We start from the raw sequence: 57,671 nt of genomic DNA on the forward strand, positions 1-57,671 counted from the left end.
TCGCACCAAATAACCCGGCTTGCGCCTGTGCCAGGTTCACCCAACCCTTATGCTCCAGCATTGCGCCTTTTGGCCGGCCGGTAGAACCCGAAGTATAAATGACATAGGCCAGATGATTTTCTGTCAGAGGCACCGGACGATGAACAATATTACCGGTGGGCTGGTTTTGCATATGCGATTGTACCGTGTCGGTATCCAGACAGATAACGCGTTGCTGGCTGATGGGCAATTTATCAACCAGCGCTGTTTCGGTCAGGATAAACTCCGCCCCACTGTGCTCCAGCATATATTGCAGGCGAGCTTGCGGGTAACTGGCATCTAACGGCACATAAGCTCCGCCGGCTTTGAGAATACCCAGCAGTGCGATCACCGTTTGTAATGAGCGGGGCAGGCAAATAGCAACCAGAATATCTGGCTGGATACCTTGTTCAATCAGGTAATGTGCCAACTGATTGGCCTGAGCATTAACGGCCTGATAACTTAATGCCTCCTCACCAAAAACCAGTGCGGTTTTTTCAGGATTCAGTACTACCTGTTCTTCAAACAGTTCATGGAAGCAACGCCCTGGCGGGTAATGGGTCTGTGGCCCATGTAATTCATGCAATAAAGTCTGTTTTTCAGCTTCTGCCAATAATGGGAGTTCATGGACAGAGGGTTCTTTATTGACTGAATCATCTGTCATCACCTCAACAATGCCAGAAAGCAAGGTTTCGTAATTGGCGATGAATCTCTCAACGGTGCTATTGTTGAGCAGACTCGCGTTGGAGATCCATACTATAAATAATTCGCTTGTCTGTTCTTCTTCATAAACATGGACTTCTAAATCAAATCGAGTCGTTTTAAGTACATTATCGCCAAAATCAGTTATATTATCCTGTTTCAGCGTTGTATCCTGTTGGTTGTTCTGTACTGCAAACATGATCTGAAATATCGGATTATAATTTACGTTGCGTTCTGGATTGAGCGTTTCTACCACCAGTTCAAATGGCAGATCTTGATGCTCATAGGCATCCAGAATGGTTCGACTGTTTTGTTTTAATAATTCACTGAATGTCGGCTGACCAGATAAATCTGTTCGGATAACCAGTGAATTGACGAAAAAACCGATCAACGGTTCAATATCATGGTGTCTTCTCCCTGCCAACCCCGTTCCAATCACGATATCTTTTTCATTACTATAACGGCTAAGTAATACGGCAAAAGCCGTTTCCAAGAACATGAATAAAGTGACATTATGCTTAGCACATAGTCCTCTGATTGCTTGAGTCAGACGCGAGGAAATGCGTTGTGTATGAAAACATCCCTCGATATTTTGTTTCTCCGGACGTGGATTATCCAGTGGCACACGATGGACGGGTGAAATACCCGCTAACTGATTCTGCCAGTATGTCAGTTGCTTTTTCAGCACATCACCTTGTAACCAGCTCTGTTGCCATTGGGCATAATCGGCATACTGAATTTTCAGCGGCGGTAACGGATTTTCCTTACCCAGACAATAAGCTTTATATAGTGTGAAAAATTCACGGAGAAATATTGTGACCGACCAGCCATCACAGGCGATATGATGAAACGTATAAATAATGAGATAATCAGTTTCTGCCAATTTTATTAACCGCATACGCAGCATCAGATCTGTGCGAAGGTTAAAAATCAAACTCTCTTCTTCTTTACCCAGTTGTTTTACTTGATTATTTTTTTCGGTTTCAGACAACGCAGATAAGTCATGGTGTGTAATCGGTAAATCGTAATCAGTGGCAATAAATTGCCGCGGTTCGTTATTGATGATTTGAAAATGGGTACGCAACACTTCATGGCGTTCAAGTAATGTCTTAACGGCTGCCTCAAACGCCTGTATGTTAATGGATTCCCACAACCTGAAGTTTCCCATACAGTTATACTGAGGGCTGCCTCCATCCAGTTGATCAATAAACCATAAACGTTGTTGAGCAAATGAAAGCGGATAATGTTCCGCGTTACCATCACGCGGAATATCTTGCAAAAAGTGATGCGTTTGAGTTTGCTCTTCTGAATCGAGCTGGTTCAGAAAATCAATTAGCGCCTGTTTATGTTGTTTCCATTCACTGAGCAACTCTGGTGGAATACTGTCGCTGCTGGTTTTATATTTCAATTTGTTATCAATAACAAACAGGGTAATTCCCTGATCTAAAGCCTCATTGACAATTCGCACTGCATTTTTCATATATCACCTTTCAATAGTTCTTGTGCTGTTTCTTGCTCAGCCTGGAAATGTTTTCTTTTTTCTTTGATAAGATGAATAGTGACAATTTGCGATAACTGCTCAAGTGTCGGATGTTCAAAAACACTTCTCAACGGTACTTCTACTTTTAAGTCATTGCGTATTGAACTAATAAGGCGGGTTGCCTGAAGTGAGTGACCACCCAGTGTAAAGAAATTGTCATGGATACCGACTTGACTAACATTCAATAATCGCTTCCATAACTGACTGATCTTAATTTCTATTTCATTTCTTGGTGCTACATAGTTTTGTCGGCGTAGATCGTCTTCATTTGGGATCGGTAGCGCTTTTTTATCTACCTTATTATTTAAAGTGAGTGGCATACGTTCCAGAGGAATATAAAGGCCAGGAACCATATATTCTGGTAGTTGCTGTTTCAGTGCAGATTCAAGTAATTCTGAAAGCTCTCCGCTAATGGCGGAAATTTGCGGATAGTTCGCCAAATGGGTTTGATTGTAGCCAGTACGTGCCTGTACTGGTGGCAAGGCTCCGCGGCTGAAAATGACATCCAGTAAATCAGGTTGCTGTTGTGACCACGTAACACCGCATTGATAACCACATTGTTCAGCATATTGCAGTAAGGATTCAAATTCCTGAACCTGTTTTAATACCTGTGGGGAGAAACTGCCGGCATTTTCTGGTGGTGTTATCATCTGATTGGCTGACCAGTGACGTAACCTTTCTGCTAAAGTAAGATCATCTTTAACTTTGGCATTGGAAATGCCTGAAACACCAAATGTATCTTCTGTGCCTTTTTGTAATAAATGACGCAGACTTTCAAAAGAGTCAAAATTGTGCCAAGTTAGCGGTATTTCATGACAAAACTCGGTGTTTTCATCTCTTTTATGTAATATGACATCATAACGATAACGCAGCATTTCATTATCACCGATGCCACGTTTAACCAGAATGTCAACCCGGCTAATTTCAGGGTAACGTGCCGGTAATTGGGCAAAATAAGTTGGGCTGAGTAAAAATTCAGGTTCTTTTTGTAAACGCCGCTGAATACGGTTCGCCAGTACTCCTACCTGAATACGCTGCCCGTTAAGATGACTTTGCTCTATTGCTGTAGCATGGGCGATTAATAGATCTAAGTTGCGAATATCTCCCAACAGAATTTTTCCGCCTGCGGTCACAGCCGGCATTAGCTGTTCAAGCACTTTCTCCAGATATTGAACATTGGGGAAATATTGAACAACGGAGTTAATCACGACAGTATCAAATTCGCCAGCATGTAATGTGCCTAAGTTGAGCGCATCTCCTCTTCTTAGTTGTACATGTGACCAGCCACGTTGTTGCAGAATATGTTGGTGTCGGTTCAGAACCTCAGCCGAAATATCAGTCGCCACCACTGATTCACACTGTTCAGCATAGCGATACAACAATAATCCGCTACCACAACCAATTTCCAGTAAACGGTGAGGATGCAGGGCGTTAATCCGCTGCATGATTCCTGCTAACCACTCTTCCATTTGATCAAGAGCAATCGGCTGTTTAGTGTAACTGTTCATCCAGCCACTGAAGTCACTGGTTGATTCGACTGAATCACTGATATTTTCTTGCAGAGTATTATCCGTTATGGGTTGACGGTACTGCTCATCAAAAATTTCTGTCCAGTTCTCAAGGCTACCCGCGTTAAATTCAGTCGCTTTTTCACCTAACCATTCCGTACTTGGGCAGACATACGCAATGAGCTTTTTATCTTCATCTTGACCATAAGCGATAACAACTGCACTACTTAAAGCATCGTGGCCGGACAAAACTGTTTCGATTTCACCCAACTCTATGCGATGACTACGGATCTTAACCTGAGAGTCAACACGGCCGACAAATTCCAACTGACCATCAGGTGTCCAGCGCACTAAATCGCCAGTTCGATAAAGCCTGTTTTCCCGGCCATCCGTTGAGTGTGGACTGAATGGATCACGAATAAATTGCTTTGCCGTGATTTCCGGCGAATTTCGGTAACCACGTGCTAACTGAACACCACCGATATACAGTTCCCCGATAACACCTATCGGAGCCAAGTTACCTTCCGGATCAAGAATACGCATCACAACGTTAGGCAAAGGTTTTCCAATTGTGATCTTCTCATCGGTTAATAAGGCTGTGGTAACAATGGCTGTACATTCTGTCGGGCCATATACGTTAAACAGTTTTCTATTCTGTGACCAATGAACAGCTACCTGTGGTGGTACGGCTTCACCCGCTGAAAGCAACGTTGAGACAGAACGCCATTTGTTAAAATTCAGATGAGGAAGCAGTGCTGGGGGTAGTACAGCATGGGTTATCTGATGTTTTTCAACGACTTCATCCAACAATTCAGGGGAACGCCGCTGAGTTTCTGAGATCAAATACAGTGTTGCACCATAAGCTAATGTCATGGACATCTCTAAGGTCATGGCATCAAAACTCCAGGAGGCAAACTGTAATCCCCGGCAATGTGAGTCAACCCCAAATAACTCTGCCTGTGAGAATGCCAGATTGACCCATCCCTTATGTTCCACCATCACCCCTTTCGGTTTGCCGGTAGAGCCAGAAGTATAGATCACATAAGCCAGATGATTTTCCGTGAGTGGGAATGGACGTTCGGTAATATTATCCACTGGCATGTGTTGCAGATGTGACTGTATTGCCTCGGTATCCAAACAGATGACTTTTTGCTGGCTGATTGGGAGTTTTTCCATCAGGTGAGTTTCAGTCAGGATAAACTCTACTTCGCTATGTTCCAGCATGTATTGGAGGCGGGCCTGCGGATAATTGGGGTCTAATGGTACATAAGCCCCGCCTGCTTTAAGAATACCCAACAGCGCCACAACCGCTTGCAATGAACGTGGCATACAAAGTGCAACCAACGTATCCGGTTTGATGCCCTGCTCAAGCAGATAGTGCGCTAATTGGTTAGCTTGTTCATTTAATGATTGATAGCTTAGGGCGTTATTATTAAAGATAAGTGCATTTTTTTCAGGATATTGTAATACCTGATCTTCGAAGAGTTCATGGAAACATTTCCCGGTCTGGTAAGAAACTTGTGGCCCACTCCATTCATGCAGTAAGGTATTTCGTTCGGGATCTGCTAATAATGGAATATCATGGACAGATGGCTCGTTGATGCCAGCATGATGCTTCATCACATTAACAATGTTAGTCAGCAGGGTTTCGTAATTGGCCAGTAGTCTGTCAATGGTAGCAATATTGAATAGGCTTGTATCAGCAATCCACTGAATGAATAGTTCACCTTCATATTTTTCTTCATATATATGGACTTCCAAATCAAATCGGGTCGTCAGCAGTGAATGTTTTTCAGTTTCAATGATATTATCCTGTTCCAGCAATGTGTTTCGTTGGTTATTCTGGACTGCAAACATGATCTGGAAGATAGGATTATAGTTTACTTGTCTTTCTGGGCTGAGTTTTTCTACCAACATCTCAAAGGGCAGATCCTGATGTGCATAAGCATCCAGAATGGTACGACTGTTTTGTTTCAATAGTTCACTGAATGTGAGCTGCCCGGATAAATCGGTTCTGATAACCATAGAGTTAACAAAAAAACCAATCAGAGACTCAATATCACGGTGTCTTCTTCCTGCAACCGGCATCCCGACCAGAATATCCTTTTCATTACTGTAACGGCTTATCAGCACAGCAAAAGCTGTTTCCAGAAACATAAATAATGTCACTTTATTCTTGGCACATAATGCTCTTATTTCTTGTGTCAGAGTCTTTGAAATACGTTGAGGATGTAAAAAGCCTTCAAAATTCTGTTGTTTTGGACGCGGTTTATCCAGTGGTAAATGGTGAATTGGAGAAGCACCTGCTAGCTGATTTTGCCAGTAATCTAACTGTTTCTCCAGAATATCGCCCTGCAACCACTCCCGTTGCCACTGGGCATAATCAGTATATTGGACTTTTAATGGTGGCAGAGGATTACTTTCTCCCCGGTAATAAGCCCGGTATAATGTAAGAAATTCACTGAAAAATATCGCCATTGACCAGCCATCACAGGCGATATGATGAATCGTATAGAAAATGAGATAGTCATCTTCTGCTAGTTTCAGCAATTGAATACGTAGCATTAAGTCAGTACTGAGATTAACAACTTGTTTCCACTCTTTTTCGCTAAATTGTTTAATCTGACGTTCTTTCTCTGATTCTGAAAGTGCAGATAAATCATGGTACTTAACAGGTAAGTCATAAGAGGTAGCAATAATCTGTCGGGGTTCATTATCAATAATCTTGAAATAGGTGCGTAACGACTCATGACGTTCAAGCAATGCTCCTACAGCAGCTTCAAACACTTTAAGGTTAACCGGCTCACGTAATCTAAAGTCACCTGAACAGTTATACTGAGGGCTGCCTTCGGTCAGTTGATCAATCAGCCATAAACGCTGTTGGGCAAATGACAGTGGATAATGATCTGCACGTTTATAACGTGGAATATCCTGTAGCCGATGTGTATTCACTTCTTCTTCTGATTCAAGATGTATCAGAAAATCAATTAATTCTTGTTTATGTTGTTTCCATTCATTAAATAGTTCCGGTGGAATACTGTCGCGGCTAGTTTCATATTTCAGCTTGTTATCACTAACAAACAAAGTAATCCCTTGATTTAATGCTTCATTAATAATCTGTGCTGCATTTTTCATATATGACCTTCCGATAGTTTTTGCGTTGTTTCTTATTCAGTTTGGAACTGTTTGAGTTAATAAGGCGGGTTACACCTTGTACAAAAAAGATGTCATGAATACCGACCTGACTGACGTCTAGCATTTCTTGCCGTAATTGACCGATTTTTTTCTCCATTTCATTTTTTGGCGCGACATAATCTGTTGACGGAAATTATTTTCATTCGGAATAGGTAATTTTTTTGTCCATTTTGTTATTTAATGTGCGTGGCATTCAGTCCAGTGGAATATAAAGTCTTGTAACTATGTATTCTGGAAAATATATATTGGGGACTACGTTCGGTCAGTTGGTCGATAAACCACAAATGTTGCTGAGCTCTGGCTCAGAAAGTTGATCAACTCTTGTTTATGTTGTTTCCATTTACTGAGCAATGCGGCTGGAATAGTATCGAGGCTAGTTTCGTATTGTAAACGGTTATCAGCAAAAAATAGAATAACCCCCTGGTTTAAAGCCTCATTCACAATTTTCACTGCATTTTTCATATATAATACCTTTTACATAAAAATAATTTTCAGGCACGTTTTAGTCATCTTTCTAAAAAAGATCTATTAATAATTTTCTTCATCATTTTTTGAAATGGGTAAGATATATTTTTATATAGTTAAAATTTGATGTTTTAACATATATCGTGCAATAGATATTTTTTGAAATATTGAGTCAGACAGGTAAGAAGGGAATTTAATTTTAACATTATTCAAATAATTCTTCATGATGTTTAAAATGGTAAAATGAAAAAATTAATATCCATGCTAGCATATAATTATCGAAAATCCTTAACGACATTGTTTGATTTAGTTATCAAAACAATGAAAAAACATAAAGATTTTTTAATGGTTGCATAATATAAAACTCACATCAAAACTAATAATATTCAGAGGTAAACATCTGTAAATCTCAGTAACAACCGGGTTTTAATTGTGATATCTATTTAATCTACATAAATTTGAATTTAATTAAACAATCAGATGTAAAACTGATATTTTCAAAAAAAAGAGCTTCGATTTTTATACGAAGCTCTCAAATTTAACTCGATTAAATATATTCAATCATAGTGTACGTAAAATTGCCTCAACACTTGCTTTGGCATCACCAAATAGCATTTGTGTATTCTCTTTAAAGAATAATGGGTTTTGCACGCCTGCATAGCCGGTATTCATAGATCGTTTAAAAACAATCACATTTTGCGCTTTCCAAACTTCCAATACAGGCATTCCAGCAATCGGGCTGTTTGGATCTTCCTGTGCCGCAGGGTTTACTGTGTCATTGGCACCAATAACCAAAACTGTATCTGTTTCAGAAAAGTCATCATTAATTTCTTCCATTTCTAAGACAATATCGTAAGGTACTTTAGCCTCAGCCAGTAATACATTCATATGACCAGGCAAGCGCCCTGCCACTGGATGGATACCAAAACGTACGTTGATTCCTCTTTCTCGCAATTTTGCTGTAATATCATGTACCGGATATTGTGCCTGAGCAACAGCCATTCCATAACCCGGAGTAATAATAACTGAAGTAGAATTCTTCAATAGTTCAGCAACATCTTCTGCGGTTGCTTCACGATATTCTCCCATTTCCTGATCATCATCCGCTGAGACACCGTCACTACCGAAACCACCGGCAATAACACTAATAAAGGAACGGTTCATCGCCTTGCACATAATATAAGAGAGGATCGCACCAGAAGACCCCACTAAAGCACCCGTTACAATCAGTAAGTCATTACTCAGCATGAAACCTGCCGCAGCGGCCGCCCAGCCTGAATATGAGTTCAACATGGAAATAACAACCGGCATGTCTGCCCCACCGATGGATGCCACCAAATGCCAACCAAAAGCTAATGCGATTACCGTCATGATGAGCATGGTGAAAACCTGGAAACCGACGCTTTCTGTTTTGATAAAGCTAATCATCAACACAAAAGAGACAACCAAAGCAGCCAGATTAAGTTTATGGCGATGTGGTAACATTAATGGCTTAGATGAAATTTTTCCGCGTAATTTACCAAATGCCACAACCGAACCTGTGAAGGTCACAGCCCCAATGAAGATCCCAAGGAAAACTTCTGTCAGATGAATATGTTCCATAATGGCATCAGAAAAAATATCGTGAGCCATAAAGCTATTAAACCCAACCAGAACAGCAGCCAAACCAACAAAACTATGCAAAATGGCGACTAATTCCGGCATTTCAGTCATCTCTACTTTTTTAGCAAGACGAGTTCCAATGACTGCCCCAATAATCATTGCCAGAATAATCCAGCCAACGTTACCTGTATCCGGCCCTAAGATGGTCGCAATCAGAGCAATTGCCATCCCGGTTATGCCAAAGAGATTACCTCGCTTGGAACTTTCATGGCGAGAAAGCCCTGCAAGACTGAAAATGAATAAGATAGCGGCAACAATGTATGCCGCAGTGACTACTCCATTCGACATAAGTTACCCCTTATCCTTTACGAAACATTTTTAGCATACGTTGTGTAACAGTGAACCCGCCAAAAATATTGATGCTGGCAATCAACACTGCAATGAAAGAGAAGAAACTTACCCATCCACCTTCGCCTATTTGTAATACCGCACCGACCACAATAATCCCGGAAATGGCATTAGTGACAGACATCAATGGAGTATGTAATGAATGGCTGACATTCCAGACAACGTAATATCCAACCACGCAAGACAGAGCGAATACGGTAAAGTGGGACAGAAACTCTTTCGGAGCAACATTTGCTAACCAACCAAAAAGGATAATGGCCAATGCCAGTAACCCATATTTCAACCACGGAGATTTAGGCGTTTCCGTCGATTTAGTTGCTTTCTTGGTAACATCAGGTTTGGAAGGTTGAGCTGAGACCTGAATTGGTGGCGCAGGCCAGGTAAACTCTCCTTCTTTAATGACAGTGACACCACGAATAACAATATCATCGAAATCAATGGCAATTTCACCATTTTTCTCTTTACACAGTAATTTCATCAGGTTAACTAAGTTGGTGCCGTATAATTGTGATGATTGGGTAGGTAAACGGCTAGGTAAATCAGTATAACCAATGATCTTGACGCCATTATCTGTCACAACAAGTTTATCGGCTTCTGTAAGTTCACAGTTTCCTCCATTTTGTGCAGCCAGATCGACAATCACACTCCCCCGTTTCATCGACTCTACCATTTCTCTGGTAATCAGTTTTGGTGCAGGTTTACCCGGAATCAATGCTGTAGTAACAATAATGTCAACTTCTTTTGCCTGAGCGGCGAATAGTTCCATTTCAGCCTTGATAAAGGCTTCTGACATCACTTTTGCATAACCATCCCCACTTCCCGCTTCCTCTTTGAAATTTAATTCCAAAAATTCAGCGCCCATACTTTGAACCTGTTCCTTAACTTCCGGACGAGTATCAAAAGCACGGACAATCGCACCGAGACTACCTGCCGCTCCGATAGCAGCAAGACCAGCAACACCAGCACCAATAATCATAACCTTAGCAGGTGGTACTTTACCGGCAGCAGTAATCTGACCAGTAAAGAAACGGCCAAATTCATGAGCGGCTTCAACAATGGCCCGATAACCAGCAATATTTGCCATTGAACTCAGGGCATCTAATGATTGGGCGCGGGAGATCCGTGGGACGGCATCCATTGCCAGAACAGTGATTTTGCGTTTTGCTAGTTTTTCCATTAATTCAGGATGTTGTGCGGGCCAGATAAAACTGATTAATGTTGCGCCTTCCTTCATTAATCCAATTTCTTTATCTTCCGGAGCATTTATTTTAAAAATAATATCTGATTGCCAAACTTCATGATGTTCTGCGATATCAGCTCCGGCTTTTTGATAAGCAATATCATCAAAACTGGCAAGAGCCCCTGCTCCTGTTTCAACTGATACATCAAATCCTAACTTCCGTAATTGCTCCACTGTTGATGGTGTGGCAGCAACGCGAGCTTCATTGGGAAATTGCTCTTTTGGTACACCAATATGCATAATGTTTCCTTCTCTAAGGATAAAATATTGCTGATTATTACCTGTTGAAGCCAATTTAACGATTAGATTGTTTTTATTACTACTATCAGTAAAACCTATCAATGAGATTTATCAACAAAAATATCAAATGATACAAATAAAATAATACCATTAAGGTAACATATGGATTCTAAAAGACAATATTTCTGAAAATAAAATAACCTTCAATGTAATCGATGATTGTTTTCATATAAGTTACTATTTTTATTAAAATTCTTGGCGTCATGTACCAAAAACAGATAGGCAGTTATTTAAATAGAATACATTCGCGACAATCATGTAATAACACCAATGAATAGCAAATCATATAAAAACAATTTGTTACATGATAAATTTCATGGAAAAAAATAAAATTATGTACACATTCATGTACAAACAAAAAACACGCAATACGGCATGTAGTCATTGATCTTATACCCGTTAGATAGGGAAAATTGAGATTGATTCCAAAAGGCGAGGATAAGAAGAGAGGATAGTCACTATAGGGCAGATTTCTGCCCTTTTGTATAATTGGGGTTTTAAAGCCCAACTCACCAAACAAGGAATTCCACACTTATATCCATATACGATGAACTTCCGTAAACTTTATTCTGATTGCAGTCGGTATTTCCACAAGTAGCGCTCTTGACTATATTCGGACACCCTTTGATTACCGTATACCAATCTAAATTACCTATATCGTACCCGCGTTCAAATCTCAAAGCACAACTCATAGAGCCACTAGACACCGACCACTCAACCCATTTAGGCCTAAGTGTGCAAGCACTAAATAAATTATCATTGTCTTGTAAATGAATACCTTGCTGGTTACCGGGCTTAATCTTTACCTGATCTGCACCACTATCATACATACAGTCGGTGCTTCGTTTGACTATCACGAGCTCATTTACAGAAGAAGAGTGATTTTTAAATTCCATATTATAGTCAGCAGAAAGAATCTGTTGTTTTTCTGTATCCGTGTTTTCTTCAACTGCGAAAGCAAGGAATGTCAATAAACAAGATAACATGACGAAAATGGCGTTAGATAATATTTTCATATTCTCCCCTTTTTTTGATGAAATCATTCAAAATAAGAATTCTTATTACTTCATCATTAATGGAGTACTGAAATGATAACTGCTATATCATGTAGGTTATTCACCTATCCGCTTTAAGTATAAATAAACTACTCTGATAAACGTAATTCAAAAATCCACAGGTGAATGAGGTAGTTTGATATCCTACTGTATCGTGTTGTAAATACTATCTATCATATTTGGAATATAGTTTTTTCATTTGAATTACCATTCCTTACTTATTCTATTTCATAAAATAATTATAAATTTAATAATAGTTTGATTTATATATATTTATTGGTGTATGGATTGATGTTTTTTATAATTCACAATAAATGACATTTAGATATATAATCACCCATAAAATAAAGTGTTTATTAAAATTCAATTATAACAATCACTAATAATGAGGATAAATCATGTCAGAACAAATAATTCAAATCGCACTGCAAAGTACAAACGGAAAATATTTAAGCAGAATAGATCGCGGTAATAGAAACCCAATAGAAGCGTCAAAAGATGCCATAGACCTCCCTTCAAGATTCACTATTAAGTCATCAGGATCTAACCGAGTTGTACTTCTGGCCGATAATAAAATGTACCTTAGTAGAATAAATCGTGGAGAATTAAACCCCATTGAAGCAGCTAAAAGAAAAATAGATGAACTTTCAATATTTACCGTGGGTTATATCTCTGAAAACAAAATAACGTTGCGGGCTGACAACGGCTATTATTTGAGTCGTATTTATCGCGATGGAATTAGTACTATAGAAGCCGCAAAAGAACAGATTGATGATGAATGTTATTTTTGGATAACAACCATCATGAGCTATGATCATGGGCTATAAATAAAAAATCGCTATAATAGACAAAGGAATTTCAAATTATGAAAAAAGAAATAGCTCCAGATTTCACTGGAGTGACATACAGAGAGGAAATCATAGACAACCCTCTTCATGTGATACATTTACCACATAACACGATTAAATCTTTTGCAGGCATTATATCGGCACCAGCTACTGCAAATAGCCTTAATGTATTTTTAGTAAATCAGTTTCCTACTTGGGCGAAATTAGCCGCCCCATATTCTACAGCACTTATTGCATATCTTGCGGCTGAACTTGCCATAATTATAGCTATGGATGCGCGTAGCAAATGCGGGGTTGATTTATATTCTCCGGTGCTTCCTATAGTTAGTGCAGTGCCACTTTGGGGACCAGTTCCCGCTTGTTAATTAGGAATGACATATTTAGTTTATAATTCACACTATTACAATACAAGGGTGCTAAAATATTCAGCACCTTTACTTAATTTAATAAAACTACCGAAAAACTTACCATCCGTTCGGCTTCTCTATTACTGCCTATCCTGCTCTTTATCCATCGTCCACAAATATATGCCTTGCTCAGACGCAGGGCGGATAATCAAAGATTCTGCGATTGGTGTGAACATTTGTTCTCCTATAACCGTTTTGTCACTTCGTTGTGGGATTATGCTTCTTCAACCGCAGAATGGCGTCATCAATAGCGAACCCGATCATCGCAGCATTTACGCGGGTTTCGCGGATACTGGAGATCAGCCCCTTAACAGTTACCGCATTCAACGCTGATTCTTTACGAACACGCTTAACTACTTTAAGATTGTGGTACTGTTCTAATTCCCCACGATAAGATATTACTAAATCATGGGCATCTTTTAAGCTGGTTGCTGAATATGTACCAATATCAATTTGATCTCCTTTTCCGTTCCAACGATACCTAAATTGAAATATAATTTTTCCTTTAGGTGTTACACAAACAGACAAGCTGTTTCTATCGGATTTAGTGATCATTCTTTCTTGGAGGTTGTTATTGGTAAAGCGGAGCCATGAATCGGTGATTGCCATATTATTTCCCTCAAAAAAATAACATAGCTTTAATGTAGTTCATGTACACATTTTTCATGAAAGAAGATGAAGACCTATGAATGACATTGAATATTATAGGGGTGACAATGGAAAAATAATAATTTATTATCATATAGATAAGTGAAATCCCATGAATTAATATGTAAACGTGAGCATATATAGCATCATTACATGTAATCATTACGACCTATGTAATACAGAACAATGTTCAGCACGTTATAAATATTTTAATGCGCAAGGCGAAAGGATTTTTTATGAAGCTGAAGACCACGATCATCGCAACTGTGATGTTCTCATTAACAACAATTACCGCAGCACATGCAGCAAAAGAATTGACTCCAGAGCAAGCTGCTGAACTTAAGCCATTTAAACGAATCGCAGTAACCGGACGTTTTAATGCAATTTATGAAGCAGCCGATGCGGTTTCCCGTCAGGCTGATAAAAAAGGTGCTGATAGTTTCTATATTCAGAGTCTAGATGATTTCAATGGAAGTGGTAATTTACGTGTTATTGCTGATTTGTATCATAAAGATGCAGAAAAAGTAGACAAAACGACTCACTATCGTATTTATCATGGGATCAAAGAATTACCTAAAACCGAAGCTGTCAGTCTGGAACCTTTTGATACGATAACAGTAAATGGTTATTTTCCAACTGATCCTGATCTAAAAGAGGCTCTTGCCAAAGCAGCTAAAAAGAAAAATGCTGCCTCTTTCTTTATCGTTCGTGATATTGCCCCGAACAATGGTGGTAACCAGGTAGTTACAGCCTACATTTACAAAGAAGATGCACCGAAACGTCAAGTACAATCTGATAAGGCAGTGATCCCAGCCGATTCCGATGCGGGCCGCCAGTCTTTAGCACAAGGTGGAGAAGCTGCTGAGAAAGTTGAAATTCCGGGTGTTGCTTCGTCAACATCAACCAGTAATGTTATCGGTCGCTTTTTTGAGACCCAGTCATCAAAAGGTGGACGTTACACTGTAACCTTGCCTAATGGAACAAAAATTGAAGAATTGAATAAAGCATCTGCGGCTCAGATGGTGCCTTTTGATTCCATCACTTTCTCTGGCTATTACACAACTGCACCTGAAGTATCTTATCAGGTCGCTAAACGTGCAGCAGAAAAAGGGGCAAAATACTACCATATTACGAGAGAATGGCAGTCTAATGGCGGCAACGTTACCATTAGCGCAGATTTATTCAAATAATCAATTTATTTCTCAAGTCAATTTATGAAAGAGGCACACATTAATAATGCGTGCCTTTTTTTCTTCTATAGATCGCTTTTGTCATATCCATAAAATTCATTATTTAACCTTCATTTACACAATTTTCATAACTGTTTATTATTTGATTCACAAAGATAAATTCAAGTCTGCATCATTAAAATGTTTATATTATGAACACTTGCTTGTTTCTTAAGAGCCTAGAGAAAAACAGAAAAGTCATTTGTAATTTATTTAAGGAAAATATATTTTTATGCATAATTTTTATATTTTTTTGCATAGTCACCCATTGCATACAACCCCTTCACTCCGTAGAATCTCCCTGTTTTTTAGTTTTAACTACTGAATATTTCTGCATTCCGTAGCATGGATGCAATAAATGTCCAATATGTGTTCGATATTCAGGATAAGTATTCTGGCTAATCGTGTTGATTTTATCTTACTTTTAGGAACGTATCTTTGGAAAAGAAATTAGGCCTTACGTCTCTAACAGCACTCGTATTCAGTTCTATGGTTGGAGCGGGTGTATTCAGTTTGCCACAAAATATGGCATACGCAGGTAGCCCAGCGGCATTAATGCTCGGTTGGGGGATAACAGGCATAGGTATTCTCTTTTTAGCTACGTCTTTACTCTTGCTCTCTCGCCTCCGCCCTGATCTGGACGGTGGTATCTTTACTTATGCTAAAGAAGGGTTTGGTGAATTAGTTGGCTTTTGTTCTGCATGGGGATATTGGTTCTGCGCTATTATTGCTAATGTTTCTTATCTGGTGATCGTCTTTGCTGCGTTAAGTTTTTTTACTGATACTGAACATTCCGTGATTTTTGGTGATGGAAATACCTGGCAAGCGTTGATTGGTGAATCGATTTTACTTTGGTTCGTTCACTGGCTTGTGCTCAGAGGAGTACAAACGGCGGCAGGTGTCAATCAATTGGCCACAATGGCAAAGTTGTTACCTCTAGGAATGTTTATCGTTCTGGCTGTCATCGCTTTCAAGATAGACGTATTTACTTTCGATTTCACTGGCATTGAGATGGGTATCCCCGTTTGGCAGCAAGTCAAAGATACCATGCTGATAACCTTATGGGTGTTCATTGGTGTTGAAGGTGCAGTCGTGGTTTCTGGCAGAGCCAAAAAACGTAAAGATATTGGTATTGCAACTATACTGGCTGTTGTTTCAGCATTAGGTGTTTACGTACTTGTTACCCTACTCTCATTAGGATTAGCTACTAGACCTGAATTAGCTGCAATGCGTAATCCTTCTATGGCAAATTTGATGGTAGGGTTAATTGGCTCAGCGGGTGAAGTTATTATTGTTGCTGGTTTAATCGTCTCTGTCTGTGGTGCTTATCTGAGCTGGACAATAATGGCGGCAGAAGTACCTTTTATTGCTTCCCTGCATGGTTCATTTCCAAAGGAATTCAGTAAACAGAATGATAAAAAAGCACCTGCATCCTCGTTGTGGATCACAAATGGAGCCATTCAGCTTGCATTGGTCTTGATCTGGTTAAGTGGCAGTAATTACAACACATTGCTTTCTATTGCATCAGAAATGATACTTGTTCCTTACTTTTTGGTTGGTGCATTTTTAGTAAAAGTAGCATTTGAGCGTAGTAATCGAGTTTTATTGTTCATCGCTATTGGTGCTTGTACCTATGGTTTATGGTTACTTTATGCTTCAGGTTTAATGCATCTGCTGCTTTCTGTTATATTGTATGCTCCCGGATTATTGGTTTTCCTATATGCACGGAAGCAGAACCAGGAATGTAATGGTTTAAATACGTTAGAAAAATCTGCGATTGCTATTTTATTACTGACAACGATTCCTTCTACATGGTTACTGATTCATTAGAGCCTATTTTTTGTATTCATTAACTATTTATTAGTCTAAATTACCTACCTGTTAAGATTATGGAGAGAAGTTTGCTTCTCTCCAACTCTTTTTTCCTATTCCTCTTACTTCTTTCAAGCCCTTCTTCGTTTTTTGGAATGACATTCTGTTGAATTTTGCTTTTGTTTTTTTGTGTGTTTGGTGGGTGTTTTTTATATTTTTAAAAAGTATGTTGTAACTAATATGGAATTTTAAGATCAAAAAACATGCTATACATAAATATTTATTCTGTTTTATTGTTACAGGATTTTTTTAAGTATCCATTATACAAATTATGCTATGTCAGTTATTATTGACTATGAGTTAATTTGTGTTAATTACATTAACCCGTGTTCTGGGAAAGGCTGGTTTTATTATCCAACTAATGTTAAATATCTGGCATTAACTCCATGCGTGAGATATTCATCACAAATAAATAATATTTAGTGAAATATATAGTAAAAATATAAAATCACAAAAATAAACACATATTTATTTCCTCAGATTTTCTCTAATTAATAATTAATCTTATAAAACAGAATAAAAACTCATTTACGATTAAAAAACATTCTATTTTATGAATTACAATGCTATTAATGGAACGTTATCAGATTAAAGCTCCAAATATTGTGCTTTGTTGAGTTATTATTTTGATCTTTGCTCATTGAGCGCTACTATATTCTTTGAAATATCTGTCAGATAGAAAATATTAATATTACTTTTTACCATCTTTCAGGTATCAACTTAGACTACTCATTTGCTGTATTATAATTGTACGGCTTTAATGTTAATTTAATCAGCTATATCCCTGTTGTATTACTACACCAGGGATGGGATATATTAAAAATGAAAACCAAGTTAATTATTTCATCCTTATTTGTTTCATCTGTATTTATGTCTCTGGCACATGCCGCAAATGGTAATATTCAGGATGGAGAAATCAGATTTACAGGAAAAATTATTGCCGATGCATGTAAAATTGATTCAACCTCTAAAAATCAAACTGTAAATATGGGAACTATCAGTACAAATTCATTTAGTGGGGTCAATAGCACGGCAGCCGCAACACACTTCAGCATTAAGCTGACTGACTGCCCAAAAACCAATCAATATGCGAGTGTTAAATTTGATGGTCAACTTGATAATATTAATAATACACTTTTAGCATTAGACAATTCAAAGCCTGGAGCTGCTGACGGGATTGCTGTTGGTATTTATGAACAAAATAGCAATACGCCAATTCCTATGGCAAAGACTTCCTCGCAAAAAATGATTGAAAATCAAAATGTTGAAATGAATTTCGTTGCTAAATATGTTGCAACCAAACAAACGATTATTCCTGGTACTGGTAATGCGATAGCTAATTTCACTATCGTTTACAACTAAAATATATATAGCAAGAATACCTGATAAAAACACTATTGCCATTCACTATAACCAGTGAGTGGTAATAGTGGGATTAATATATAACCATAAAAAAATAATATTACCCGGAGTATCTATTTTGAAATGCTTTCGTATTCTGATTCTTATTATCATCTACATATTCAGCACTAATGTTTCTTTTGCTGGCGTCGTTATTGGTGGCACTCGTGTTGTTTATAACAGCGATCGAAAAGAAGCATCAATTTCTATCAGTAATCCAGAAACAGATATTTCTTATCTTATTCAATCATGGGTTCAGGGAGAAAATGATGAAACTAAAGTACCTTTCATTATCACTCCTCCACTCTTTAAATTAACAGCAGGAAATGAAACTGTATTACGAATTGTAAAAACCGGAGATAATTTACCCAACGATAGAGAATCCCTTTTCTGGCTCAATGTTAAATCTATTCCCGCAATAGTAAAATCTGAACAAAATCAGTTACAAATCACAGTAAAGTCAAGATTTAAGCTATTTTATCGCCCTGCTGATTTAACAGACAACGCAAGTATTGCTTATAAGGCACTGAAGTTCAAAGTTGAAGGCCGTCAACTGATAGCCGAAAACCCGACACCATACTATGTTTCGTTTTCTTACTTAAGTATTGGAAATAGTTCAAAAAACCATGAAATAAAGCCTGCTGGCATGATCGCTCCTTTTGGTCAGTTAAGCTGGGATATACCTATTAACAATATCAATCATGTTTCCTGGAAAACCATTAACGATTTTGGTGGGGTAACGCCAGAAGAAAAATATACATTTTGAGCATAACTTTCATACAGCCTATCAAGATTAGAAAATGATTATGGATAACAGCGGTCATTATCTTCAACATAATATTTCTGATAATTTGGTGTTATTTATTAAACCAATTAAGGTATTTTTATGTGCACTAGCAACTATATGGCTTTTGGTTTCCAATAAGGTTTATAGCGAAGAATATTTCAATATCAATGCGCTGGAGAGCCTCTCTGGTCACCCGGAAGATATTGATCTCTCGATTTTCATGCAAGATGATCAACAACCTCCGGGCCGCTATTGGGTTGATATTTATCTGAATCGTGAAAAGATAGATACTGGAAATGTTGACTTCGTTATCGTAAATAATAAGTTATCACCCAAGATTAAACTTAGACAACTCAAAGAGATGGGCGTAGATATTGATTTATTTCCATCTTTGTCGGCTTTACCACCAGAAACTGAGATTACAGATCTTGGTCAGTATATTTCTGCTGCATCATCTTCTTTTGATTTCAACAAGCAACGGTTGGATATCAGCATTCCCCAAGCAGTTTTGCATAATAAGGCGAGAGATTATGTTCCTTCTCATCTGTGGCAACAAGGATTAACTTCTTTACAAATTAATTATAGCTATAGTGGCTCAACTAACTGGCTGGATGGTCAGCCCGGATCAACCAGCAATAACTTTCTCAACCTCAGAAGTGGTGCTAACTGGAATGCCTGGCGTTTACGAAATTATTCCACTTACAGTAGCCAAAACAATAAGTGGCAAAGTCTGAGCACTTACCTGCAACGTGATATTCATTCCTTAAAAAGCCAACTAATATTTGGTGACAGTTATACACCTTCACCCATTTTCGATGGGTTTCAGTTTCGTGGTATGCAATTAGTTTCAGATGACAATATGCTACCTGATAGTCTCAGAGGATTTGCACCAACAATACGAGGAATTGCCCAAAGTAATGCCCAAATAACCATCAAGCAAAATGGTTATATTATCTACGAAACCTATGTTTCTCCCGGCCCTTTTATTATTAATGACTTATATCCAACAACTTCCAGTGGTAATTTAGAGGTTATTGTCAAAGAAGCTGACGGGAAAGAGCACCGTTCTGTACAACCTTTTTCGGCTGTGCCTGTTATGTTACGAGAAAATAGTCTGCGCCATTCTCTGACATTTGGGAAATACCGTTCACCCACTCACCGTGGTAAAGAACCATACTTTATGCAAGGTACGATCACTTACGGGGTTTCCAATAATATCACTGTATATGGTGGAACAATTCTCTCAAAAAATTATCATTCTATTGCATTGGGCACAGGTTATAGCCTCTCTGATTGGGGTTCATTTTCTTTTGATGTGACTCACGCAAGGTCAGAACTTACCCCCAATATTTACTCATCCGGGCAATCATATCGATTTCAATATGCAAAAGATCTTACCCAAACAGGTACTAATTTCACTTTAGCGGGCTATCGTTACTCAACGCATGATTTTTATGATTTTAAAGAAGCCAATGAGTTTAATATTACCAGCAATAATGGCTACAACCCTAATAAACGCAGTAAACTGCAATTGTATATCAATCAATCTTTAGGTGATTTAGGCGGTATATATTTATCTGCTTTTCAACAAGACTATTGGTCACAAAAAGGTCATGAAAGAAATATCAGTGCAGGTTACAGTACCAGCCACAATTCGATCAATTACACACTGAATTACACATACAGCAAGCTACCAAGCACAAATCATAATGATCAGATTTTATCACTCAACATACAAATTCCTCTTGAACGCTGGCTGAAAAATAGCTGGGCAAGTTATAGCCTGACCAACAGCAGAAAAAGAGAAACATCTCATCAGGTCAGCTTAAATGGTACAGCGCTGGAAGATAACAATCTGACTTATAGTCTTCAGCAAAACTACACTAACCATAACAGGGGCATTGGCGGGAATATAAGCGCAGAATACAAAGGCGCTTACGGTCAGGTTAATGCAGGTTATAACTATGATAAGCAATCCAGACAATTAAATTATGGTTTAAATGGTGGAATAGTCGCTCATCCCTATGGCATCACTTTCTCTCAATCATTGGGAGATACATTGGTGTTAGTGCGAGCCCATGGTGCTAAAGGCGTTAAGGTCCAGAATTACACAGGTATTGCAACTGACTGGAAAGGTTATGCCATTGTTCCTTATGCCAGTAGTTATCGTAAAAACCGTATCTCTTTAGACACTTACTCAATGGGAGATAATGTTGATATCGATATCAATACGCAAACTATCGTCCCTACCCAAGGTGCACTGATTTTAGCCAATTTCCAGACCCGCATTGGTTATCGTGTGTTACTAATGCTTTTTCACAAAGGCAAAGAGATCCCATTTGGAGCAACAGCCACATTAGTGCAACAGAATGAGTCAGATGACCCCAATAGCACCATTGTCAGTAATGATGGACAGGCGTATCTCAGCGGTATTCCTAAGTCTGGGCAGATATGGGTGAAATGGGGCCACAAAGATGCTCAAGAATGCCGTGTTGATTATCAGCTCCCGGAGAAAACACCGGAATCTGGCCTGTACATGCTGAACGCGGCCTGTAAATAACAGAAATTGAGCATTTGTTTGATATTATTACATATTATGGAAACGAGTTATGGTTAACGGCTTAAAATTATTATTGGCGAACATATTTATCATCAGCATGATGAGCAGTTTTACCAGCGAGGCCAATTATGAGAGTTATGAGAGTTATGATTGTCAATATTCGCCGGGTTTTCATTCCGGCATAACACGAGTCTCTTTTGGCTCTCAAATAGTCATACCCAAAAATCATCCTATTGGAACAACGATAAAGGAAATCCTTTTAGATCAATTGAGTACAAAAGGTCATGTCGTTTATTGCAATAGATTAGTTCCTACATCATGGGATAAACCCGATTTTGCTCCTGCACATTATAATAATGATGCAATTTATGAATCCGGTGTACCGGGTGTTGGAATCCGTATCAATAATTGGGGGCCGACTAACTATGGTATTGATTGGTTTCCTCGGAAATCAACTACCCCATTCACCTGTTCTCCTCCTCCCCGCTGGCCTGACTACAAATATTATTGTGGTCAAACATGGGGGTATTTGACGGTTCAATTAATCAAAATTGCGCCCACTACGGGTTCAGGGGTAATTGCAGGACGGATCCTAACCAGAGCCAGATTTGGGTACGGCAGTATTGTTCACTCTTTTTATTTAGCGGAAACACGTATTGTTACTCCAACGCCAAGTTGTTCCCTCACTCGTAAAACAATGCTAGTCAATATGGGCGAAATTAGAGCGAGTGAGTTTCGTGGTATAAATAGTACCGCAGGGACAAAAGATTTCCGCTTAGAATTTGACTGCGATCCAAACGCCAAAGTCAACATAGTACTGGATGGACGCCCGGCAAAAAGTGGCATCAATAATATCTGGGCATTGGATTATAGTAGTGACAACGTCACGGCAACGGGGATTGGTCTACAAATTTTGTTTTATAATCAACTATTAGAGATACGTAAACCGATTAAAGCAAATGCTGAATACGTAACACACTTTTCATTTCCACTGCGAGCACGCTACATTCAGACTCACCCACAGATCACCCCCGGAAAAGCGGATGTAACAACAACAATTACGTTGACTTACGAATAAATAAGAACTTAGAAATGGGGCTATAGCGTCTTAACAACCAAAACCCTAAGCCCCAAAACATTATGCAGCGATACTTTCCATTGCTTGCAAAATACGCTTATCAGATATCGGATACGCTGTACCCAATTGTTGAGCAAACAGACTGATGCGCAGTTCTTCGATCATCCAGCGTACTTCTTTTATTTCTGGCAATTGCTTTTGCTGAACAGAAAGTTTCGCTAACCACTGCTGCCATTGTTGCTGGATATTTTCAATCCGGCTCATGTGTGCCCTATCCTTGTTTGGGTCAATCGCCAGTTTTTCCAAGCGACGTTCGATGCCATTCAGATAACGCAAAACATCCGCCAGACGTTTCCAACCGTGGGCTGTGACAAATCCTTTAAAGACCAGACCGGAAATTTGTTCTTTAATATCGGATAAAACCAGTGCCAGAGCGATATCGACCCGCCCTTTCAAACGCTTATTAATAGCAAAAACTGTCGTCAGGATCTGTTCTACCTGTTTGGCAATTTCAACCACTGTGTCATTCAAATCGGCGCGAACTTTACTCTGTAAACGTGCAAACGCCTGTTCATTCCATGCCGGCCCACCATTTTCTGCGATTAATCTGTCCACACCACAGGAAATACAGTCATCAATCAAATCCAACACTTTTCCATACGGGTTAAAATAGAGACCAAGTTTGGATTTATTCGGTAACTTTTCGTGCAGATATTTAATCGGTGAGGGAATATTCAATAACAGCAATCGACGAGTTCCTTCCCACATTGCATTTTGCTGTTCAGACTCCGTTTCAAACAATTTAATACCAATACTGTCTTTCTCATCCACCAACGCAGGAAATGCTTTAACGGAATAACCACCACGTTTCTGCTCATAGCGTTCAGGCAGCTCACCAAAGCTCCAAATATGTAGCCCGCTTTGTTCGATACCATCATCTGCTACCGCCAAAAGTGTTTCCTGTACTTTATCTTTCAGTTTCAGCTTCAATGCCGAAAGATCTTTTCCTTCCGCCAGAGTCTTATTTTTTTCACCAATAATGCGGAAAGTCATTTTCAAGTGGTCAGGAACCTGCTCCAGTTGCCACTCATCACGTGACACTGTCACTCCTGTCATGCGACGAAGTTCTTTCTCAAGGCTATCCAGCAAGGTCGCCTGTGGCTGCGTTACTCGCTCCAAAAATGCCTGCGCATAATTAGGTGCGGGGACAAAATTACGCCGGATTGGTTTCGGCAGCGATTTAATCAATGCCACAACCAACTCACGGCGAATTCCTGGAATTTGCCAATCGAAACTTTCATCCCTGACCTGATTTAATACCGGTAGCGGAATATGTACAGTGACACCATCTGCATCGGTTCCCGGTTCAAATTGATATGTTAAGCGGAATTTTAAATTATCCTGATACCAGTAATTCGGATAATCCAAGGCACTGATTTTATTGGCATCACCTTTAATCAACATGCTCTTTTCAAAATTGAGCAGTTCCGGCTGATCTTTACTTACTGTTTTCCACCAGCGATCGAAATGGCGGGAAGAAACCACGTCTTTGCCAATTCGTTGATCGTAAAAACTAAATAAAGTCTCATCATCCACCATAATATCCCGGCGACGAGATTTATGTTCCAGCTCTTCAACTTCTTCACGTAACTTAAGATTAGCGCGGAAGAATGAATGACGAGTCTGCCAATCCCCTTCCACCAGCGCATGGCGGATAAATAATTCACGGCACAGTATCGGATCAATCTGGCCGTAATTGACCAAACGATCAGTCACAATCGGCAAACCATATAATGTCACTTTTTCCGATGCCATGACCGCACCTTGAGATTTCTGCCAGTGCGGTTCACTATAGTGACGTTTGATTAAATGTGCCGCCAGAGGCTCTATCCATTCCGGTTCAATGCGCGCAGCAATACGCCCCCAAAGTCGGCTGGTTTCTACCAATTCAGCAACCATCGCCCACTTAGGTGGTTTTTTGAATAACCCGGAGCCGGGAAATACAGAGAACCGGGCATTACGAGCACCAGTATATTCCTGTTTCTCCACATCTTTCTGGCCTATGTGAGATAACAACCCTGTCAGTAACGCAATATGAATGCTGCGATAATCTGCTTCCTGACTATTGACTGGAATACCGATCTCTTTAACGACCTGCCGGAGCTGAGTGTAAACATCCTGCCACTCTCTGACCCGCAGATAATTCAGGTAATCCTGACGACAAAGTTTGCGAAATTGGGAACTGGAAAGTGCTTTTTGCTGTTCTGCCAGAAAATCCCACAATTTTAGAAAAGCAATAAAATCAGAGTCCTTATCGGCAAAACGACGATGTTTTTCATCCGAAGCCTGCTGTTTTTCCAGAGGCCTTTCCCGCGGATCCTGAATGGATAATGCTGAAGCAATCACCATCACTTCCCGCACACAACCATGAGTTCTTGCTGCCAATACCATGCGAGCCAAGCGAGGATCGATAGGCAATTGTGCAAGCTGTCGCCCGATTTGCGTCAGTCGGTAAATCCCGCCAGATGAAGTTTCCGTATCAATGGCGCCAAGTTCTTCCAACAAACGGACACCATCCTGGATATTGCGTTTATCCGGTGCTTCAACAAATGGAAAAGCACTGACATCTCCTAAGCCAATCGAAGTCATCTGCAAAATAACCGATGCCAGATTGGTACGCAGAATTTCAGGATCGGTAAACTCCGGGCGGGATAAGTAATCTTCTTCTGAATAAAGTCGAATACAGATCCCATCAGAAACACGACCGCAGCGGCCTTTACGTTGATTCGCTGATGCTTGCGAAATTGGTTCTATCGGCAAACGTTGAACTTTAGTCCGATAACTATAACGGCTAATACGTGCATACCCGGTATCGATAACATATTTAATTCCGGGGACAGTCAATGAGGTTTCTGCGACGTTAGTTGCCAATATAATGCGCCGTCCAACATGTGGTTGGAAGATCCGGTTCTGCTCGCTATTGGACAAACGGGCAAACAGCGGCAACACTTCAGTATGTGGAAAACTCTGTTTATTGAGTGCATCCGCAGTATCGCGGATTTCCCGTTCTCCACTCATAAAGACCAAAATATCACCAGAACTTTCCCGGCTTAACTCATTTACTGCATCAATAATGGCTTCCAACTGATCCCGATCACTGTCATTATCATCACCTACCATCGGACGGTAACGGACTTCCACCGGATAAGTACGGCCTGACACTTCAATAATCGGAGCATTATTGAAATGGCGGGAGAATCGCTCAGGGTCGATAGTCGCGGAGGTAATAATGACTTTCAGATCAGGGCGTTTCGGTAATAACTGCCGCAGATAACCTAATATAAAATCAATGTTCAGACTACGTTCATGTGCTTCATCGATAATCAGTGTATCGTATTGTAATAGCAAACGATCCTGCTGCAATTCGGCCAGCAAAATACCGTCAGTCATCAATTTGACCAACGTATTATCACTAACCTGATCATTAAAGCGAACTTTGTAACCCACTGTTGAACCAAGTGGGGTTTCCAGTTCATCCGCAATACGGCTGGCAACCGAGCGAGCCGCTAAACGACGGGGCTGGGTATGACCAATCAGCCCTTTTACCCCTCTGCCCAATTCAAGACATATTTTCGGGATCTGAGTGGTTTTACCGGAGCCTGTTTCCCCTGCAATAATGACAACCTGGTTATCTCTGATTGCTTTATAGATATCGTTTTTCTTCTGGCTGACAGGCAGGTTTTCAGGGTATTTAATCGAAGGGTATGCAGCTTGACGATTGGTAACTTTTTGTTTTGCCGCTGTAATATCCGCAGAAATAGATTGAGCTACAGCCTGTAAGGAGGCTTGATTTTTTATTTTTGCTGCTCCTTGCAGACGTTTTTTTAAACGGAACTGATCGCGCAACAGTGTGTGCTCAAGTTCAGCATATAATTCAGCAATGGGTGCTGTCAAAGGTGATTCCACTGTGATAAATCCTTGTGACATTCTTAGTTGAGTCGCGTTGTCTTTTTTCTTAACACCGCCTTTAGTTATGTTATTACATATTCGGCTGACAAATCTATTGTTCAATAATTTTGAACGCCAATCTCGAAATATTGAGCTATTGTCTGAATGATAACCTCACTAAAATAGCTAACACATAGAAACAATCGGCAATGTATTAGTGGCAATACATTAGTTACTGGTGTTATGAAGGAATTAAAAATGAGCAACGTACTGGTTCTGAAATCCAGCATTATGGCGCAAAATTCACAAAGCAACAAAATGGCTGACTCTTTTATCGAAACCTGGCAGGCCAATCATCCAAATAGTCATATTAGCACACGTGATCTGGCTGCAAACCCGGTTCCGGTACTGGATGGAGAATTAATCGGTGCATTACGTACCAATGGTGCTGAGCTGACAGAGCGCCAGAAAGCAGCATTAGCCTTATCAGATGAACTAATCGCAGAATTAAAAGCACATGATATTGTTGTAATTACAGCTCCCATGTACAACTTCTCTATTCCAACTCAATTAAAAACCTATTTCGATTTGATTGCTCGTGCCGGTGTTACTTTCCGCTATACCGAAACCGGCCCGGAAGGTTTGCTAAAAGGAAAACGTGTCATTGTGCTGACCAGCCGTGGTGGTATTCATAAAAACAGCCCATCCGATTTGATAACCCCATACCTAAGTGTTTTCTTCGGATTTATTGGTATTACTGATGTGGAATTCGTGTTCACCGAAGGCCTGGCTATGGGTGAAGAGTTAGCAAATCAGGCACATCAGAACGCCCGCGATGCGATAACTGAGATAGTCGAAAAAATGACGCAGAAACAACCAGAAAAAATTGTTGCCTAATCAGGCTTAGCGCGTCAGATAAAAAAATGGCGCGCTTATTTCTTCACCCAATTACCATTAATACCAAGCACAAATTCCCCTGCTTCTGCACGATTAACTAATTTTTCACCTGCTATTTTTGCCACTTGATCCGTTGTCATATTGTTCTGAGCGGCAATCTCGGCATATCTTTTTTCCCGCTCACTATTGATTTTTCTGACCACGGATAGTGCATCCTGAGAATTCTTGACCGCTGCCAGATAACCGCTAAATGTTTCTCCTACCAAACCTTGTTGTTTCGCTTCATTTAGCGTCATACTCATAGCAAAAGAACTGATGAATAGCAGGCTTAACAAAAGTATTACTCCTGTTTTTTTCATATTCTAACTCCTTAGAATAAATCAGAGTTGTTTTTGAGCATATCTTCAATCTGCCGATCGACTTTGATATGAATTTCATGCTCAATTTTGACATTCATATTGATATTGATAGGCTTATCTGGTGTTGCCACTTCCAACCTGACACACCCTGCCAAGCCTGAACAGATCAATGCCATGCCACTAATAACTATCGAAAATCTGAGTCCACTCTTTGTTATCATTTATCACTCCCGTTTTAAGTTAGCAGTTAACCCCGTCTGTTGACCGGAGTTACAAGAATAAATGGAAACGACTTGTTTTTTTATTTCTCTTCAATGAATTCAACTGGAAAGTCGGATAGTCTTTCAAGATAGAAATAATAATATTTTCCATTAAAAACAATATCAGGAAATCCCTCAATGGACTTCCCATTCATCACACCAAGTAGGGTGTTATCATCAACTTTTCGGAAGTGATCAAAAATAGGAACACCGTCATATACCATTGTTGCAGAACATTTTCCTCTAAACTCAACGTTCCAAAGAGATGCTTCACCTTTCATTATATGATTGGAAAATAATTTTCCATCATCATTAAAACAAACCAGCGGAATTGCATCAAATTTGCTTCTAAACCATTTACCAAACCAATTCATTTTGATCAAGGATTCATGGCCCCAGTGGCCTGTGTTAAAATCTCCACCTTTCCATTTGCTTAATATTTCATCAACCCGCACCGCAGGGAGTGAATCAAAAAAATTAAGCAACTCGTTTTCATCTTCAATTCTTTCTCTGGAACAGAGTTCATCAAAAATCTGTTTGATGTGGTTTTCTAGAACAAATGAATAATGTTAACTACCTACAAATATATTTTTCTCTAACCATTCTTCCAGATTACTGCCAAAGCGCAGACTGCGCCATAACTGGAATATATTTTCTTCATGGCGATATTTAAGCCTGACTTCTCGTTTTTTATCCACAACTGGATTAACCCCATTGATTTCTGATTGCAGTACCAAAATACCCAGATTATCGAGTGTCACATATGCCTTAGAACGACTAATTTCCAAATAACGCAACCAATCCATCGCCAAACCCGCAGTTACATCATTTTTCCCTATAGAATCAACCGTGTCCTTGTCCAGCCTTAGTGTCAGATCGCCATCGTTGGCTACCCATCCTTGCTGAATAATCCACTGTTTATCATTTAATAGCACTGGCAATTCACCGCTAATTTTCCCTGACATGGCAAGTTGCTTAACTTTTAATACGTCGAATAATTTACTCACACTCAACTTGTTAAAGTTTAATACAGCGGCCTGTTTTTGGGGCAGTTGTAATTTATTTAACCTAAGTTTGCCATCCAACATATCAATATTCACATTAGACAAGGTTAGCGGCTGTATTTCAGTCGGAGGATAAAAACCTTGTAAATCCGCTGATACATTGTCCATATCAAATAACCCCTTCACAGCCTTTATCCTGAGCTTAACAGATGACGTTACACCTAATTGCCAGATGTGTTCCTGTAAACGCCACGGTAACACAAAGTCCACCCCATCAACGTTTCCATTCTTCATCCACATACCCGCATTTTTTACTACCCAGTGTCCTCCGGCACGTAATCCTTGCCCTCTGGCCGCCGAAAATGCCGCTTGTGCATAGATATTCCCACCAAGCACAGTGATCCCTAAATCAGCAGGGATCAAAGTTTGAAACGCCAGCAAAGATTGTCTCGGCCAACGTGCTTCTCCCCTTAATCTTGTACCATCCCAACGTCCATAAACGGGAATTGGCCCAATCCCCTTTCCGTACAATTTACCGTTTAACATAAAATTATTGGGTGACTGGCCAGTCAAGGTTGCGCGGAATTTAACGGGAGGCAAAAAACCACCGGAGCGAAAATCCGTTCGCAAAGTCGAAAATTGCAGATCTCCCATTAATGCAGGTTTAGTGGCTGATCGTTCCCATACCAACGGTTTCATCAACTGTAAACGCGGAGCCTTCATCTGTATAAGGCCATAGTCGATGGTATCAAACCCCGTATTTAATGCATTTACTGTTATCTGTGACTGCTTCCAGCTTCCTTTACCTGAGATATCCCACTTCGCCTTTAGTGGCGGTAAATCCCCATTTCCCCAATAGCGCCAATTCCAGTTTCCATTATCGGGTATAAAATCTTCAGCATAACCATCAAAATGCAGTCTGAAAGTTCCCCAATAACTCTCTTTTGCTGTTACTATCGCCTGTAAGCGGCCAGTGAAACCATTACGGGTTAAATAAGCGCCTGCCAAAGGTAAGCGGGCTTCCTTAACAGTAAAATTTTCACTGACTTTTCCCCAGCTCCGGAATAGTGATCCGGGCTGGAATGTAATTTTAGGTGTCGCCAGTGAACCTGTAACGATTGCCGGTAACGACATCGTCATGATCATTTGCCCTCTGTTCATTTGCCCGGTTAACTGAAGAGAAATATGAGCATTCGTTAAGCTGATTGGTGTCGGTTTTATAGAAAGAACAACATTACCTTTACCAAATTTATTCTGAGTGAGCAGATTCATTTTTCCACTCACCTTCATACCATTAAGTCCTTTATTCCACTGTTCGAGGGTAAGATTCACGCCGCCGGATAACGGTTGGGCCTCAGTTATCCAACGCCATTTACCATTCCGGATCACAAATTGAGATTGATTGAATGACCATGGTAATTCTGCCCATATCTGTGGTTCATTTTTCTCATGTACATTGAGTTGGGTAACTGTGAATTTTCCATTCTGCCCCTGCCATTCCAACGCTATCAGCAAAGGTTCAGAATACTGGCTGACAGACAACTGCCCTGCTATCCGATGTCCCTGAAGTGATGAGTCAAATTTGAGCTTTCCGGCAAATTCCTGCCATGGTGCAGGAACAAAATGATCAATGACCAATTTAATCGCCGGAATAGAAGACAATATTTCGTTAACAGATATAGAGGGAGCAGACTGTGTATTTGTCGCCGGTAATTGTGATAAACATTGGCTCTGACTATAAACTTCAGCAAGATGTATATCCCAATAGCGCTCTGCGCCCCGCTCATTATGCAAATATCCGGCAGACAAACCGGATACCCTGAGCAATTCACATTCTTGTATCTTCAACGATAATTGTTTTATAAGTAATCTATTCTTTTCCAACTTTGGTTGAGTTAACGAAAGAGTCATCCCCTGTGGCAACCAATGACTGGCAATCAGTGGCAGCCAACGCGGAAGTGTGAACCAACCAATCAACACTGATAACACCAGCAGTATTATTATCACTGCGAACACTCTTAATATCCTGGTCATCTGTTCTTGAACTCTTCTTTTCAACCTGAATACAACTTCCTGTTATGATAGTCTCATATCAGACTAGTAAGTCGGTTTATTATACAGGCTAGGTATAATAGCTTAACAAGTGCTTTATTCGAGTATAGCGAGAGATAGCGCTGAAAACCTACCTCAATAGATGCCATTATTGCCAGCAGTTAAAATTTGTGCAGTTAACACATAGCAATGTGAATTCAACGAGTAGCTCGAATGAAATTAAGAATCACACAGTCAATATATGGCGGAGATAATATGATGAAATTAGTCGCTTACAGTACAAAACAATACGATCGTAAACACTTTGAGTTACTCAACCAAAAACTTGGCCTTGATTACCATATTGAGTTCTTTGACTTTCCCCTCAGCCTACAAACCGCGAAGAATGCCGTTGGTGCAGATGCTGTTTGTATTTTCGTTAATGATGATGGTGGACGCGAAGTTCTGGAAGAGCTGGCAGAAATGAACATTAAAATCCTGGCATTACGTTGTGCCGGTTTCAATAATGTCGATCTGGATGCTGCCAAAGAACTGGGTATCAACGTTGTTCGTGTTCCGGCTTATTCACCGGAATCCGTTGCCGAACATACTGTCGGGTTGATGCTATGTCTGAATAGACGTATCCACCGGGCCTATCAACGCACCCGGGATGCCAATTTCTCTCTCGAAGGGCTGACAGGCTTCAACATGTATCACCGCACCGCAGGTATTATCGGTACTGGAAAAATCGGTCTTGCAACCTTAAGGATCCTAAAAGGCTTTGGTATGCATTTATTGGCACATGACCCCTATCCAAATCAGGAAGCATTAGATCTTGGTGTTAAATATGTGGATTTAGATACTTTATATGCTGAATCTGATGTGATCTCACTACACTGTCCAATGACACCTGAAAACCATCACTTACTGGATGAAACAGCGTTCAGTAAAATGAAAGATGGTGTGATGATCATCAACACCAGCAGGGGTGCCTTAATTGATTCTATTGCTGCTATCAACGCATTAAAACAGCAAAAAATCGGGGCATTGGGGATGGACGTATATGAAAACGAACGCGATTTATTCTTTGAAGATAAATCAAACGACGTTATTCAAGATGATATTTTTCGTCGTTTGTCTTCCTGCCATAATGTCTTGTTCACAGGTCATCAGGCATTTTTAACAGAAGAAGCATTAACCAGTATCAGTGAAACAACGTTACAAAATATCCAACAACTCACTTCTGGTAAACCCTGCCCGAATCTTGTTGGATGAAGTACAAATATCAGGAGATCAAATGAACAGAGCGATTCTATTAGCGGTCGCCACCTTGCTACTTACAGCATGTCAATCTACGGGGGTCAGTGCCACTGGAAATATTACTGCTAAGGACTTACAACACCGTCATTTTGCATTGGTTAGTGTAAATGGTGAGAATGTCTCCAATAAAGAAGATACAAAATTGTCCATTACGTTTGGTGATAAAATGTTTGTTTCCGGGACAATGTGTAACAACTTTATGGGGGTAGGGAAATTAAAGGATAATGTTTTAACAGTAAGTAAATTAAGCAGTTCTCAGATATTCTGTGTCAATGAAAAACTCAATAAATGGGATCAGGTCATGGTTGATATTCTGACCCAAGGTGCAAGAGTGAGTTTAAAAGACAAGCAATTAATGTTGACAAGTAAAAGAAACAAGTTGATTTATACTTCGAAGAAACCTGTTCGATAACCCAATTAATTAAAGCTATTTTACTTTTTGTTCCACAATAACACATCCAGTTACTGTTAATTTTTCTGACTCCCTTATTATCAAATAAATAAATAGTGGCAGCATCACATAGACAAAATTTTAATTATTTCATACTAAGATTTTACCAACCTTTTCCTATATATTTATTTAATGGTTCAAATACTATTCCATTATTTATTACTTGCGGAATAATCTGAAACACAAGGAGCTTTATCCAAATAAATTTACTATTTAGGCCATCATGTTTTTATATATCTGAGCAATTAATTTTCAGGGTGCTCCTTGTCAGGGTATAACGCTGCACTCCAGTTACTGTAAGTACAGACAAATATAGATGGTTCTTTGCTTGAGTAAGACTTGGCAATGGATTTGATTTTTTCCGCCAGTTGAAGGGAGCCTAACGCAGATTGCCAACATAAGTTCCACTTGGAAGACGATGCCACTTTCCATTAGGGAAGCGTATAGATCTACTGAATTTATTTGCTGTCATTCTCTTATACAGCTTTTCATACCCTGTAGCTCCCGTGCCATACAGTTCCACACGAATTAAATAACTTGCCATTTATCTTTCCTTGTCTTGACTGCCGAATAGACAAATTATCAGTTTTTCTTCACTGATAAAAGTGGGAAAAACGAGAAGAAAATCCGGCATTAATGGCAATTTAAGAATTTGAGATATCCATTGATATAAAAAACATTTTATATCAATGGATAAAATAGTTATTCAGGTCTATTTAAAATATGATCTTCCCAGTCCACGACATCGGATTCACGCACAGCAATGTGCCTGACGGAAATACGTTCCGCGTGCATAGCTGACTTTGAACCGCTGACTAATGGATGCCAGGGCAGAAGATTTTTTCCTTCTTCAATCAGACGGTAAGCGCACGTTTTCGGTAGCCATTCAAATGTCACCATATTTTCACGGGTCAATTTGATACAATCAGGTTCATAACTGAAACGATCTTCATAATTTTTGCATTGACAGGTTTTGATATTCAGTTGATTGCAGGCGACATTAGTGAAATAAATTTCGTCAGTATCTTCATCCATTAACTTATGCAAACAACACTGACCACAACCATCACACAATGTTTCCCACTCTTGATCAGTCATTTGTTCCAGGGTCTTCACCTGCCAGAAAGGTTGAGACATAATTTCTGTCATTCCTCATTACTAAATCACTCTGGTTGTTAAAACATGCTCATTAAGAGAGACGTTCAGAACATCACCAGATTTCAATGCCCCTACGCCTTCGGGTGTCCCCGTCAGGATAATGTCACCAGGACGAAGAGTAAAAAATCGTGACATATAGCTAATCAATGGAATGATTGGCATTCGCATGTCACACGTATTGCCGTTTTGACGTAATTCACCATTTACTGCCAGAGAAAGCTGGATCTTTTGTGGATCCTCAAAAGCATTAACAGAAATAAAGCCCGAAATCGGGCATGCACCATCAAATGCTTTACTTTTTTCCCAAGGCTGGCCTGACTGTTTAAATTCGCGCTGTAAGTCACGCAACGTCAGATCCAACGCGACAGCAAAACCTGCAATCGCCTGACTGACCCGCTCTTCGTTGGCATTTTTAAGCGTCGAACCGATTAAAACCGCCAATTCAACTTCATGGTGTACAGCCCCCCGTTTTTCCGGAATCGATATGGGCTGACACAAATCACAAAGAGCCGTTTCAGGTTTTATGAATATCACCGGCTCTTCCATTATGTCTGAGCCCATCTCTTTGATATGTTTGTCGTAATTACTACCGACACAAACCACCTTATTAACAGGAAAATTCAGCAATACCCCTTGCCAGTCTTTATGCTGGTACATAGTATTCTTCCTTAGCTGTTATCAACTCATTTTTCAAGATATGAAACTCAATCAGTAAGGTAATGAATGCTCGATACTATCAGCCATCATACCAACACTGAGAGCAAAATAGTAAGAGCGATTCCAATGCATAATGGTACGGAAATTTTGCGTCACCCAAAACGCCCTCGGTTCAGCTCCGTCAGTGATTATAATCCAACCTTTTATTTTATTAGGTAAGTGTGCAAACTCAGGGGAAAAGACACCTAATGCTTGCCATTGTGAAATAGTTTTGCCCTGTTTTACTTTAATGCCTTCTAAAGTTTTATCGAAATTATCCGGCAATGAAACGGCATATCCCCACGGTAACCCTTCCCGCCATCCCTCTTTACGCAGATAATTAGCCGTAGAGGCAAAAACATCTTCCTTATTGTTCCAGATATCAATTTTTCCATCACCATTGCCATCAGCAGCATAAGTCAAATAGGAAGTCGGCATGAATTGACTTTGTCCCATCGCACCTGCCCAGGAGCCTTTTAATGTTTGATCACCATCAATATATTTATTTTCTATGATATTAAGAGCCGCTATGAGTTGTTTTATGAAAAAAACTTCCCGACGACCTTCAAAAGCCAGTGTGGACAGTGCTGATACAATATCTTCCTTTCCCTGAATACGGCCAAAACCACTCTCCAGCCCCCACAAAGCAACGATATAAGATTTCGGAATGCTATATTTACGACTTATTTTCTCTAATTCAGGGAAATTTTTTTGATACTGCTCAACACCCTGCTTTATTTTCCATTCCGGCAGAACACGTTTTAGATATTCATCCAGAGTCACTTTTTTCTCTGGCTGATTGCGATCCGATTTAATAACTCGTGGAATAAAATGAACATCAGCAAATGCACGCGTCAACGTCTTTTCACTGAAACCTTGCTTCCGTGCTTGTTGCTTTAACAAAGCCACATAAGCAGGAAACTGAGATGGTTCACGGGAAGCAAGTGGGAATTGTTGATCCAGCGTTTTGACCTGCATTTGTAATAAAACTGTTGCCCCTGAATTCTGCAATATTCTTCCATCGGATGAAACACATCCAGTCAGCAATATTACACTCAATAAAGGTACATTGATGGTTAATTTCATGAACCTCTCCTCTTAATTCAGGATCAAGTCACTGCCCATGACTCTTTTCATAGCCTGGTTGCAGCCAGATGTTCATTGATTAAATTTTCTACCGGAGGGGGAACCTGCAAATAAAATCCTTGCTCGCTCAATGCCACTTTCACTTTTTCAATATCCGCATTAGCCAATTTTTTTCTTTCTGCTAATGAAATCATCATAGAGAACTGTGGTTGACCAAATGTTTTCAATAACGCTTCAGGAACGCGTGAAAAATCTCCTTTTTTTTCAATGTAGAGATAAGTTTGTTCACGTTTTGGACTTCTGTAGATTACACAAATCATTGTCATAAACTCTTTTAAATTAACACTGCGACTTGCTTGAATAATTCAGTAACTATAACATGCTTATTATATTTAAGAATATCGTATCCTTGGGGCTGTTCCAGGGATCTTAACCTTGCTGAGTCTGAATATCGATGTCACAATCGCCAATTGAGCTAAAAGGCAGTAATTTTACGCTTTCGGTCGTTCATTTGCATGATGACCAGCCGGATATCATTCAAAAGGCCATACAAGAAAAAGTAGAGCAAGCGCCTGAATTTCTGAAAAATGCACCTGTGGTTATCAATATATCCCATCTGCCTGTAAATGCAGATATTTTTGCACTCCACCAGGTCATTGAGTCTACAGGATTGCGTGTTGTAGGTATCAGTGGCTGCCAGGATGAAGCACAACGGGAAATGGTACTGAAATCCGGGCTTCCTTTATTAAAGGAAGGAAAGAGCCAGAAAGTTCCTAAAGAAGAAAATAAACCATCTGAACCTATTTTCAGAAAAACTCGTATAATTAATACGCCTGTCCGTTCAGGACAAAGAATTTATGCTCCAAATAGCGATCTTATTGTCACCAGTAATGTCAGTGCTGGTGCAGAATTAATCGCCGATGGAAATATTAATATATATGGTGTGCTACGTGGACGTGTATTAGCAGGCGCATCTGGTGATAAAGAAAGCCAGATTTTCTGCACGCATTTAAATGCTGAGCTAACTTCTATTGCAGGCCAATATTGGCTCAGTGAAGAAATTCCAGAAAATTTTGTCGGTAAAGCGGCAAAATTACGTCTGGTCAATAACGAATTAACTATTGAAACCTTAATCTAGCCCTTATAACAAGGAATCGCTTCATGGCACGCATTATTGTTGTTACATCTGGTAAAGGTGGCGTTGGCAAAACCACTTCAAGCGCGGCCATTGCTACCGGCCTCGCACAAAAAGGGAAAAAAACCGTAGTCATCGATTTTGATATTGGGCTGCGTAATCTCGATCTCATCATGGGATGTGAGCGTCGTGTGGTTTTTGACTTCGTCAACGTGATCCAAGGTGATGCCACGTTAAATCAAGCGCTTATAAAAGATAAGCGCACCGAGAATTTATATATTCTTCCTGCTTCTCAAACTCGGGATAAAGATGCCCTCACACGTAACGGTGTCGAAAATATCCTGAATGAGTTAACTGAGCAAGGATTCGAGTTTATTATCTGTGATTCACCAGCAGGTATTGAGAGTGGTGCATTAATGGCACTCTACTTTGCTGATGAAGCAATTATTACAACAAATCCGGAAGTTTCATCTGTTCGCGACTCGGATCGAATTTTAGGTATTCTGGCCTCTAAATCACGTCGTGCTGAACGAGGTGAGGAACCTATCAAAGAGCATCTTTTGCTGACCCGTTATAACCCTGGTCGCGTGAACCGTGGTGATATGCTCAGTATGGAAGATGTCTTGGAAATTTTGTGCATTCCTTTAATTGGTGTCATTCCAGAAGATCAATCTGTTTTACGTTCTTCAAACCAGGGGGAACCTGTTATTCTGGATAAAGATTCTGATGCAGGTAAAGCATACGAAGATACTGTTTTACGTTTACTCGGTGAAGAACGGCCTTTCCGCTTCATTGAGGAAGAAAAAAAGGGTTTTTTGAAACGCCTGTTTGGAGGGTAACGCATGGCTTTGTTAGATTTCTTCCTGTCGAGAAAAAAGTCGACAGCCAATATTGCCAAGGAACGGCTACAAATCATCGTGGCAGAGCGGCGCCGTGGTGATGCTGAGCCTGCCTATTTGCCCGAAATGAAACGCGATATTCTGGCGGTAATTTGTAAATATGTACAAATTGACCCGGAAATGCTTTCTGTACAGTTTGAGCAAAAAAATGATGACATCTCGGTACTGGAACTTAATGTAACATTACCGGAGGTTGAGGAATCGCCAAAATAACGCTATCAAATAGCGCTATTTAATTTAATACTGTGATTTATTAGTAAATAAGTATCCCCCGGCTATGCCCTGTCTCTTCTACACAAATCCCTCGATTGAATCGAGGGATATTTTTGAACCTTTTTCTGCCTGGCTGATCTCAACAAGAAATACCACGTTGAGGTCACGTATGATGTTTTCTACAAATACTGAGCAATGGGCAAAAGACACTTTTCAATATGCCGATTTAGGGGATAGTCGCCGCACTAAGCGCCTGGTCAAGCTTGCTTCTTCTCTTGCAAATCATTTAGGACAGTCTCTCGTGCAGTCTTTAAAATCACCTGCGGATATCGAAGCCGCTTATCGTTTCACTCGTAATCAAGCTATTAATCCTCACGCTATCGCAGAAGCTGGGAAAGCTATAAATGGGAACGGGCTTCACGCGCAATGGAAACCCGCCTCGGTGCTGACATGCGGAAAGTTATCTCTGTCTGTGACCGAGAAGCGGATATTATTGAGTATCTGACCTACAAGGTCTCAAATCATCAGCGTTTTGTCGTCCGCTCTATGCAAAGCCGCTGCATAGAAGAAAGTGCCGAAAAACTTTATCAATACAGTGGCGCTTTGGCGCATGCGGATACGAGAACGGTTCAGGTTAGGCAAAAAGGGGGACGAAAAGCGCGTGATGCACACTGCGAAGTTCGTTATGCGGCTGTGACCGTAAAAATCCCGGCAAATAAAATCGGTGACTCTGTCCCGCTGTACTATGTCGGTTGTCAAGAAATGGGAAATCATGACGGCTTGAACTGGCACATTGTGTATTCTCGGTGACTACGAAAAACGGTGGCTGATTGAAGAATTTCACAAAGCGTGGAAAAGCGGCGGAACCCAGGTTGAAGACTTACGCATGCAGAGCAAAGAGAGCTTAGAACGCATGGTGGTGATACTCGCGTTCATTGCAGTCCGTCTTCATCAATTGCGTTACCTGGGACTCAATAAAGAGGAAGCAGAAAAGCAGAGCTGTGAAATGATCCTGAGTCCGCTAGCGTGGAACTTACTGTGGTCAAAGCAAAATAAATCAAAGCCACCGAAGAAAGCCCCCAGCCTCTACTGGGCCTATATTAACCTCGGAAAGCTTGAGGGTGACTTGCTTGCACAGTCTCTTGAGCTAGAGATGTGATCAAAAGACAGGGCTATGCCGGGGGATACTTTTTTAAGACAATGCTTTTTATAAACTATTTCTGCTGTATTTCAGATTATAACGCAAATAATAAACAGATTTAAAATTATAAATTCGTCAATATTTGCCTGACTATAACCCCCTCATAAAGGTGAAATTACTTTCAAAATAAGCAAATTGTCCACAAAATGGAGCAGAAACCGACACACTTGCGTCCATACCACTATAACGGCTTATATAAAAGCTCCACCATCCGTTAAGATCTGCCACTGCCTGTGTCGGATTGCTGGTTATAACTAAATGATTATTAGTTTTTTTTATTTATTATAAATCCAAATCAAAAGATGAAATATTCATCTCATATATGGACGATAACAAAAATTTCTTTCAGCCTGAATCAGTAGCCCACAAAATTGTGCGGAAACCGTCACATTCTGCGTTCCAAATTGACTAAGTTTTGCGTCAAAATGCCAGTATCCCTGCTCATCAGCCACTATACTTCCTTTTTTAATATCTCTAGGTGGAAAGAGTTCTTGAGATAAAAGAGTTCTATTACAAAAAAAATCCCTATTATTCTGAACGTTATATAAAACTTTCATTTTTGGCAGCGCATTTCCCGCTATTTTCGCATCTATTGGAGGATGATATGAAACTTTAATACTCCCTTCTGGCGGTACTGAAATACTCAAAACAGACGCATCAACATTACCTTCTTTCATTTTTTTATGGAGCTGACCATTCACCGTAATAGATTGTGTGGCTTCTATCTGATATGTTCCCGGCTGTACATTATGTAGACTACAACGCCATTTACCATCCGTTTTTGAAACCTGTACAGGGCCACAGTTCCGAGAATCTCCATTTGCAGATGTAGCTTTCAAAGAAATATAAGCACCTTTTGTTGCTGTTCCTGTAATAGGAATAGAAATAGTCTCATTACTTTTCATCATGGGAGTAAATTCCTCTAATGATTTTGCAATCTTACTTGTACTTGAAGCTGTACAGATCGGCTTAGCTGTAGGATTAATAGTAATATCCGATATGTAAATCACTTCAAAATTGCGTGTTACTGGCTTTCCTGAAGGCTTATTATCTACCCATTGCTGAGCCAAGATCCTATAATCTCCCGGTTTAGATTCGATTTCGTCAGGGCAAACCCAATCCTGATTTTCATCCACATCAACTTCGCAGATTTGCTTACCGGCAAGAGAAACTGTGATACGGGCTCCCGCCTGCCCCTTACCATTGATGGTATACATCGGAGTCGTAATTTGTTCCCCTTCCGCAGGCCTAAGCACACGCATTTGCAAATTATCCCCATAACGCACTTTAAAACTTCTGTTAATCTGGGAGCCTGCATCATCCACGATTGTCACATCATAATCCCCCGGCACAGAACTATAAGGCCCACATGTCCAAGTGTAATCTTCCCTATTGAGTTTCGCAGAGCAATCATCATGACCGCCAAATGCTTTTACCGTAACGGTTTTTGCATTACCCGGCATCGTGCCACTAAAAACATATGAAGGTGTTTTTATGATTTCAGCTTCCTTAGGGGATTTCACTGTTAACTTGATTTCTCCGGGAGCAGGCACTATCTCAAATGTCACTTTCGCTGTGGATTGCTTTACCTTGTCCAAAAAGGCTGTAGCTACCAGTTTTTGTTCTCCTCTGACGGAGGTATCCAAACCATCAATCCATTCCCAATGCCCTTTATCATCCACTGTGACGCCATTCTGACAGATCTGTGTCAGTGCTTTTTTGTCCAAACACACTACCGTTCCCGACTCTCCGGTGCCTTTAGGCAGAATATTTTCGAGATGCTGATACACTCCGCCGTTATGCGGTTGTGTGATAATCACCGGCTTAATGGTTTTGGTTTGTACTTCAAAAGAAACAGATGAACTGGAGTTCAATGTGTTATCAATAAGCTGCTCTGCTACAACAGAATATTTCCCCTCTTCCGGCTGATAAGGTCCACAAGACCATTTACCCGATGCGTCAACGGCGGTATTACAATCTTTAGTGCTTCCAAACCCCTTGATGTATACCTTAGCTCCTTTTTCTCCCGTACCTGCAATAGTAAAAGGCAGTGTCGTTATCTTTGCGCCATGAGAAGGGTGAGCGATCTGTATTTTTGTTTTGCTGACTTCGTACTTACGCGTCACTTGCGAAGTTCTTTCATAAGTCCCGCCAAACTCCGTCGAACTTGTTTTTTTATACTGAGCTGCATAAAGAGAAAATACCCCTTCATTAATCGCCGTCAATGCAGGTTGATGAGAACAGGCCCATTTTCCACTTGACTCAACCGTGACGAAACAAATTATTCCCTCATTAGACATCGGTAATGTCATCCCTTGTGGCAGAAACTCTTTCGCCGCGGCGACAAGAACAAGCTGACCAGGAGTTCCCTGACCTTCAATGGTAATCCCGTCGTACAGACGATATTGCGCTCCCTTAGCAGGAGATGTGATACGTATAGGGATAGTAAAATGCAAAGTGACAGGATCTCCGACGTGTACCCCATTTTTAGTTTCCTGTATCCCCAAGGTATAAGTATCTCCACCTAAAATAGCTCCAGGCATGATCGTAAACTCCCAAAAGAAGCCAAGACCACTGCTAAGGGCAGAACCAACCAAAGATTCAACCCCGCCAAAAACTGCTCCGGTTAAGCTACTTAAAAAACCACCAAATCCGCCGCCTCCACTACCTCCAGAACCACCGTATTTACCAGAAAGACGGATTGGGTTATCCGGATCAACAGTTGAATTATCCTTAGGATTATCGATTTCAAGTTTTTTTTCGGGGTTATCGTCGTCGTCGTCATTTTTATCTTTAACGGTAAAACGTGTAACATCTGTGGCAACCACTTTGCCTTCTTTGATTAATTCAGCAGTGAGTTCATAAGTCCCCTTAGTAAAAATGATTGGCCTATCACACTGCCAGTTACCATTATCACTAACCACAGCACCTGTACAGATAGAGGTCTCCTTAACAATTCCTTGATTGTCTCCCTCCGACTTTGGTGAAAAAGGATCTATTCTGCGTCTTTTAACATCAACTTCATCTCCGGGAACATTAGAACTCCCTGATAGAAAACTTGAAGTACCCACTGTGCTTGTCTCACCTGTAGAGGGATGAGTAATCTTAATTTCAGGAGTTGTTATTCGGAAATAACTTCTTTCAGGAGGTGAACCGCCCCAATATTTTTTAAATTTTTCCAACCCCAATGGATGATATTTATCCGCTACTTCAACATAGTAAAGTCCATCTTTTAATGAATAATACGGAAGAGAAATTTCCCAAACAGGATGATTATTTTGCCCAGAATAGATTGGAATAGAGGAAAAGAACCGATGTTCACCTAATTTTATCGGAGAAAAAGTATTTTTACCCTCATCTTTAATTTTTATGGAATATTCTGATGGTAAAATTATATCACCATTTGGCCAAATATATTTTTGTCTATCACCGCCATAGCCTAAAAATTTCTGATCTTGTTGATCTTTGAAATTTATCTCTCTCGGATTATTAATATCATTTTTATCCTTAAACGTCGGGCTTAAATACCCTCCTAATTCATTAGATTTATTCCATAAGATTGGATCAAGCGGGTCAACATGTTCAATTTTCTGTATTGCAAAAATATTGAATTGCCGTAACCCGGCATTTAATCCATCTATTTTCTTATTAGGAATATAAACTCTACTTATCTTATCATTAACATCATCACAATATAAATATGACTGATTAAAAAAACAAAAAAAACTGGCTTTATTATCTAGCCCCAGATCAAAAGGTAACATTTTACTATATTTGCTGTACAAGTTATCTTTAATTGGTTTAATATTTGGACTGTTACTCTCTTCAGGTTGAAACAATATATTAACTTGATCATAAATATTTAAATTATCAGTTTTTTGAATCGCTGTTATTTTATAATTCCATTCTGTTTCATCACTAGGATCTTCTATTTCTTCAATAACTGAGTGATTTATAGTACATGACCAAAATCCATAATCTGTTGTTTCTATTATTTTGCTACCAGTTATTCCCTTACATAGTTCGTCTTGTGTATAGTAATCATCATCGCTTACAGTAGATTGCAATACAAGTTCAACTTTTGACCCAGGATCAGCATAACCACGTATGGTAAAATCCTTCGTAAATACAGTTGATTTATCTGCCGGGTAAACAATACCAAACTCTTTTGCAATAGAAGGTATTTTTGCTTGTACGCTATCTTCTCTCCACGATACACTTTTTGATAAATTATCTGATGATTCCTGAGCTGTAATAATGACATTATGTTCTTCTTCTTTATTCATTTCCTCAGTGAAAAAATCATTATTCGGGATGTTACATTTCCACTCTCCACTATTATCAACAATATCTTTACATTTAAAAGATTTTTTTGCTCCATCATTGATAGAATAAATTATTTCTATTGCACTTTTTGGTCTTCCCCATCCCTTAACAAGAATATCTCCATCCCGCTTTCTTAAATGAGCATTCCAATCTGGGGTATCAATCCAGATCTGCTTCATTGTCTGAGAAAACCACTTGCCAGGAAAAAATTTATCGATAAAACCGATTTTATTATACTTGCCAGTAACATCTGAAACGACAAAAAAAGGATAATCACGCTTATCATCAGTTTTTTGTTTTACACTAGGCACCTCAAATCCAAAGGATGATACCCCAACAATTGTATCGTTCCAAATAATCGGACCACCAGAATCTCCATGCTGTATAACACCTGGTTTTAAACCTGCCTTTTTATTTTTTGCTATAACCAGACCTTGGTTATTAAAATAATCACGAGCTGGAGAAATAATTCTAACATCAGCATAATACTGAGCATTGTCGCTATTCTTTTTCGGCTCGCCTGTTGTTTCATCAATTCCTCTATAACCATACCCATAAATAGAGGCTTGGTAATAACTGCTATCTAATTTTTCATAAGCTTCATCATAATTGAAGAAACGACGAATGCGACCATATTTTCCATCCAACTCTAACGGTTTATCCAGCTTTAAAATCGCTACATCATGCGGGTCCAGTCCAAATATCCCTGGAATTTCCATCTTTATAAAATTATAGGTAGATGCAGTGACTTTTTTATTTTTATCATATGAACTAATCACATAATAATTTTTAGCTTCTACTTCTTCACAATGTGCAGCGGTTAGAACGTAGTTTGGTGCAATCAACGAACCGGTACATAACATCTTTTCTTCGTTTTTTTGATCAACATAATAAATACTGACAACCCACGACTTGCATTTATCGCTGTTAATATCTTTACAGCTTTCCTCTCCCCCTGCAATAGCCTTCAAAGGTAACGATTTAATTGAACTATCAGAAAATGAATGACTACAATGGAATAAAATGAGTAATATCAACACTGCTCTAATAACAATCATTTCAAACTCCTTAAATATAATTCCACAACTAATTTTTATTAATGCAATTCATTCCGCGATCACTGCCTATGCATTTAAATGTTTTATTGCCTCTACTTTTATAAAAATAGTTATCGCTACTTTCTTGGAAAGTAAAAAGATACTCTCCTCTCTTAGCATAATGCTTATACTCATATGTCCAATTGCCCTTTTCATCGGATAAAATTTCTTCTGGATCCCCAAATATATTAAAATAGATATCGACACCGGACATCAAATTTCCTTTATCATCATCAATAGTTGGCATAGAGGTCCCATAAAACTCAGTGAAAACACTATCATTTCTGATTTTTACAGAAAAAACTTTAGAACTTAGTATTATCACTTCATCTTTGTTGTTTGGAATAGGTTCGCCTGAGATATTTCTGCCAACTGCTCTTACCATTATAAAACCTATTGGCACTCCCTGAACTTCATAGCGCCAATTATTATTATCAGGACTTACAGAATATGATGGAGATTCAAAATAATTATGTTTATATGATATATTGACCGTGCTTCCATTAGCTGCTTGACCTTCAATCAGGATATTTTGTGTATCTTGAGTCGTTGAAGAAATTAGCTCATCATTTTTAGGATTAGTTATCTTTACAGGGCAATTTTGCGCAGAATAGCTCACCTCTTTTTTACCCTGCACACCGGGTAAAAAAGATTGATGAATGGATTGCAATTCTGATGAATGATCGAATACAACTGCTTGATAAGAAATAAAACAAACAGCTTCTAAACCGTCCAGTCTCCATTTACCTGTACCGGTATCAACATCAGGAGTATAACTCTTTGCTGGTGTATAAATCGTCCCATCACTGTTATAACCCGTGATTTGAACCTGTATACGCTTTGCGTCATCAGCCGTATCGCTATTCACCCGGCCCGATAAACTGTATTTTCCGGCAGAAATGGTTTGCCCATCCTGCATTGAAGTAATGGTTTCTCCACATGGCGGACCATTAAATGTGACTCCTGAATTATCGATACCCTCAAGGCTAACTGTACCGGTAATACCACACGGCATCCAGAGTTGCCCTTCCCAATTATCTCTAACTCCTGTAGGTTGAACTTCATAAAAATAGGAATTGAAACTTGTGTTAATATTAGGAAGAGTTCCATCCTGATTACGGCCTTTACCTGAAATTGTAATATAATTATTTTCTACGGTTGAATTAGGCTTAGGGCTGGTTATTTCTGGAGGGCAATTTTGCACAGAATAGCTCACTTCTTCTTTTCCTGGTATTTCTGGTAAGAAAGAATGATGAGTGGCCTGCGATTCTGATGAATAACTGAATACAGATGCTTTATATTGAATAGAGCAAAATGCCTCTAAACCGTCCAGACGCCATTCACCTGTCCCAGTATCAACATCAGGAGTATAACTCTTTGCTGGTGTATAAATCGTCCCATCACTGTTATAACCCGTGATTTGAACCTGTATACGCTTTGCGTCATCAGCCGTATCGCTATTCACCCGGCCCGATAAACTGTATTTTCCGGCAGAAATGGTTTGCCCATCCTGCATTGAAGTAATGGTTTCTCCACATGGCGGACCATTAAATGTGACTCCTGAATTATCGATAGGTTGAACTTCATAAAAATAGGAATTGAAACTTGTGTTAATATTAGGAAGAGTTCCATCCTGATTACGGCCTTTACCTGAAATTGTAATATAATTATTTTCTACGGTTGAATTAGAGAAGGGCGAAATAATTCTTGGAGGTTCTTTACTATCAAGTGTTATCATCTTTGATAGTGATAACAATATTACTGGGATTATAACTTGTTACAAATTTATCTACTCCTGAGCATCCATTAAAAAAACCATTATTATCTCTGAGATTTGTAAATCATCATATTTACTTTTATTCTCAAAAGTTAAATTATAATCAGCATATAAAGCACTTCTATTTTTATCAAATTTATAACCTGCTTCATTAAAAATGACATTGTCACTTTTCAGATCAATTGCAAAAGAGTTGTTAGAAACAATAGATATAATAAAAAACAAAAAGATACATGGGCTTGTTTTTATTACACTCATAATTATAACCCTAAAAAATGGTATTATTATGAAAATTAAAATAATTCTTTAAATCATACCGATCTATTAAATCAAATTTATGACTGAATTATTTCCATAAAAAAAGAAACAATGGTAATGAATATAGTTGCATTAAATTGAAATAAAATATCATTAACTTTTAAAAAAAAAGAATATAATCTTGTTTTTATATTTTTTGACTAATCTCCATTCATATACAGGATCTTAAAAATTAAGCCTTGCAAAACACGCTTCCAATGTCTTGTTTTTACATGACTTTCTTTGTCGGGTTTTGAAGGCATTCCGGCATAAATAATCCTTGGCTTTTTCCAGCCAAAAACAGGTTTCCGACCATGCCCTTTGTAGCAGGTTTTCAATTATTGGCCGCAACCAGATATCCGTATTTTGCGCCGCTTTAAGTAAGGAAACCTCCGGAAATAATCGTCTTGCCATTGTCCGTCTGACCAGTAAGGTGAGCAGACTTGACCAGATAAGTCCGGTGACTAACGAGTCTTTCCGGGTGGCAAAACCTTGCCAGTTTGTGTGGGATTTCAACTCCTTAAATAACAGCTCGACCTGCCATCGACAGCGATAAATATCCATCACATCATTAGGTGTAAATTCTTCCGCTGGTAAATTCGTCAGCCAAATACAAAACCGTTTTTCCTCCTTAAGCCAACGGCGGATAATGCGAAATTCATAACCGTTACGCTGACAATGCAAATCTAACACTTCAGAGCGGTGAATTCTGCACGTGACCGTTTTTAACCTTTTTCCTGCCAGTTTAGGTAACAATTTTCCTTGTCCATTGTGGGCGGCGACAATCAGGGGATTGAGGGATTTTTTCCCTCTGACAATAAATGAAGCATCTGAATGCGAGAGTTGTTCAAAATAGTCAAAATCAGGATACCCCGCATCAGCAAGCAGAAGTTGTCCCTTCAATTCGGCCGGAGCAGGCAAATAAGCGCGTTCCGCTGCGGTATCTGCTGTGACGGTCATTGCTGTTGGTGTTTGACTGAATAATGACATGGTTATATGACATTCAACGGCGGCAGCGGTTGTTTTGAAGCGATAAGGAAAGACTTCAGCGAGAGCAGGATGAACCTGAAATGAGCTGCCATCTTGTAAAATAACATTTTGGAATTTAGCTAATTTTTGGGGTATCGCTACTTGTTTTTCAACCCACTGAGCCATAAAAAATCGGACGATGATTTTAATAAACGCCTCAAAAGCCGGTTTGCGTAATTGATTATAAAAAGGCCGGTAACTGACTTGCTGGGCGTCGGGGCATAGGCCGTTATACTTCTGATGTAATTGGGCAATGGCGTTAATTTTACCGGTACTGAGTGCAGAAATCAGACTGAGGATCAACGTGCGTGGCTCAATATTTCTGACACGTTGGGTGAACCCACAGCCAAAGGCTATTTTATTCAAAGAAACGTCACTGAATAATTGCATTAACTGGTGTTTTATAGCAATAATCGTCATAGGCTTCATCCGTGGTTTTTGATATTTGTTTGGCGACGATAATCAGATCATAAATGAAGCCTTTTTTCTATCTAAAATATACGGTTACTGCTTAAGATCCTGTATATGAATCTCCATTACTTTTACATTTTCTACAAACACAAAAAACTATTGACAAGTGAATCACGAATCAGTTTACTAGTACGAAAGATTGATTTGAATATATTTTATTAATACTCTACTTAACAAGGCACTTAAAATGAATGTACTGATGAAAACTACTCAGGAGATGCGTTGGTGGCTCAATTTCCCGTTCAGGGCGGTTGAATGACGCACATAAGTAGAGAACCAAAGTGCCAATAACCCGCTCTGAAAAGCGGGTTTTTTTATACCAATTTTCTGTAGATAAAGATCACAAAAGGGGGTGGGTATGATAGGTAAGGACTTCAATATTTCGATAAATCAAATAGAAACAGTCTATCAGGCTGATCCGACACTGCTTTTCAATCAACTTTGCAACAACCGACCAGCAACGTTATTGCTAGAATCTGCTGAAATAAACAGTAAAAAAGATCTTAAAAGTATGTTGATCATTGATAGCGCGATACGTATTACCGCCAGTGAGCAACAGGTCAATTTTACAGCACTTACTGAAAATGGCCAGAATTTGCTGCCTGTTCTCGCTGATTTACTGTCAGAGAAAGCCCAAATCAGTATTGATACACATTCCTTGCAGGCAAAATTTCCTATCATTGAGAAAAACTTAGACGAAGACAGCCGGTTAAAAGCAGATTCTGTTTTTGACGCATTACGCGTTCTAACCACTTTATCTTCTCTTTCAGGAACCCCTGAAGCCATTTTCGCAGGTGGATTATTTGCCTATGATTTAGTCGCTGGATTTGAACCACTCCCTAAAGTCAAAACTTCTCAACACTGCCCTGATTTTTGTTTTTATCTGGCAGAAACCTTAATGGTGATCGACCATCAAAGCCAGCATACTTTGTTACAAACTTCACTATTCGGTGCATCAGATACAGAAAAACAACGCCTTGAAAAACGCTTATCGGCACTGGCTGACATCATTGCTCAACCTCGTCAGCCATTGGTCCCCATAACATTACCTGATATGGAAATTTCCTGTAACCGGAGTGATAAACAGTACGCAGATATCGTTCAACAATTACAACAATTTATTCGTCAGGGTGAAGTATTTCAGGTAGTGCCATCCCGGCGTTTTACATTACCCTGCCCTTCCCCATTAAATGCTTACCGTACCTTAAAAAATCAAAATCCCAGTCCTTATATGTTCTTTATGCAGGATCAGGATTTTTGTCTGTTTGGTGCCTCACCTGAAAGTGCCCTGAAATATAATGCTAATAGCCGACAGGTTGAAATTTATCCAATAGCAGGAACTCGTCCTCGTGGACGCAATACTAATGGCGAGTTAGATGCCGATTTCGATAGCCGAATTGAGTTAGAAATGCGTACCGATACCAAAGAGATGTCTGAGCATGTCATGCTGGTTGATTTGGCCCGCAATGATTTAGCCCGTATTTGCGAACCGGGAAGTCGCTATGTCTCTGATTTAACTAAAGTCGATCGCTATTCGTTTGTTATGCACCTTGTTTCCCGTGTTGTCGGTACAATTCGCCATGACCTGGATGTCTTTCATGCTTATCAGGCTTGTATGAATATGGGAACGCTGACAGGTGCACCAAAAGTCCGGGCGATGCAACTTATTGCGCAATATGAAGGTGAACGCCGGGGCAGCTATGGCGGCGCAGTGGGTTATTTCACCGGCAAAGGCGATTTTGATACGTGCATTGTTATTCGCTCTGCCTATGTAGAAGACGGTAAAGCCACCGTTCAGGTAGGTGGAGGCGTGGTTTTGGATTCCGTTCCCGACGCAGAAGTCACGGAAACTCTCAATAAATCCAGAGCTGTCATTCGTGCTATAGCTCAGGCTCACAATACGGAGGTCGCATTCTAATGGCAAATATTCTTCTGCTCGATAATGTAGATTCCTTTACCTACAATCTCGTGGATCAACTCCGTACCAGTGGTCATCAAGTTGTTATCTACCGTAATACCGTTTCCACAGAGACAATAATAGCGCAACTTGGAAAGATGGGCTCTCCCTTGCTGATGTTATCCCCCGGCCCAGGAAAACCGTCAGAGGCTGGCTGCATGCCACAATTACTCAGGCAAGTGATTGGGCAAATTCCAGTGATTGGTATATGTCTTGGACATCAAGCGATTATCGAAACATACGGTGGCGATATTTCGGCAGCCAAAGAAATTCTGCATGGTAGATCAACATTGGTGACACATGATGGACAAGCTATGTTTTCCAATCTGCCTAATCCTCTCCCCGTTGCCCGTTATCATTCTCTTGCAGGCATTAACATTCCGGCAACACTAACTGTTTCGGCTTCTTGTGGCGAGACAGTCATGGCTGTACGTCATGATAACGACAGAGTCTGTGGATTCCAGTTCCACCCTGAATCAATCCTGACAACGCAAGGAGCCAGGTTGCTTGAACAAACTCTGGTATGGGCGCTGCATCCAAAGCGATTTGAAAAATAATAAAAAGAAGAGGATGAAAAAATGCAATTAATTTTCGAAAAACTGTTCAGCGCCCAACCTTTGACCCAACAAGAAAGCAAAAAACTCTTCACTGCTATTATTTGTGGTGAATTAAGTGAGCCTCAATTAGCTGCTGTCTTAATCAGCATGAAACTGCGTGGCGAACAACCGCAGGAAATTGCAGGCGCGGCACAGGCACTATTAGCCAATGCATCTCCGTTTCCACGTCCTGACTATTCCTTTTGTGATATTGTCGGTACAGGCGGAGACGGTACAAACAGTATCAATATTTCAACTGCCAGTGCTTTTGTTGCCGCAGCCTGTGGCCTTAAAGTCGCAAAACATGGCAACCGCAGCATTTCCAGTCGTTCAGGTTCATCTGATTTACTGGCTGAATTTGGTATAGCACTGGATGCCAGTGCTGAAAAATCCCGCCAGTCGTTGGATGAAATTAATATTTGTTTTCTGTTTGCGCCGCAATACCACAGTGGATTTCATCATGCAGTAGCAGTTCGCCAGCAATTGAAAACCCGTACTTTATTCAATGTGCTTGGTCCACTGATCAACCCTGCCCGACCGCCTCTCACCTTAATTGGTGTTTACAGCCCAGAATTGGTAGATCCTATCGTGCGTACATTACAAGTATTGGATTATCAACGTGCTGTGGTGGTACATAGCGGAGGCATGGATGAAGTTGCTTTGCACGCGCCCACACAAGTTGCTGAACTTAATCACGGTGAGATTACTCAATATCAGTTAACAGCGAAAGATTTTGGACTACCTAATCATCCGATATCATCGCTGAATGGCGGAACACCGCAAGAAAATTGCCATATGTTGAGTTTATTACTGCAAGGACGGGGGGAAAAAGCGCATGCCGATACGGTGGCCGCTAATGTCGCACTCTTAATGAAAATACACGGAAACGAAGACTTACGGCAAAATACCCAACTGGCATTAGATACGATTTATAGCGGTCAAGCCTATGAAAAAGTGATCGCATTAGCAGCAAGGACTTAATCATGAAAAGTAATATATTACAGAAGATTGTTGCAGATAAGGCGCTATATCTCATCACTCGCAAGGAAAAACAGCCACTGGAAAGTTTCATGGATTCCGTTGTACCAAGCCACCGTCCGTTTTATCAGGCACTGACTCATAACCAGACGGTTTTTATTCTGGAATGCAAAAAGGCGTCTCCTTCAAAAGGCTTGTTACGAACAGATTTCGATCCAGTACACATTGCCAAAAATTATCAACCCTATGCAGCAGCGATTTCTGTACTGACTGACGAAAAATATTTCCAGGGCAGTTATGATTTTCTTCGCGTAGTCAGTGCGGCTGTACATCAACCCATTCTGTGTAAAGATTTCATTATTGACCCCTATCAGGTTTACCTTGCCCGCTATTATCAGGCCGATGCCATTTTGTTGATGCTTTCTGTTCTTGATGATGATACCTACCGTCAACTGTCCGATCTGGCACATGGCCTTGATATGGGGGTATTAACAGAAGTCAGCAACGAAGAGGAACGCCGCCGGGCAATAGCACTGGGTGCAAAAGTGATTGGTATTAATAATCGGGATCTACGTGATTTATCTATAGATTTAGATCGTACCCGCAGGCTGGCCACCGATTTGCCAGAAGATACTATTGTTATTAGTGAATCCGGCATTCACCGCCACCAGCAAGTACGAGAATTAAGCCAATTTGCCTGTGGCTTCCTGATTGGTAGTGCTTTGATGGCTCAATCTGATTTGGATCTCGCTCTACGGCGACTAATTCTGGGTGACAATAAAGTCTGCGGTTTAACCCGCTCACAAGATGCTAAAGCAGCATTACAGGCTGGTGCCGTTTATGGTGGTTTGATTTTTGCTGAGAAATCACCACGTAAAGTCAGCCTGCAACAAGCACAACAAATCATTAATGAAGTTCCTTTGTTATATGTTGGTGTATTTCAGAATCAGTCAATGGAATTCGTCAATCATACTGCGCGCAATCTTTCACTCACAGCCGTTCAATTGCATGGTCATGAGGATCAAACCTACATTGATGCGCTCCGTTCTGCCCTACCAAAACATTGTGAGATCTGGAAAGCGATTGATATGTCAAAGGCAGAAACCCTTTTCGATATATCCCATTCCAATATTGATCACCTATTATTGGATAATGGCTCTGGGGGTACAGGAAAAGCCTTTGATTGGCAATTGATCAACAAAAATTTTCAGCATAACTGTATATTGGCAGGTGGTTTAAATGCTGAGAACTGTAGACAGGCCGCAGCTCTGGGTTGTTTCGGACTGGATTTTAATTCCGGTGTTGAAATCAGGCCAGGGCTCAAAAGCAGCCAGAAAATAAAACAAGTATTCCAGCAAGTACGCTGTTATTAGTCATATTTTCAGAAAACTAATATTCAAGAGATTCATATTCGGACAGTTAAATTTTAAACAGAAAGTGGGAAATAAAAAATAATGGCTAAGTTAAATCCGTATTTTGGTGATTTTGGAGGGCAATTTGTTCCCCAGATCCTAATCCCTGCCCTTGATCAATTGGAAGAGGCATTTATCGAAGCAAAGAATGATCCTGAATTTCAACAAGCATTTCATAGTTTATTGAAAAACTATGCAGGCCGTCCTACTGCTTTAACACGATGCCAAAATTTAACCAAAGGCACAAAAACCCGTTTATATCTAAAACGAGAAGATTTACTCCACGGAGGGGCACACAAAACCAATCAGGTTTTAGGACAAGCATTACTGGCAAAACGGATGAGGAAAAAAGAAATTATTGCTGAAACAGGTGCTGGTCAGCACGGTGTAGCGACTGCTCTGGCCTGCGCGCTTTTAGGTTTGAAATGCCGCATCTACATGGGAGCAAAAGACATTGAACGTCAATCTCCCAATGTATTCCGTATGCGCCTTATGGGCGCTGAAGTCATTCCTGTTCACAGCGGCTCCGCAACACTAAAAGATGCCTGTAACGAAGCTATGCGTGATTGGTCTGGCAGCTATGATAAAGCACATTATTTGCTCGGAACCGTTGCTGGCCCACACCCTTACCCCACAATGGTACGTGAATTTCAGCGCATGATTGGCGAAGAGGCCAAGATCCAGATTTTGGAAAAAGAAGGACGCTTGCCTGATGCTGTTATTGCCTGTATTGGTGGTGGTTCAAATGCTATTGGATTATTTGCGGAATTCATCCCAGAAACCCATGTTCGCCTGATCGGTGTTGAACCCGCCGGACATGGTATTGAAACCGGGGAGCATGGTGCACCATTAAAACACGGTAAGTTGGGAATTTACTTTGGCATGAAATCATCAATCATGCAGACAGAAGATGGGCAAATAGAAGAGTCATATTCCATCTCGGCCGGACTGGATTTTCCTTCCGTTGGCCCTCAACATGCCTATCTTAACAGCATTGGACGGGCGGATTATGTTTCCATCACTGATAATGAAGCACTGGATGCGTTTAAGGCACTATCACTTAATGAAGGTATTATTCCAGCCTTAGAATCTTCACATGCGCTTGCCTACGCTTTGAAAATGATCCATCAGGAACCGAATAAAGAACAATTATTAATCGTCAACTTATCCGGTCGTGGCGACAAAGATATCTTTACCGTTCACAATATTTTGAAATCAAGAGGGGAAATCTGATGGAACGTTACGAATTATTATTTAAAAAATTAGAAAAACAAAATCAAGGCGCTTTCGTTCCCTTTGTCACTCTGGGCGATCCTAATCCTGAATTATCTTTAGATATTATCGACGCCCTCATTTCTGGTGGAGCCGATGCCTTAGAAATCGGCATTCCATTTTCCGACCCTCTTGCAGATGGCCCGACGATTCAGGATGCTAATTTGCGTGCATTATCTGCCAAAGTCACACCGACATTATGTTTTGAGTTATTGGCACAAATTCGGACAAAATATCCTGATATTCCAATCGGTCTGCTGATGTACGCAAATCTAATATTTCATAATGGAATAGATGAATTTTACAACCGCTGTAAAAAAGCAGGGGTTGATTCGGTTCTGGTTGCTGATGTGCCATTATCTGAATCACGCCCTTTTTATTCAGCGGCCATAAAATATGACATTGCGCCGATTTTCATTTGTCCACCCAATGCAGATGATAACTTGTTACGTGAAATTGCCTCATTCGGGCGCGGTTACACTTATCTGCTATCAAGAGCCGGTATTACAGGAACTCAAAATCGGATGGAAAAACCATTGACACATTTGGTTAATAAACTAAAAGAATACCATGCAGCACCGGCCCTACAAGGTTTCGGAATTTCTGAACCAGAGCAAGTTATATCTGTCATCAATAGTGGCGCTGCTGGTGCTATTTCAGGTTCTGCTGTGGTAAACATCATTGAGAATAATTTACATCAACCTCAAATTATGCTGGAAAAACTCACGATATTTGTCCGCTCCATGAAATCAGCAACCCAGAGATAATCTCTCTCTTTCCCCCATAGCTTAGTTTATGGGGGGGAAAATTGCTGTCTGAAAAAAGCCTCCGTTATTTGTAAGTTCCTCTGTCTTCAGCAATACTTCTTAATTATTGTCATCACATTATTACCCTGTAATAAAACCATGTAACTAAATGAAATGAAAAATCGAAGTAATAGAAGAATAATGTTTATGTTTGACAGCATTATTTTTTGATATCAAAGGAGACTTACCATGAAAAAGTTGAAGACCATTTCTGCATTTTTTATTGCAACCGTTATAATCGTTACGATATCTGCATGTGCTCCAACAGCAACAACAGAAAGCACTGGGAACTATATTGATGATACGGTAATCACTACCAAAATAAAAACTGCACTGTTTGAGGCTAAAGATTTGAGATCCAATGACATTAGTGTAGAAACTTATAAAGGGCGTGTTCAATTAAGTGGATTTGCGCGTTCTCCTGAGGAAGTCAAACAAGCCATTCAAATTGCAAGAGGAATTAAGGGAGTGAAAACCGTTATTAACTCTATAAAACTCCGGTGAATAAATTTAAAAAATACCGTAAGAATGGGGCAAGCATATGCTGTACCCCATTGGTTCTCTCTTATACCCTTTATTTTTCAAGTTGCAGATAACAAAGTTGCACCTTAAAATCTATTGGGTTATCAAACACACAGGTTAATTACACTCGCATCATCAAATAATCAGAATTTATAACCGACACCAAACATAAATACCCAAGGATCAAGACGGGTTTTATATTTATAATCCTTATCTCCTGCTTTAAATTTCACATCAGTTTCAATATTCATCCACCAGAGTGAAGTATTCAACATCCAATTTTTATCCAGTTGATAATCTAAACCTACCTGACCTGCAACCCCCCAGGAATCTTTCAGATCCAGGCTATTTAAATTCGCCGCTTTAACAGTTGCATTATTATTAAATTTTTCATCAAAGAATGTTGTATAGTTTACACCTATACCAATATAAGGGCGTAAATCATTTTCTTTATCACCAAAATAATATTGTGCCATTAATGTTGGTGGTAAATGTTTAACCGTCGCGATCTCACCGACTTTTGGCAGGTTAACATTATGCTGAAATGGCGTAGCAGCCAATAATTCAACACCAATGTTATCAGTGACCATATAACCAAAAGTTAAACCTAACTGCGTGTTATTATTTACGTCAAACGAACCTAAACCTAAAACATTATCAGAGCCAGCATTTGGTCTTACCGTTGCTGTACCTGCACGGAATAGGAAATCACCGGCTTCATGGGCAAAAGTCAATGATGGAGCCAGAGTTGCAGCAGCCAAGACAAGCGCAGAAATCTTTTTCATTATCAATCCCATTTATGTGGTTTTAGTATTTACAAATTTATTATTTCACCTATGGGATATTTTTAATTGATCCAAATCAAAGTTACCTGAATATATATTTATGATGAAGAAAATTTTATATTTTCCTATCAATTTTTGATTACAACCTATAATTAAGAATATTAGTATTATATTGACAACTAATATATATCAATTAGATCCTGTTCAGTTAACACAGAATTAACGCAATTATCGTGAGAGCAAAAATTAACCAAAAAACGGTTTCTGGTAACAAATATTGTGCAATAGTGGCTAACTTTACTTTTAGGTATCCAATAATCTGCCGAACAAGGTACAATTGGGTATCATCATTGTTTTATCTGATAGGAGCCATTTTCATGCCCATCACGGCAAATACCCTGTATCGTGACAGCCTCAATTTCTTTAAGCATCAACTGTTGAATATTGTCATACTCTCTGTTTTGGCCGCGTTGGTGACAACATTGCTGGAGCATGTTCTCATGCCTGATGGTGAGCAACTCAAATTACTGGTTGAAATACAAGATGCTTTCAAAGAATCAGGCAATGCGGGCATTAAAAACTTCGTAGAGCAATTGACCCCGGAAGAGCAGTTAATGTTCTTGCATACAGCATTCGGGATCTTATTTTCCAACATATTTGGCGATACTTTACTCACTGTTAGTGTATTGATACTTATCAGTGCCATTTCAAATGGGCATCAAACCAATGCATTACAGGTCAGTAAACTGGCTATTATTCAACTACCTAAGATGTTATTGCTGATGTTTATCTGTACTCTATTGGTTCAGATAGGTTATACGTTGA

Annotated in this window: 44 protein-coding genes, 1 pseudogene and 1 other annotated feature (2 of these 46 cut by a window edge); of the genes and pseudogenes, 23 read left to right on the forward strand and 22 right to left on the reverse strand. The window is 39.8% G+C overall.

Annotation, left to right across the window (positions count from 1 at the left end; translation table 11 throughout):
- From AAC852_RS07125 to AAC852_RS07150, 6 genes are all read right to left on the reverse strand, one after another.
- On the reverse strand, positions 1-2,200 hold the 5' end (the start) of the coding sequence (locus tag AAC852_RS07125) for a non-ribosomal peptide synthetase (protein ID WP_340620434.1). 3,806 nt of this gene lie to the left of the window's left edge; the window shows 2,200 of its 6,006 coding nt (coding positions 1-2,200); the start codon lies at positions 2,198-2,200; its stop codon lies off the left edge, out of view.
- Complete coding sequence (locus tag AAC852_RS07130) at positions 2,197-6,903, reverse strand: amino acid adenylation domain-containing protein (RefSeq protein ID WP_340620435.1); 4,707 nt, start codon at positions 6,901-6,903, stop codon at positions 2,197-2,199. Before AAC852_RS07130 ends, AAC852_RS07125 begins: the two co-directional genes overlap by 4 nt.
- A gap of 312 nt (positions 6,904-7,215) precedes the next feature.
- Positions 7,216-7,425, reverse strand: coding sequence for a TubC N-terminal docking domain-related protein (locus AAC852_RS07135; RefSeq protein ID WP_340620436.1), 210 nt, complete (start codon positions 7,423-7,425; stop codon positions 7,216-7,218).
- A gap of 564 nt (positions 7,426-7,989) precedes the next feature.
- The gene (gene pntB / locus AAC852_RS07140) at positions 7,990-9,378 is read right to left on the reverse strand and encodes a Re/Si-specific NAD(P)(+) transhydrogenase subunit beta (RefSeq protein WP_340620437.1); all 1,389 of its coding nucleotides are present in this window, start codon (positions 9,376-9,378) and stop codon (positions 7,990-7,992) included.
- A 10-nt stretch (positions 9,379-9,388) separates the two neighbouring features.
- Positions 9,389-10,918, reverse strand: a complete 1,530-nt coding sequence (gene pntA, locus AAC852_RS07145) for a Re/Si-specific NAD(P)(+) transhydrogenase subunit alpha (protein WP_340620438.1) — start codon at positions 10,916-10,918, stop codon at positions 9,389-9,391.
- A gap of 569 nt (positions 10,919-11,487) precedes the next feature.
- Positions 11,488-11,994 (reverse strand): hypothetical protein, encoded by a 507-nt coding sequence (locus tag AAC852_RS07150; RefSeq protein WP_340620439.1) that lies wholly within the window; start codon positions 11,992-11,994, stop codon positions 11,488-11,490.
- 437 nt (positions 11,995-12,431) lie between these two features.
- Here AAC852_RS07150 and AAC852_RS07155 point away from each other — a divergent pair, with 437 nt between their 5' ends.
- Together AAC852_RS07155 and AAC852_RS07160 are read left to right on the forward strand one after the other, a co-directional pair.
- Positions 12,432-12,860 (forward strand): fascin domain-containing protein, encoded by a 429-nt coding sequence (locus tag AAC852_RS07155; protein ID WP_340620440.1) that lies wholly within the window; start codon positions 12,432-12,434, stop codon positions 12,858-12,860.
- A 38-nt stretch (positions 12,861-12,898) separates the two neighbouring features.
- Complete coding sequence (locus AAC852_RS07160) at positions 12,899-13,246, forward strand: hypothetical protein (RefSeq protein WP_340620441.1); 348 nt, start codon at positions 12,899-12,901, stop codon at positions 13,244-13,246.
- Between the two features lie 240 nt (positions 13,247-13,486).
- On the opposite strand, the gene AAC852_RS07165 is transcribed toward AAC852_RS07160, so the two are convergent.
- On the reverse strand, positions 13,487-13,897 hold the full coding sequence (locus AAC852_RS07165) for an Arm DNA-binding domain-containing protein (protein ID WP_340620442.1): 411 nt from the start codon (positions 13,895-13,897) through the stop codon (positions 13,487-13,489).
- Between the two features lie 275 nt (positions 13,898-14,172).
- Here AAC852_RS07165 and ydgH point away from each other — a divergent pair, with 275 nt between their 5' ends.
- From ydgH to AAC852_RS07195, 6 genes are all read left to right on the forward strand, one after another.
- Positions 14,173-15,126 (forward strand): DUF1471 family protein YdgH, encoded by a 954-nt coding sequence (gene ydgH, locus AAC852_RS07170; protein ID WP_340620443.1) that lies wholly within the window; start codon positions 14,173-14,175, stop codon positions 15,124-15,126.
- Positions 15,127-15,603: 477 nt separating this feature from the next.
- Positions 15,604-16,995, forward strand: a complete 1,392-nt coding sequence (locus AAC852_RS07175) for an amino acid permease (RefSeq protein ID WP_340620444.1) — start codon at positions 15,604-15,606, stop codon at positions 16,993-16,995.
- A gap of 864 nt (positions 16,996-17,859) precedes the next feature.
- Positions 17,860-18,399 carry a fimbrial protein gene (locus AAC852_RS07180; protein WP_340620445.1) on the forward strand — a complete coding sequence of 180 codons (540 nt, stop codon included), beginning with the start codon at positions 17,860-17,862 and terminating at the stop codon, positions 18,397-18,399.
- A 118-nt stretch (positions 18,400-18,517) separates the two neighbouring features.
- Positions 18,518-19,204 (forward strand): fimbrial biogenesis chaperone, encoded by a 687-nt coding sequence (locus tag AAC852_RS07185; protein ID WP_340620446.1) that lies wholly within the window; start codon positions 18,518-18,520, stop codon positions 19,202-19,204.
- A gap of 40 nt (positions 19,205-19,244) precedes the next feature.
- Entirely contained in the window at positions 19,245-21,785 is a 2,541-nt protein-coding gene (locus AAC852_RS07190) for a fimbria/pilus outer membrane usher protein (RefSeq protein ID WP_340620447.1), read from the forward strand.
- Positions 21,786-21,834: 49 nt separating this feature from the next.
- Positions 21,835-22,863, forward strand: coding sequence for a fimbrial protein (locus AAC852_RS07195; protein WP_340620448.1), 1,029 nt, complete (start codon positions 21,835-21,837; stop codon positions 22,861-22,863).
- A gap of 60 nt (positions 22,864-22,923) precedes the next feature.
- Here the strand turns inward: AAC852_RS07195 and hrpA are convergent, their stop codons facing one another.
- The gene (gene hrpA, locus AAC852_RS07200) at positions 22,924-26,850 is read right to left on the reverse strand and encodes an ATP-dependent RNA helicase HrpA (RefSeq protein ID WP_340620620.1); all 3,927 of its coding nucleotides are present in this window, start codon (positions 26,848-26,850) and stop codon (positions 22,924-22,926) included.
- Between the two features lie 219 nt (positions 26,851-27,069).
- On the opposite strand from hrpA, the gene AAC852_RS07205 reads away from it, so the two are divergent.
- Positions 27,070-27,708, forward strand: coding sequence for an FMN-dependent NADH-azoreductase (locus AAC852_RS07205; RefSeq protein WP_340620449.1), 639 nt, complete (start codon positions 27,070-27,072; stop codon positions 27,706-27,708).
- Positions 27,709-27,743: 35 nt separating this feature from the next.
- Here the strand turns inward: AAC852_RS07205 and AAC852_RS07210 are convergent, their stop codons facing one another.
- The 4 genes from AAC852_RS07210 to AAC852_RS07225 form a co-directional block, all read right to left on the reverse strand.
- Positions 27,744-28,067 (reverse strand): YdbL family probable chaperone protein, encoded by a 324-nt coding sequence (locus tag AAC852_RS07210; protein ID WP_340620450.1) that lies wholly within the window; start codon positions 28,065-28,067, stop codon positions 27,744-27,746.
- Positions 28,068-28,078: 11 nt separating this feature from the next.
- Positions 28,079-28,243 (reverse strand): YnbE family lipoprotein, encoded by a 165-nt coding sequence (locus tag AAC852_RS07215; protein ID WP_340620621.1) that lies wholly within the window; start codon positions 28,241-28,243, stop codon positions 28,079-28,081.
- Positions 28,244-28,368: 125 nt separating this feature from the next.
- Positions 28,369-28,812: a DUF4334 domain-containing protein gene (locus AAC852_RS07220; RefSeq protein WP_340620451.1), complete on the reverse strand. Its 444-nt coding sequence runs from the start codon at positions 28,810-28,812 to the stop codon at positions 28,369-28,371.
- An 84-nt stretch (positions 28,813-28,896) separates the two neighbouring features.
- The gene (locus AAC852_RS07225) at positions 28,897-31,338 is read right to left on the reverse strand and encodes a YdbH family protein (protein WP_340620452.1); all 2,442 of its coding nucleotides are present in this window, start codon (positions 31,336-31,338) and stop codon (positions 28,897-28,899) included.
- A gap of 303 nt (positions 31,339-31,641) precedes the next feature.
- Here AAC852_RS07225 and AAC852_RS07230 point away from each other — a divergent pair, with 303 nt between their 5' ends.
- Positions 31,642-32,637 carry a 2-hydroxyacid dehydrogenase gene (locus AAC852_RS07230; RefSeq protein ID WP_340620622.1) on the forward strand — a complete coding sequence of 332 codons (996 nt, stop codon included), beginning with the start codon at positions 31,642-31,644 and terminating at the stop codon, positions 32,635-32,637.
- Positions 32,638-32,659: 22 nt separating this feature from the next.
- Positions 32,660-33,094: an META domain-containing protein gene (locus AAC852_RS07235; protein ID WP_340620453.1), complete on the forward strand. Its 435-nt coding sequence runs from the start codon at positions 32,660-32,662 to the stop codon at positions 33,092-33,094.
- A gap of 418 nt (positions 33,095-33,512) precedes the next feature.
- Here the strand turns inward: AAC852_RS07235 and AAC852_RS07240 are convergent, their stop codons facing one another.
- The 5 genes from AAC852_RS07240 to AAC852_RS07260 all read right to left on the reverse strand — a co-directional run bounded on the left by AAC852_RS07240 (position 33,513) and on the right by AAC852_RS07260 (position 36,393).
- Positions 33,513-33,677, reverse strand: a complete 165-nt coding sequence (locus AAC852_RS07240) for a hypothetical protein (RefSeq protein ID WP_340620454.1) — start codon at positions 33,675-33,677, stop codon at positions 33,513-33,515.
- Between the two features lie 158 nt (positions 33,678-33,835).
- Positions 33,836-34,273, reverse strand: a complete 438-nt coding sequence (locus AAC852_RS07245; RefSeq protein ID WP_340620623.1) for a YcgN family cysteine cluster protein — start codon at positions 34,271-34,273, stop codon at positions 33,836-33,838.
- An 18-nt stretch (positions 34,274-34,291) separates the two neighbouring features.
- Positions 34,292-34,948 (reverse strand): fumarylacetoacetate hydrolase family protein, encoded by a 657-nt coding sequence (locus AAC852_RS07250; RefSeq protein WP_340620455.1) that lies wholly within the window; start codon positions 34,946-34,948, stop codon positions 34,292-34,294.
- 51 nt (positions 34,949-34,999) lie between these two features.
- The gene (locus AAC852_RS07255) at positions 35,000-36,073 is read right to left on the reverse strand and encodes a lytic murein transglycosylase (RefSeq protein WP_340620456.1); all 1,074 of its coding nucleotides are present in this window, start codon (positions 36,071-36,073) and stop codon (positions 35,000-35,002) included.
- Positions 36,074-36,120: 47 nt separating this feature from the next.
- Complete coding sequence (locus AAC852_RS07260; protein WP_340620457.1) at positions 36,121-36,393, reverse strand: YcgL domain-containing protein; 273 nt, start codon at positions 36,391-36,393, stop codon at positions 36,121-36,123.
- A 134-nt stretch (positions 36,394-36,527) separates the two neighbouring features.
- Here AAC852_RS07260 and minC point away from each other — a divergent pair, with 134 nt between their 5' ends.
- The 4 genes and pseudogenes from minC to AAC852_RS07280 form a co-directional block, all read left to right on the forward strand.
- On the forward strand, positions 36,528-37,211 hold the full coding sequence (gene minC, locus AAC852_RS07265) for a septum site-determining protein MinC (RefSeq protein ID WP_340620458.1): 684 nt from the start codon (positions 36,528-36,530) through the stop codon (positions 37,209-37,211).
- Positions 37,212-37,234: 23 nt separating this feature from the next.
- Positions 37,235-38,047 (forward strand): septum site-determining protein MinD, encoded by an 813-nt coding sequence (minD, locus tag AAC852_RS07270; RefSeq protein WP_340620459.1) that lies wholly within the window; start codon positions 37,235-37,237, stop codon positions 38,045-38,047.
- A 3-nt stretch (positions 38,048-38,050) separates the two neighbouring features.
- Positions 38,051-38,320 carry a cell division topological specificity factor MinE gene (minE, locus tag AAC852_RS07275; RefSeq protein ID WP_038269249.1) on the forward strand — a complete coding sequence of 90 codons (270 nt, stop codon included), beginning with the start codon at positions 38,051-38,053 and terminating at the stop codon, positions 38,318-38,320.
- Positions 38,321-38,492: 172 nt separating this feature from the next.
- Positions 38,493-39,443, forward strand: a pseudogene (locus tag AAC852_RS07280) (IS4 family transposase); the annotation flags it as partial.
- Positions 39,444-39,832: 389 nt separating this feature from the next.
- Here the strand turns inward: AAC852_RS07280 and AAC852_RS07285 are convergent.
- The 4 genes from AAC852_RS07285 to AAC852_RS07300 all read right to left on the reverse strand — a co-directional run bounded on the left by AAC852_RS07285 (position 39,833) and on the right by AAC852_RS07300 (position 48,467).
- Positions 39,833-44,905 carry a trypsin-like serine protease gene (locus AAC852_RS07285; RefSeq protein ID WP_340620460.1) on the reverse strand — a complete coding sequence of 1,691 codons (5,073 nt, stop codon included), beginning with the start codon at positions 44,903-44,905 and terminating at the stop codon, positions 39,833-39,835.
- Between the two features lie 28 nt (positions 44,906-44,933).
- Complete coding sequence (locus AAC852_RS07290) at positions 44,934-46,682, reverse strand: hypothetical protein (protein ID WP_340620461.1); 1,749 nt, start codon at positions 46,680-46,682, stop codon at positions 44,934-44,936.
- 51 nt (positions 46,683-46,733) lie between these two features.
- On the reverse strand, positions 46,734-46,979 hold the full coding sequence (locus AAC852_RS07295; RefSeq protein WP_340620462.1) for a hypothetical protein: 246 nt from the start codon (positions 46,977-46,979) through the stop codon (positions 46,734-46,736).
- A gap of 225 nt (positions 46,980-47,204) precedes the next feature.
- Positions 47,205-48,467: an IS4 family transposase gene (locus AAC852_RS07300; protein WP_340620463.1), complete on the reverse strand. Its 1,263-nt coding sequence runs from the start codon at positions 48,465-48,467 to the stop codon at positions 47,205-47,207.
- A 268-nt stretch (positions 48,468-48,735) separates the two neighbouring features.
- Positions 48,736-48,836: a sequence feature (Trp leader region), on the forward strand.
- A gap of 40 nt (positions 48,837-48,876) precedes the next feature.
- On the opposite strand from AAC852_RS07300, the gene AAC852_RS07305 reads away from it, so the two are divergent.
- The 7 genes from AAC852_RS07305 (at position 48,877) to AAC852_RS07335 (ending at position 56,043) form a co-directional block, all read left to right on the forward strand.
- The gene (locus AAC852_RS07305) at positions 48,877-50,436 is read left to right on the forward strand and encodes an anthranilate synthase component 1 (RefSeq protein ID WP_340620464.1); all 1,560 of its coding nucleotides are present in this window, start codon (positions 48,877-48,879) and stop codon (positions 50,434-50,436) included.
- Positions 50,436-51,032: a glutamine amidotransferase-related protein gene (locus AAC852_RS07310; protein WP_340620465.1), complete on the forward strand. Its 597-nt coding sequence runs from the start codon at positions 50,436-50,438 to the stop codon at positions 51,030-51,032. The genes AAC852_RS07305 and AAC852_RS07310 overlap by 1 nt, the downstream gene beginning before the upstream one ends.
- A gap of 21 nt (positions 51,033-51,053) precedes the next feature.
- Positions 51,054-52,052: an anthranilate phosphoribosyltransferase gene (gene trpD / locus AAC852_RS07315; protein WP_340620466.1), complete on the forward strand. Its 999-nt coding sequence runs from the start codon at positions 51,054-51,056 to the stop codon at positions 52,050-52,052.
- A gap of 2 nt (positions 52,053-52,054) precedes the next feature.
- Complete coding sequence (trpCF, locus tag AAC852_RS07320) at positions 52,055-53,422, forward strand: bifunctional indole-3-glycerol-phosphate synthase TrpC/phosphoribosylanthranilate isomerase TrpF (RefSeq protein WP_340620467.1); 1,368 nt, start codon at positions 52,055-52,057, stop codon at positions 53,420-53,422.
- 78 nt (positions 53,423-53,500) lie between these two features.
- On the forward strand, positions 53,501-54,694 hold the full coding sequence (gene trpB / locus AAC852_RS07325; protein WP_340620624.1) for a tryptophan synthase subunit beta: 1,194 nt from the start codon (positions 53,501-53,503) through the stop codon (positions 54,692-54,694).
- Complete coding sequence (gene trpA, locus AAC852_RS07330) at positions 54,694-55,500, forward strand: tryptophan synthase subunit alpha (protein ID WP_340620468.1); 807 nt, start codon at positions 54,694-54,696, stop codon at positions 55,498-55,500. Before trpB ends, trpA begins: the two co-directional genes overlap by 1 nt.
- A gap of 228 nt (positions 55,501-55,728) precedes the next feature.
- Positions 55,729-56,043, forward strand: coding sequence for a BON domain-containing protein (locus tag AAC852_RS07335; protein WP_340620469.1), 315 nt, complete (start codon positions 55,729-55,731; stop codon positions 56,041-56,043).
- Positions 56,044-56,204: 161 nt separating this feature from the next.
- Here AAC852_RS07335 and ompW read toward each other — a convergent pair whose 3' ends face one another.
- Positions 56,205-56,846, reverse strand: a complete 642-nt coding sequence (ompW, locus tag AAC852_RS07340; RefSeq protein ID WP_340620470.1) for an outer membrane protein OmpW — start codon at positions 56,844-56,846, stop codon at positions 56,205-56,207.
- A gap of 377 nt (positions 56,847-57,223) precedes the next feature.
- On the opposite strand from ompW, the gene AAC852_RS07345 reads away from it, so the two are divergent.
- Positions 57,224-57,671, forward strand: the 5' portion of a protein-coding gene (locus AAC852_RS07345; protein ID WP_340620471.1) for a YciC family protein. Its footprint extends 293 nt past the window's final position; 448 of the gene's 741 nt are visible here — the first part of the coding sequence; the start codon lies at positions 57,224-57,226; the stop codon falls past the right edge of the window.

The sequence above is a fragment of the Xenorhabdus siamensis genome (assembly GCF_037996745.1).
GTDB lineage: Bacteria > Pseudomonadota > Gammaproteobacteria > Enterobacterales > Enterobacteriaceae > Xenorhabdus > Xenorhabdus indica.

Coding starts and splice junctions, on each gene's coding strand:
- AAC852_RS07205 (WP_340620449.1), top strand. CDS start 27,070: ATGAGCAACGTACTGGTTCTGAAATCCAGCATTATGGCGCAAAATTCA.
- AAC852_RS07305 (WP_340620464.1), top strand. CDS start 48,877: ATGATAGGTAAGGACTTCAATATTTCGATAAATCAAATAGAAACAGTC.
- ompW (WP_340620470.1), bottom strand. CDS start 56,846: ATGAAAAAGATTTCTGCGCTTGTCTTGGCTGCTGCAACTCTGGCTCCA.
- AAC852_RS07165 (WP_340620442.1), bottom strand. CDS start 13,897: ATGGCAATCACCGATTCATGGCTCCGCTTTACCAATAACAACCTCCAA.
- AAC852_RS07295 (WP_340620462.1), bottom strand. CDS start 46,979: ATGAGTGTAATAAAAACAAGCCCATGTATCTTTTTGTTTTTTATTATA.
- AAC852_RS07335 (WP_340620469.1), top strand. CDS start 55,729: ATGAAAAAGTTGAAGACCATTTCTGCATTTTTTATTGCAACCGTTATA.
- AAC852_RS07190 (WP_340620447.1), top strand. CDS start 19,245: ATGGATAACAGCGGTCATTATCTTCAACATAATATTTCTGATAATTTG.
- AAC852_RS07150 (WP_340620439.1), bottom strand. CDS start 11,994: ATGAAAATATTATCTAACGCCATTTTCGTCATGTTATCTTGTTTATTG.
- AAC852_RS07130 (WP_340620435.1), bottom strand. CDS start 6,903: ATGAAAAATGCAGCACAGATTATTAATGAAGCATTAAATCAAGGGATT.
- AAC852_RS07290 (WP_340620461.1), bottom strand. CDS start 46,682: ATGATAACACTTGATAGTAAAGAACCTCCAAGAATTATTTCGCCCTTC.
- hrpA (WP_340620620.1), bottom strand. CDS start 26,850: ATGTCACAAGGATTTATCACAGTGGAATCACCTTTGACAGCACCCATT.
- AAC852_RS07160 (WP_340620441.1), top strand. CDS start 12,899: ATGAAAAAAGAAATAGCTCCAGATTTCACTGGAGTGACATACAGAGAG.
- AAC852_RS07180 (WP_340620445.1), top strand. CDS start 17,860: ATGAAAACCAAGTTAATTATTTCATCCTTATTTGTTTCATCTGTATTT.
- ydgH (WP_340620443.1), top strand. CDS start 14,173: ATGAAGCTGAAGACCACGATCATCGCAACTGTGATGTTCTCATTAACA.
- pntB (WP_340620437.1), bottom strand. CDS start 9,378: ATGTCGAATGGAGTAGTCACTGCGGCATACATTGTTGCCGCTATCTTA.
- AAC852_RS07300 (WP_340620463.1), bottom strand. CDS start 48,467: ATGACGATTATTGCTATAAAACACCAGTTAATGCAATTATTCAGTGAC.
- pntA (WP_340620438.1), bottom strand. CDS start 10,918: ATGCATATTGGTGTACCAAAAGAGCAATTTCCCAATGAAGCTCGCGTT.
- AAC852_RS07155 (WP_340620440.1), top strand. CDS start 12,432: ATGTCAGAACAAATAATTCAAATCGCACTGCAAAGTACAAACGGAAAA.
- trpA (WP_340620468.1), top strand. CDS start 54,694: ATGGAACGTTACGAATTATTATTTAAAAAATTAGAAAAACAAAATCAA.
- AAC852_RS07235 (WP_340620453.1), top strand. CDS start 32,660: ATGAACAGAGCGATTCTATTAGCGGTCGCCACCTTGCTACTTACAGCA.
- AAC852_RS07230 (WP_340620622.1), top strand. CDS start 31,642: ATGAAATTAGTCGCTTACAGTACAAAACAATACGATCGTAAACACTTT.
- AAC852_RS07255 (WP_340620456.1), bottom strand. CDS start 36,073: ATGAAATTAACCATCAATGTACCTTTATTGAGTGTAATATTGCTGACT.
- AAC852_RS07310 (WP_340620465.1), top strand. CDS start 50,436: ATGGCAAATATTCTTCTGCTCGATAATGTAGATTCCTTTACCTACAAT.
- AAC852_RS07240 (WP_340620454.1), bottom strand. CDS start 33,677: ATGGCAAGTTATTTAATTCGTGTGGAACTGTATGGCACGGGAGCTACA.
- trpCF (WP_340620467.1), top strand. CDS start 52,055: ATGAAAAGTAATATATTACAGAAGATTGTTGCAGATAAGGCGCTATAT.
- AAC852_RS07135 (WP_340620436.1), bottom strand. CDS start 7,425: ATGAAAAATGCAGTGAAAATTGTGAATGAGGCTTTAAACCAGGGGGTT.
- trpD (WP_340620466.1), top strand. CDS start 51,054: ATGCAATTAATTTTCGAAAAACTGTTCAGCGCCCAACCTTTGACCCAA.
- minC (WP_340620458.1), top strand. CDS start 36,528: ATGTCACAATCGCCAATTGAGCTAAAAGGCAGTAATTTTACGCTTTCG.
- AAC852_RS07250 (WP_340620455.1), bottom strand. CDS start 34,948: ATGTACCAGCATAAAGACTGGCAAGGGGTATTGCTGAATTTTCCTGTT.
- AAC852_RS07260 (WP_340620457.1), bottom strand. CDS start 36,393: ATGATTTGTGTAATCTACAGAAGTCCAAAACGTGAACAAACTTATCTC.
- AAC852_RS07195 (WP_340620448.1), top strand. CDS start 21,835: ATGGTTAACGGCTTAAAATTATTATTGGCGAACATATTTATCATCAGC.
- minD (WP_340620459.1), top strand. CDS start 37,235: ATGGCACGCATTATTGTTGTTACATCTGGTAAAGGTGGCGTTGGCAAA.
- AAC852_RS07285 (WP_340620460.1), bottom strand. CDS start 44,905: ATGATTGTTATTAGAGCAGTGTTGATATTACTCATTTTATTCCATTGT.
- AAC852_RS07210 (WP_340620450.1), bottom strand. CDS start 28,067: ATGAAAAAAACAGGAGTAATACTTTTGTTAAGCCTGCTATTCATCAGT.
- minE (WP_038269249.1), top strand. CDS start 38,051: ATGGCTTTGTTAGATTTCTTCCTGTCGAGAAAAAAGTCGACAGCCAAT.
- AAC852_RS07215 (WP_340620621.1), bottom strand. CDS start 28,243: ATGGCATTGATCTGTTCAGGCTTGGCAGGGTGTGTCAGGTTGGAAGTG.